Source organism: Stenotrophomonas sp. Ps181 (genome assembly GCF_025697425.1).
In the GTDB taxonomy this organism is placed as follows: Bacteria; Pseudomonadota; Gammaproteobacteria; order Xanthomonadales; family Xanthomonadaceae; genus Stenotrophomonas; species Stenotrophomonas sepilia.
In genome coordinates this window covers 679,035-734,003 of record NZ_JAHWBI010000001.1, presented here as the reverse complement: position 1 = coordinate 734,003, position 54,969 = coordinate 679,035, and the positions used below count along the sequence as shown (strand labels likewise).

Genomic DNA, 54,969 nt, shown 5'->3' with positions numbered 1-54,969 from the left:
CTGCGCAGTGTTTCCAGCGCATGCGCGATGCGCCACGGTGCGATCTCACCGAAATGCAGGTGCGGAGACATCCGCGAGGTGCCCACACGGTCGGGCAGGTCTCGCTGCTCGCGGTAACCGCGCAAGGCACCGTCCTCGAACACCGACAGCGCCTCCAGCGCACCGGCTTCGCCCGGCTGCCAGTACTCCCAGAAGCCGGTATCCCAATCCAGCGTCGGTGCAAGCTGGAGATCATCAAGTGCGAGGCTGTCGACCGCGTGCGTCGTCAGTGCCTCCGGTGCGGCCTGCAGTGCCGGCAGGCGCCAATGACTGAGCACGTTGCGCCAGTACGGCGTGAACACCTTGTACGGCTGTCCCTGCTGGGTCGCAATGTCCCAGGGCTCGAACAACAGGCTGCCATTGCAGCTCTGCGCGTCGACGCCCTGCTCGCGCAGCGTGCGCTTGATGGTGGCGTCGCGAGGCTGGGTGGCCGGCTCGTACTTGCGGTTCCAGTACACCGCCTCGGCGCCGGTCTGCTCGACCAGCAATTGGAGGGCCGGCAGGCTGTCACCGCTGCGCAGCACCAACGACGAGCCGCGCGTGCGCAGGTCGGCATCCAAGGCGCCCAGTGAACGGTGGCGCCACGCATCGGAGGCCGCACCCGGCACCCACCCGCCCTCCTCGTGCGGCGCGTGGACGTAGACCGGCACCACATCGTGGCCCGCGTCCAGCGCGGCCTGCAGGGCCGGATTGTCCTGCAGCCGCAGATCACGGCGGAACCATACCAATGCTACCGACACAGACACCGCCCCCGTTGTTGAAGGCGGACATGATAGCCAGGGGCAGTGAAGGAGATGCGCGCGCCAGACCATCCACGCGTGGCATGGATCTACTTGCCGAAGCGCTGCATCGCCTCGCTGATCAGCGCACGCGCTTCGGCCGCGTTGCCCCAGCCATTGAGCTGCACCGGATTGCGCCCCGCCGGCAGCTCCTTGTAGACCCGGAAGAAGGCCTCGATGCGCTGACGCTCGACCTCCGGCAGATCCTCCAGATCGCGGACAGCCGCGTAGGTCGGGTCAACCCTGTCGGTCGGTACGCCGATGATTTTCTCATCGTGCTCGCCGCCGTCGATCATCTTCAGGTAACCGACGGGCCGGAAACGCACGATCACGCCCGGATACAGGGGCTCGCGGGTCAGCACCAGCGCATCCAGCGGATCATTGTCACCGGCCAGGGTGCGTGGGATCGAGCCGTAATTGGCCGGATAGGCGACCGGCATGGACTGGAAGCGGTCCACATGCACCAGGCCGTCTTCCTTGATCTCGTACTTGGTGACGCTGCCGGCCGGAATCTCCACCGCCAGATTCACTTCCCGCGGGGCTTCCCTTGGCTGGGCCACCAGGAATGGATGCAGCACGGTATCGGCAGCGGTCACCACACTGGTCAGCAACAGCAGTGCGGCGCCGATGGCAGCGAGAGGAAGGATGCGACGGGGCGTGATCATCGGCCTCTCCTCATTCCCAGCAGCGATCGGCGCGACCCTTGGCGGTCTGCGCACGCGGGCAGTCGCGCGGTGCGATGCGGCCTTCGGTCAGCTCCATGCGCTGCTTTCCCCCCTTGGCATCGCGGCGCAGTTCGAAGGCATCGTAGAGACGGCCGGTCACGGTGCGCGCTTCATAGCGCAGGCGCTGCGGGTCGATGTTCAACACCTGGAACAACTGGGTGTCTTCGGCCACTGGGTTCATCGTCCTGCGCGCTTCATCGGACAGGCGGTACTGCTTCGGTCCCGCTACAGTCACCACGTACTGCGGCGTTGCGGCCTGCCCTTCGCCACGGCGGCCATAGGTGTGGTCGTGGCCCTGCAGCACCAGATCGACGTTGTGGCGGCGTACCACCGGCAGCAGCACGTCACGCAACGCGGCGTTCTCGCGCCCTTCGCGCGGCGAGTAGAACGGCTGGTGCAGCAACACGATGGTCCACGGCTGGGGATTGCCGGTCAGCACCTTGTCCAGCCATTGTGCCTGTGCCGTGGCGGTGCCGAGGTCGAGTGCCGATGTGCCGTCTACCACAGCCACGCGCACGCCCTGCGCATCGAACCAGTAGCTGGTCTGCTGCGCAGCGCTGGCACCATTGCCCGGCAACGCGAACGTGACCGGCCAGTGGCGGCCCAGCACGCGGCGCTCCTGCGGGGTGTCCTCGAATTCCTCGAAGTACTCGTGGTTGCCGATGGCCGGCGCCACCAGCGTTTCCTGCGCCAGCCAGCCGACGGCGGCAAACCATTCTCCCCACTCGCTGTCATCCATGTTGTCGCCGCCGCTGACCAGGTCGCCGGCAAACAGGCTCATGCGTGCCTGCGGTGCGGCCTTCTGTGCGGCACGCACCACGCGGCTGACATGGCTGACGTTCTTGTTCTGGGTATCACCGAAGTACAGCAGGGTCAGCGGCTGGTCGGCGGCGGCCAGCGTGCGCAGCTGGTTCCATGCACTCCAACTGCCGTTGCCCTGCACACGGTAGACGTACTGGGTATCCGGCTGCAGGCCATCGATATCTGCACGATGGTGGTGCGACAGGCCGTTCTCGGTCTGCAGCGCGCGGGTCGTCGCACGGACCTGGCGGATGCCTTCGATGGCCGGCGAATCTGCGGCCAGCGCGATCTCCATCAACGGCGCCTGCACGCTGCCGTCGGTGCGCCAGGCCACCGCGAAGCCTTGGCTGGAATCGGCCGCCGGCGAGACGACGATGCGGTCCGGCACCGTCGTCGCTGCGTAGTGGCGGCTGCCCGCCGGCACCTGGGTATTCGGTTCGGCCGCCGCGAACGACAGCGACGGCAGCGCCAGCAGCAGACCCAGGGCCAGCGTGCGCATCACGCACTGCCGACTCATGCGCCACACTCCAGCGGCAGCGCCAGCTGCTTGGCGATGCTCTCCCAGTCGAACGCCACCACGCCCTGGTCGTCATGCACGGCATACAGCGCACCGTGCGGGAAGCGCGTGCTGGCTTGCTGCATCATCCAGATGCCGTCGGTGTTGGCCACGGTATTGCCCTGGAACGCGCCAACCGGCTTCAGCGTGTGCCGGTCGAACAGATGGAACACGCTGCGCTGCTTGCCCTGTTCGGTGGTGATCCACCAGCCATCCTTGCCGCAGGTGCGCAGGGTCACGCCTTCGGCCTGCGCCTTGAACACGTCGCGGCCGAAGGTGGTGCCGGTGAAGCGGCCCGCCAGGGTGTAGACCTTGAACTCGCTGGCGTAGCTCTCGTCCTCTTCGGCGATCAGCAGGCGGTCGTTCTCGGGATCGCCCCAGATCGACTCGACCACGCGCAGCGCTCCCGCCTCGGTGGTATCGCCGATGCTGGCCACCCGCTTCGCGTCGACCTTCTCGCCATCGCGGGTCACGTGATACTGGCGCACGCGCTTGTCCAGCTCGGCCAGCGGCGGCAGGATGTCATGCCCCTGTGCATCCTCGCCGTTGTCCCAGGAGTCGGTGACGTAGACGCTGTAGCCATCGGCACGACGGTCGACCCACAGTCCGTAAGGCTTGCGCAGGTCGTCCGCAGCGAACGTCGCCAGCGGCGTGAAGTCCGGCAGGCGCAGTACCTGCACGCGGTGATTGTCGCGCTCCACGATCCACAGCAGGTCGTCGATCACCGCGATACCGTTTGGGCGGTCGAACTGCCCCGGTGCGGTGCCGCTGCTGCCGACGTCACGCAGGTGCTGTCCGGTGCTGCCGTCGTAGACCACCAGCTTGTCGGTGGCCTTGGCGGTGGCGATCAGCCACAGCGCGCCGTCCGGCGCGCGCCAGGCCGCGGGGGAATCGATGTTGTCGGCCGGGGTCATCGGTGACAGGAAGGCCTCGGCGATGGTGGTGACCACGCGCTCGCCCCCGGCGGCCGGCGCGGCCGCTCCCGCAACCGGATCGGTGCCGGTGGCCGGCGTGCAGCCGGCGACCAGCGCAGCTGCCAGCGCGGCGGCCAGGACGGTGACGCCCCGCCCCCTCACAGCGCCACCTTCAGGCCCAGCGCATAGGTGCGGCCGTACTCTTCCATCTGCAGGGTGCGCGAACGGGTGCCCTGGTAAAGCTCCAATGGCTTGTCCAGCAGGTTCTGCGCTTCGAAGTACACGCTCACGCGCGGAGTGAACTTGTAGTCAAGCGAGAAATCGAGCTGGGTGTTGGGTGCCACGTAGATGTCGAATGCGCGCCCCTTGCCGATGCTGTCCAGGTACTCGCTGCGGTACACGGCCGCCAGGCGCGTGCTCAAGCCGTACTTCTCGTAGCCGATGTGTGCGCTGTAGACGTGCCTGGAGGCGCGTGGCAGGGTGAAGTCCTCGCCCGCACGGTCCTCGATGCCGGCATCGAACTTCGTATCCAGCCAGGTGCCACTGGCGCCGACCAGCAGGCCATCCAGGCCGTCCGGCAGGAAGGCCAGCTGCTGCTGCCAGTTGAACTCCGCACCACGCACGGTGGCCTTGCGACCGTTGATCGGCTGCGTCACATCGAATCCACCGTAGGCCGGATCATTGGTGCGCACGGTTTCGACGATGTAGCCATCGATCGACTTGTGGAACAGGCCCAGCGAAACGATGCCGCTGCTGCCGATGTACTTCTCCACCGACAGGTCGATGTTCTTCGACTCGTACGGATCCAGTTCCGGGTTGCCCAGGCGCACTTCCTCGTCACCGCGGCTGTAACCCACGCGCGGCGAGACGTCGCCGAAGGACGGGCGCGATACGGTCTTGTTGGCCGAGGCGCGCAGCACCCAGTCATCGGCCGCGTCATAGCGCAGGTGCAGGCCCGGCAGCACGTTGGTGTAGCTACTGTTGGCCACGCGCGGGGCAACAGTGAAGCTGCGGCCGTTCGCCGCCACGTCCACCTGGTTGCCGACCGCCTTGAAGCGGGTGTTCTCCACGCGCACGCCGCCGATGATGCGCAGCGCGCCCACGTCCCAGGTTCCCATGGCGTAGCTGGCGAAGATGTCCTCGCTGGCCACGTAATCCTCTTCCAGCGACGTCATCGCATTGCCGCCGACGTCCTGCGGGCGGGCGCTGTACTGGCTGCCATTGGCCGCCCAGAAGGCACGCATCGCAGCCGAATCCATGCCATCGCCGAAGTTGCCGTGGCGATGTTCGGGCGAGGAAGTGGTCCAGCCCGACAGCGCCACCTTCGGGCCGACGCGCAGTTCGCGCTCATCCACATTCACGTCGCGGTCGCGCCAGCGGCCCAGCAGACCGAACTTGATGCTGCTGCTGTCGCCGTCGAAGCGCACGTTGACCTGCGCGCTGTGCTCCTTGTCGTTCACCTGCTTGGGCGAAAGCACGAAGCGGTCGAACGCGTAGTTGCTGTTGTCCAGCCACTGCGGGTTGTCGAAGCTGTAGCTGGGCAGCCGGCTGCTCTGGTCCAGGCTGCCGTTGAACGCCTTGCCGTTGAGCTTGAAGCGCGCCTCCATCTCGTCGTTCACGCGCTCTTCGGTACGGGTGTAGCCGATCCGGTAATCGACCACGGCGTTGGTCAACTTGTTCTCGCCGCCCAGGCTGGCCGCGAAGGTGTTTTCCTTCTTGGTGCGGTAGCGCATGCGCTTGTCGATCGAATCCTTCGGCATGCCATCCAGGCGGTACTGGTCGGTGCCGGTCTTGACCATCGTCGCGTCGTCGAAGTTGAAGATCACGCGCTGGCGGGTCTCCGCATCGTCGAACTGGCTGTACAGCGTGCGCAGGTAGTACCTGCTGTCTTCGTCCGGCCGCCAGTCGAGGTTGAGGTTGGCGCCGATGCGCTTGCGCTCGATCTCGTACTTGCGGTGCTGCAGGTTGATCGCGGTCACGTCACCGGCGGCGGCATCGTCCTCGCCGTCGTACTCCACTTCGGTGTTGTCCGACTCGAACCTGCGCTTCTGGTAGTTCACGCCCAGCGCCACGCCGAAGGTGTCGTTGAACACTTCGCTGTAGTTGAAGGCCGCCTTCGGGCTGGTCTCGCCGGACAGCTGCTGATGACTGCCCTCGATCTTGCCACGCAGGCTGCGACCGTCGCGGTCGAAGGCCGAGGCCGATTCCACCAGCACAGCACCGCCGATGGCATCGCCGGGCATGTCCGGGGTCGGCGACTTCACCACGCGCAGGCGTTCGGTGGAATCGGAGGGAATCACGTCCAGCGGCGCGGCACGGCTGGAATCCTCCGGCGTGCCCACGGCAATGCCATCCACGCTGACGCTGTTGAGATTGGCGTCCAGGCCACGGATGACCACGAAACGGCCCTCGCCCTGGTCACGGGTCACGCTGATGCCCGGCAGGCGCTGCAGTGATTCGGCCACGTTCTTGTCCGGGTACTGGCCCAGGGCATCGGAGGACACCGCGTCTTCGATGGCGTCGCTGCCGCGCTTGAGGTCGACCGCGCGGATCTGCGATTCGAGCTGGGCGCGCACCTCGATTCGATCAAGGTCGACCGCGTCGGCCGCCACGGCGCCGGTGGCGGCTACCGCCTGCTGCCCGGCGGCCTGCAGCGGTGCCGCGGCCCCCATTGCCAGGGTCAGGGTGATGGCAACGGCCAACGGAGTCTTGATATGCACTGGGAATCCCCATTCCTGTTAAGAATGGGTCTGCACGGTATGTCCGCAAGGTTGCATGGCCGTGACATGCGTCTGCACATTTCATGTACGGCGGCTGCGGGCCCGGTTTGGGCTTCGCCCCGCCAATCCGGCAAAATGGCGGCCTCTCTCCCTATTCCCCTTCCCGACCATGAAGATCGTCGAAGTGCGCCACCCGCTGGTGCAGCACAAGATCGGCCTGATGCGCAACGCTGCGCTCAGCACCAAGGATTTCCGCGAACTGGCCAACGAGCTGGGTACGCTGCTGGCCTACGAGGCCACCGCCGACCTGGATACCGAGCCGCACACCCTGGCCGGCTGGGCCGGCCCGGTGACGGTGCAGCGCATTGCCGGCGCCAAGATCACCGTGGTGCCGATCCTGCGTGCCGGCCTGGGCATGCTCAGCGGCGTGCTGTCGCTGATCCCGGCGGCCCGTGTCAGCGTGGTCGGCCTGCAGCGCGATGAAGAAACCCTGCAGCCGGTGCCCTACTTCGAGCGCCTGACCGGCCGCCTGGAAGAGCGCGACGCACTGATCCTCGACCCGATGCTGGCCACCGGCGGCACGCTGATCGCCACCATTGACATGCTCAAGCGCGCCGGCGCCCGTCGCATCAAGGGCATCTTCCTGGTGGCCGCGCCCGAAGGCATCGAAGCAGTGAAGGCCGTGCATCCGGACGTGGAAATCTACACGGCGGCCATCGATGCCCAGCTCAACGACAAGGGCTACATCCTGCCCGGACTGGGCGACGCGGGTGACCGCATCTTCGGCACCCGCGTCGGCTGATCCGGCGGAACCGGGGGCCAGAGCCCTTTCTTCGCAGAAGGACTCTGGCCACGACGACAGGGCCGGATCCATCCCCCAGGGGGGTTATCCACCTACATCCAGCGTTCGCGGGTGCGCATCACCCCTGCGTGCGGACGCCAGACCACGTGGCGTGGCCAATGCGTGATTCTTCACGTGGCCTTGCCGGCCGGAGGCGAATGCTCCGCGCACCCGCCCCCTTGGAGCTCGCGATGAAGGCCTCTTTCCTGCTGGCCGCCGTCCTGCTGGCCGGCCTCCCCCTGGCTGCCAACGCCACCACCCCGCAGCAGCAACGCATGGCCGAATGCTCGGCCAAGAACAAGGGCTTGAAGGGGGATGCCTACAAGACCGCGCAGAGCTCCTGCCTCAGTGGCCAGGCCGCCGAAACCAAGCCGGTCAATACGCAGCAGGAACGCATGCGCAAGTGCAACGCTGACGCCGGCGCGAAGAAGCTGGCAGGCGATGCGCGCAAGACCTTCATGAGCAGCTGCCTGAAGGCGTCGTAACGACGAGTGATGTAGAGCCGAGCCCACGCTCGGCTCTGCCATTAGCCCAGCGCGCGCGCCTTCAGTTCGCCCTGTTCGTGCAGGGTCACGAAACGTCCCTTGTCATCACGGCCCAGCTGCGCCAGCGCCACCTGCGGGTCGTGGGTGAAGAACAGCCGCACGTTGCGCGCCAGCTTGTCTTCAAGGAACTGCCGCTTCTCGTCGATCAGCAATTCGGCATTGCGGTCATAGCCCATGGTGATCGGCACGTGCACCCATGAACGACCTGGGATGAGGTCGGCACAGAACACCACGCCACCGTGCGCATCTTCACCGGCATGCGCATGACCAACGATCTCGGCCAGCATCAGCCCCGGCGTATGCCCATCGCTGTAGCTGAAGCGCACGCTGCGGCCGAGCGCCTTCGAGTACTCCCCCTCCACCACTTCCAAGCGGCCACTGGCCTGCAGCAGGCCGGGCAGCTCAGGAATGAAACTGGCCCGATCGCGCGGGTGTGGCTGCACGGCGCGCTGCCAATGCTGCGCACCAACCACATAGGTTGCGTTGGGGAACAGCAGCTCGGGCTCGCGCCCTTCGCTCCATGCGGCAAGCAGGCCACCGGCATGATCGAAGTGCAGGTGGCTGAGCACCACCACGTCGATGTCCTCGTGCTCGAAACCCGCTTCGCGCAGTGAATCGATCAGCACGTGCTGGCTTTCCTGCACGCCGTAGCGCTCGCGCATGCGCGGGTCGAAGAACGCACCGATACCGGTTTCAAACAGTACTGTCTTGCCTTCCAGCGGACTGGCAAGCAGCGCACGGCAGGCCAGCTCGATGCGATTGAGCTCGTCCGGAGCCGCCCATTTTTCCCACAACGCGCGCGGCGCGTTGCCGAACATCGCGCCGCCGTCCAGGCGCTGCGAGTTTCCACGAATAGACCAGAGTTTCATGCGTCGATTATCGGCGCCGGACCGTTAAATAATCGCTAGAAAGGAAACAGGAAACCCCGCTGGTGGGCGGGGTCCTGGTGATCTGCCAGATTGCCGGCCAGTGGCCGGCACCACCACATCAGTGGGCCGGCACGACCTGGGCACTGCCCACCGGATTGCGCGGGTCGCTGCCGCCGAACAGCTTGTTCGCCTTGCGGTCCCATTCCACGGTCTGCAGGTTGCCCCACACGTGGCTGGAACCGCGACCGCCGGCGGCGACATTGCCCGGCAGGTCGATCCTGTGGCCCATCGCCTGCAGCTGCTTCACCGTCGCCGCGTCGAACGCATCGTCCTCGGCTTCGATCAGGTCCGGCAGCCACTGGTGGTGGTAGCGCGGCAGCGCGGCAACCTGCTGCGCGTCCAGGCCGGCGTCGTAGCCGAGGATGCCCAGCAGCACCATGGTGATGATGCGGCTGCCACCCGGAGTGCCCAGCACGATCACCTTGTCGCTGTTTTCCATGAAGGTCGGCGTCATCGAGCTGAGCATGCGCTTGCCCGGCTTCGGCGCATTGGCCTCGTAGCCCATCACGCCGAAGGCATTGGGCGTACCCGGCTTCAGCGCGAAATCGTCCATTTCGTTGTTCAGCAGCACGCCGGTGCCCTTGGGAATGAGCCCCGAGCCGTACAGCAGGTTGACGGTCTGGGTGGCGCCGACGCGGTTGCCGTCGCGGTCGATGATCGAGAAGTGCGTGGTCTCGTCGTCCTCCAGCGGCGTCGGGTTGCCCGACAGCAGGTCGCTGGGCGTGGCCTTCTCCGGATGGATGGTCGCGCGCAGGCCCTGTGCGTAGTCCTTGCTGGTCAGCACCTTCTGCGGGATCTGCACGAAGTCCGGATCGCCGAGGAAGAACGTACGGTCGCGGTAGGCGCGGCGCATTGACTCCACCACCAGGTGGGTACGGTGCGCCGGATCCATCTTCCTGATGTCCCAGCCTTCCAGGATCTGCAGCATGCTGGCCAGCGCGATGCCACCGGACGACGGCGGCGGCGCGGTGGTGATCTTCCAGCCGTTGTAGTTGAACACGATCGGCTCGCGCTGCTTCACGCGATAGCCGGCCAGCTCTTCGGCGGTCCACCTGCCGCCGGCCTGCCTGACGCCCGCCAGCAACAGCTTTCCGGTCTGGCCCTTGTAGAAGCCGTCGAAACCTCCAGCGGCCAGGCGCTCCAGCGTCTGCGCCAGCTCCGGCTGCTTGAACAGGTCACCGCTGGCGATCGGCTTGCCGTTGCGCAGATAGACTTCACGCGTGCCGGGATAGCGCTCCATCACTTCACGGCGCGACGCGTAGCCCTTGGCCATGCGCTCGTACACCGGAAAACCTTCGCGTGCGATGCGGATGGCCGGCTGCAGCGAGGCCGACAACGGCAGCTTGCCGTGCCTGGCCGACAGTTCGACCAGCGCTGCGGGCAGGCCCGGGATGCCGGCCGACCACGCACCGTTGACCGAGCGGTCGCGGTCGAGGTTGCCCTGCTTGTCGAGGAAGGCCTGCGGCGTGGCCGCCGCCGGCGCGGTCTCGCGCGCGTCCAGCATCACGTCCTTGCCGGTAGCCGCGTCATGCAGCAGGAAGAAGCCGCCACCGCCCAGCCCGGAGCTGATCGGCTCGACCACCGCCAGCGTGGACGATACCGCCACCGCCGCGTCGAAGGCGTTGCCGCCCTGCGCCAGGATATCGATGCCGGCCTGGGTGGCCAGCGCGTGGCCGCTGGCAATTGCCGCGCCATCGGGGCGTTCGGCACGGGCCGGGCCGTCGGCCCAGGCAACCGGGCTCAGCAGCAGGCCGAGCAGCAACAAGCGGCGGACGATCAGCGTCTTCATTCGGATGGGGGCTCCGCGTAGAGTTCGGGGTGATCGTGCTGCAGTTGGCGCAGCTTGGCCAGCAGCTGGTCTTCCGTTTCCACGATCTCCGGATCCGGGTCGATACACTCGACCGGGCAGACGACCACGCACTGTGGTTCGTCGAAATGGCCCACGCACTCGGTGCAGCGGGCAGGGTCGATCACGTAGATGGTTTCACCCATCGCAATGGCCTGGTTCGGGCAGGCCGGCTCGCAGACGTCGCAGTTGACGCAGAGCTCGTTGATTTTCAGCGACATGGCGATACTCCTCGCCCGCGCCTTGGGACAAAGGACCGGCCAGCGCGGGCGCGCGGGCCGGTCAGGTCATCAGCGGCACCCTTGCGGGACGCCGCCCGGGCCATGCCGGGGCATGGCCGCCATGGCTCGGTATTACTTGGCTTCGACGAAAATGTACTCGGCGCCGGTCGGCTGGATCGCCGCCTGCACGCGGGCGTTGTCGGCCGACTGGCCGATGAAGACGACGCGCACGCCCTTCATCGAATCCGGCGACACGTCCTTGAACACGGCCTGGATCATGTCAGCCATCTTGCCCGAGGCCGACGAACCGAAGGCCAGCATGTTGCCCGGCTGCACGCCACGGGCCACGGCCTGGGTCGCGCTCTCGGTCTGGCGCTCGTACTTGGCCTGGAAGTCCGGGTCCGATTCCGGCGAGAGGTAATACAGGAACGGGCTGTTGGTGATGTTGCCCATGTTCTGGATCGCCACTTCCTGCAGGTACTTCTTCCAGCCGGCATCGTCATCCTTGGCCGGAGCGACCAGGGCCTGCTTGGCTTCGTCGACCGGAGCGGCCTCTTCCTTCTTGCAGGCGGTGAAGGCCAGGGCCAACGAAGCGATCAGCATCGCGCGCATGGTGGTGTTCATGGGTTTCCTCCCGGAATGGTGCGTGGTGGTGTACGTAATGGGGTGCCGGTACTGCGGACTTACTGCTGTGCCGCCTTCGCTTCGCGGACCTTGCGCAGGGCTTCGAGCACCGCGGCCGGCACGAAACCGGACACGTCGCCGCCCAGGCGCGCGATCTCGCGGACCAGCGAGGACGAAATGAAGCTGTGCTGCTCGGCCGGGGTCAGGAACAGGGTCTCGACCTCGGGGATCAGGTGGCGGTTCATGCTGGCCATCTGGAATTCGTACTCGAAGTCGGACACCGCGCGCAGGCCGCGCAGCAGCACCCCGCCCTGGACCGAGCGTACGAAATGGGCCAGCAGGGTATCGAAGCCGATGACCTCGACGTTGCCATGGTGGCCCAGCGCGCCCCGCGCCAGCTGCACGCGCTGCTCCAGCGGCAGCGCCGGGCCCTTCGACGGGCTCTGCGCCACGCCGACCACGACCTTTTCGAACAGCGGCGCGGCCCGGCTCACAAGGTCGATGTGACCGTTGGTGATCGGGTCGAACGTGCCGGGATAGACGGCGATGCGGCGGTTGGCCACGGTCATGGGCGGTAGCAGATGTTCAGATGAGGTCAAAGTGTAGCAGTGGCACGGCGGTACAGGGCAAAGCGCACCTCGCGGGTGCCGCCCTCGCGGTGCAGCAGCCAGTCTGGCGGCAGCACCGGCACGTGGCCGGCCGGCGATTCCAGGTACAGCCAGGCGTCGGCTGCCAGGTGCCGCGGCAGCTGGGCCAGCACGTCCTGCCACAGGCCATCGGCGAAAGGCGGGTCGATGAACACCAGATCGGCCTGCTGCGCGGGCGCGCCCTGCAGCCAGCGCAGGGCATCGGCCTGCACGACGGTGATCTGGTCCACGGCCTGCAGCTTGGCGACGGCGGTGGTCAGGTTGCGTCCCAGCTGCGCATCGCGCTCGACCAGGGTGGCGTGGGCGGCACCGCGCGAGACCGCTTCCAGGCCCAATGCGCCGCTGCCGGCGAACAGGTCCAGCACCCGCGCCCCGCCCAGCTTGGGCATCAGCCAGTTGAACAGGGTTTCGCGCACGCGGTCGCTGCTGGGTCGCAACCCCGGCAGGGTCGGCACCGGCAGGCGGGTATTGCGCCAGCGACCGCCGATGATGCGGACCTGGCCGTCATTGCCCCCGCGGCCGCTCACCGGCGCCCCCGGCGGGGTTCATTCGAGAATTTCAGCATGAGCGGGATTGTAGTTCGGCTGGGCTTTGCCCGGCACCCGTCGAAGCCACGGCAACGGCCGAAGCAACGGCAAAAGCTGGATTCCTGTGGGTTGGCGGGGTGGGTCCAGTTGCGGGGGACGCCGTGAATCCGTCCATGGAGGCTCGGTCGCGCCATCCATGGCGCTCACGCCCCCGCAACCGGACCCACCCCGCCTTCGACAGTTTCCTGCGATCTGTCGGAACGGCTTTCTGCTCTCGTGGGTGCCGACCGTTGGTCGGCACGAATGAATTCATTCGATATCTGACAGATGTGCCGACCAACGGTCGGCACCTACCAACAGCCGAGTGAACCTGTCAGAGGCGGGGCGGTGTGGGTTGGCAGGACCGTTGGCGCCATGGATGGCGCCATCGAGCCCCCATGGACAGGTTTACGGCGTGTCCTGCCAATCCACACCACCCCGCCATCCCAAGGATAGCCCGCTGTTGCTATTGCTGTTGCTGTTGCTTCGGCCCCGGCGGGTGCAGGGCTGCAAGCCCTGCCGACCAACCCCTTGATTTCGGGACAATCAGCCATACCCCTTGGCGAGGCCGCACGCGCTGGCGCGGCATTGCACATGGAGCCCTATCGATGACCGAGACCACCCAGACCGAAACCCTTGGCTTCCAGACCGAAGTCAAGCAGCTGCTGCAGCTGATGATCCACTCGCTGTACTCCAACAAGGAAATCTTCCTGCGCGAGCTGGTCTCCAACGCCGCCGACGCCGCCGACAAGCTGCGCTTCGAGGCCCTGACCCAGCCGGCGCTGCTGGAAGGCGACAGCGAACTGCGCGTGCGCGTCAGCTTCGACGCCGCCGCCCACACCATCACCATCGAAGACAACGGCATTGGCATGAGCCGCGCCGAAGCCATCGCCCACCTCGGCACCATCGCCAAGTCCGGCACCGGCGACTTCCTGCGGCAGCTGTCCGGCGACCAGAAGAAGGATTCGCAGCTGATCGGCCAGTTCGGCGTCGGCTTCTACAGCGCCTTCATCGTCGCCGACGAAGTGGAAGTGACCTCGCGCCGCGCCGGCCTGGCTGCAGCCGAAGGCGTGCGCTGGACCTCGCGTGGCGAAGGCGATTTCGAAGTGGCCACCGTGGACAAGGCCGAGCGCGGTACCCGCATCGTGCTGCACCTGAAGGACGGCGAGCACGACTTCGCCGATGGCTGGCGCCTGCGCAGCATCCTCAAGAAGTACTCCGACCACATCGGCCTGCCGATCCAGATGCCGAAGGAAGGCGAAGAAGGCGCCGCCGTCGAGTGGGAGACCGTCAACCGCGCCAGCGCGCTGTGGACCCGCCCGCGCACCGAGATCAGCGACGCCGAGTACACCGAGTTCTACAAGCACGTGGCGCACGACCACAGCGACCCGCTGGCATGGAGCCACAACAAGGTCGAAGGCAAGCTGGAATACACCTCGCTGCTGTACGTGCCCGGCCGCGCGCCGTTCGACCTGTACCACCGCGATGCGCCCAAGGGCCTGAAGCTGTACGTGCAGCGCGTGTTCGTGATGGACCAGGCCGAGCAGTTCCTGCCGCTGTACCTGCGTTTCATCAAGGGCGTGGTCGATTCCAACGACCTGTCGCTGAACGTCTCGCGCGAGATCCTGCAGTCCGGCCCGGTCATCGACTCGATGAAATCGGCGCTGACCAAGCGCTCGCTGGACATGCTGGAGAAGCTGGCCACCGACAAGCCCGAGCAGTACGCCACATTCTGGAAGGAATTCGGCCAGGTGCTGAAGGAAGGCCCGGCCGAGGACTATAACAACCGCGAGAAGGTGGCCGGGCTGCTGCGCTTCGCCTCCACCCGTGGCGACGGTGATGCGCAGACCGTGTCGCTGGCCGACTACATCGGCCGCATGACCGAAGGCCAGGACAAGATCTATTACCTGACCGGCGAGAGCTACAGCCAGGTGCGCAACAGTCCGCACCTGGAAGTGTTCCGCAAGAAGGGCGTGGAAGTGCTGCTGCTGACCGACCGCATCGACGAGTGGCTGATGGGCTACCTGACCGATTTCGACGGCAAGGGCTTCGTCGACATCGCCCGTGGCGATCTCGACCTGGGCGCACTGGAAACCGATGCGGACAAGCAGGCACAGGAAGCGGCAGCGAAGGACAAGCAGGGCCTGGTCGAGCGGCTCAAGACGGTCCTGGGTGACGAAGTGGCCGAGGTGCGCGTGTCGCACCGCCTGACCGATTCGCCGGCGGTGCTGGCCATCGGCGAGCAGGACCTGGGCCTGCAGATGCGCCAGATCCTGGAAGCCAGCGGGCAGAAGGTGCCGGACAGCAAGCCGGTGCTGGAGATCAACCCGGGCCATCCGCTGATCGCCAAGCTCGACGCCGAAGCCGATGGCGCGCGCTTCGACGACCTCGGCCGGGTGCTGTTCGACCAGGCCGCGCTGGCCGCCGGTGACAGCCTGAAGGACCCGGGTGCCTATGTGGCGCGCCTGAACAAGCTGCTGCTGGAGTTGTCGGCCTGATCGACAGATCGGGTGCCGGGCAGCGTCCTGATGGAGGCCAACCCTGGTTCACGCGCGTTTGTAGGGGCGAGCCATGCTCGACTGCTCCATGAGTGCCAACCAAGGTTGGCACCTACCAGGGGGGTCTGCGTGCCAACCAAGGTTGGCACCCACCAGGGGCAGCGGTTGGCACCTGCCAATGCGGTGTTGCTCAGGCTTTCCGATCCAGCAGCGAACCCAGCAACTGGTCCTGGCGGCGTATCACCGAGGCATTGGCGGCGAAGGCCACCACCTCGGCTTTCGCCGCCAGCAGGTCCCCCAATGGCGCGCCGGCATCGGCGCCGGCCGGGGTCACCGCGGCCTGCACCCCGCCCTGCTCCGCCTCACTTCGCAGCTGTTGCACGCGCTGGGCATCGGGAGTCGCCAGGTTGGCCACGTTGTGCGCGGCCACCTGCACGCCTTGCTGGGCCGCACGCATCCCGCCTAGGGCGATTCCCATCACGTTGTTCATGGCGGTCTCCGGGCCGCTCCGCGCAACCCTCCGGACCGGTTAACGGCCGGCCGGCCGCGACCTTGAGTCCACATCGGCCCGACAGGCCCGAGTGGTAGCATATCCCCCTGATTTCAGCGCCTTTTGCCAATGCTCAGTTTTTTCCGCCGCAAGAAGCCCCAGGATGCCCCCACCACGGAGGCACCCAAGACCCAGCACTACTCGGCTGAAGAGCTGGCGGCGGCGTTCCCGTCGGCCGCCCCGGCCGAGGACGCACCCACCGCCTCGGTGGTCGAAGCCAAGGCACCGGCGCCTGCACCGGAACCGGCCCCCGTCGCCGTACAGGCCCCCGTCGCCGAAGTGCCTGCCGTGCCAGCTGCGCAGCCGGCCACCGCGTCCGAGGACGTCCAGGCTGAAGCGCTCGCTGCGGCCGCTGTGCTGGCCCCTCTGGCTCCGGTCATTCCGGTCGAGGAACCAACCGCCCCGGCCACCGACCTGCCGGCGCTGGTGGATGCCCCGCCGGCGCCCGCTGGCAAGCCCGGCTGGCGCGAACGCCTGCGCAACAGCGTCATCGCGCGCAGCTTCGGCGGCCTGTTCTCGCGCAACCCCAAGCTCGACGACGATCTGCTGGACGAGCTGGAAACCGCCCTGATCACCGCCGACGTCGGCGTGGGCGCCACCACCGATCTGGTCGAGGGCCTGCGCAAGCGCATGAAGTCGCGCGAGTTCGCCGACGCCAATGCGCTGCTGGCCGCGCTGCGCGCCGAGCTGATCGCGATCCTGCAGCCGGTGGCCAAGCCGCTGGTGATCGACCGCAACGCCAAGCCCTTCGTGGTGCTCACCGTCGGCGTCAACGGCGTCGGCAAGACCACCACCATCGGCAAGCTGGCCAAGCGCTTCAAGGATGACGGCCACAGCCTGATGCTGGCTGCCGGCGATACCTTCCGCGCCGCCGCCGTGGCCCAGCTGCAGGCCTGGGGCGAGCGCAACGGCGTGGCCGTGGTCGCACAGGGGCAGAACGCCGATGCCGCTTCGGTGGCATTCGACGCGCTGCAGGCCGGCAAGGCCCGCGGCACCTCGGTGCTGATCGCCGATACCGCCGGCCGCCTGCACACCCAGTCCGGGCTGATGAACGAGCTGGGCAAGATCCGCCGCGTGCTCGGCAAGATCGACCCCACCGCCCCGCACGAAGTGCTGATGGTGATCGACGGCACCACCGGCCAGAACGCGCTGTCGCAGCTGCGCCAGTTCAATGCCGCAGTGAACGTGACCGGCCTGGTGGTGACCAAGCTGGACGGCACTGCCAAGGGCGGCGTGGTGTTCGCGCTGGCCCGCGAGTTCGGTATTCCGATCCGCTTCGCCGGTATCGGCGAGCGTCCGGAAGACCTGCGTGTGTTCGATCCGGAAGCCTTCGTCGACGCCCTGCTGCCCGAAGCATTGGGCGCCTGATAGATCGCGCAGCCACCGCAATCTGGTGCAGCCCTCCATGGGGTGGCTCTACCAGGGCGAAGCAGAGCCACCCCATGGGTGGCCGCCTCCTTCCGGAACACTCATGCCCCGCCAGCCGCACGCCAGCGCCGACACTGCCCAGGAAGACGACTTCGTCGCCCGCCTGCTGCACTGGTTCGACGACCACGGTCGCCATGACCTGCCCTGGCAGCACCCGCGCAGCCCCTACCGGGTCTGGTTGTCGGAGATCATGCTGCAGCAGACCCAGGTGGCCACGGTCATCCCGTATTTCCAGCGTTTCCTGCAGCACTTCCCGACCCTGCCCGAGCTCGCCGCCGCCAGCAATGACGCGGTGATGGCGCAGTGGGCCGGGCTCGGCTACTACGCCCGTGCACGCAACCTGCATGCCGCGGCAAAGCGCTGCGTGGAACTGCACGACGGCGACCTGCCGCGCGATTTCGATGCATTGCATGCCCTGCCCGGCATCGGCCGCAGCACCGCTGCCGCGATCCTCAGCCAAGCCTGGAACGACCCGTTCGCGATCCTTGACGGCAACGTCAAGCGCGTACTCAGCCGCTATCACGGCATCGACGGTTTTCCCGGCCTGCCAGCCATCGAGAAACAACTGTGGGCGATTGCCGAGGCGCACGTCGCGCAGGTGCCGGCCGGGCGCATGGCCGATTACACGCAGGCGCAGATGGACCTGGGCGCGACGGTATGCAGCCGGGCCAAGCCGGCCTGCGTGATCTGCCCGCTGCAGGACGCATGCGTGGCGCGGCGCGAAGGCCGCACCGCTGAACTGCCCACGCCCAAGCCCAGCAAGACCCTGCCCGAACGCGAAGCAGTTGCACTGCTGCTGCGCGACGCCCAGCAGCGCGTGCTGCTGCAGAAGCGGCCGGACACCGGCATCTGGGCGCAGCTGTGGACGCTGCCGCAGGCCGAGGCCGGCAGCGACCTGCAGGACTGGTTTGACGCACATGTCGACGGCTCGCTCGAAGATGCAGAGGAACTGCCGGTGCTGCAGCACACCTTCAGCCACTACAGGCTGCACCTGCAGGTATTGTCACGGAAGGTACGCGGCCTGCGCGTGGAAGAACCCACGCTGCGCTGGGTCGCCAGCGACGAGCTGCCCGCATTGGGCCTGCCGGCACCGATCCGCAAACTGCTCGACGGCGCCACGATCAAGACGCCGAAACGAAATTCCAGCAAACCCCGCAACCACGAGTGAATCCCATGCCCCGAACCGTCTTCTGCCAGTACGAACAACGCGATGCCGAGGGCCTGGACTTCGTGCCCTACCCTGGCGAGCTGGGCCAGCGCATCTTCAACAACATCGGCAAGCAGGCCTGGGCGGCGTGGCTGGCCCATCAGACCATGCTGATCAACGAGAACCGGCTGTCGCCGCGCACGCCGGAACATCGTGCGTTCCTTGAAGGCGAACTGGTCAAGTTCCTGTTCGAGAAGGACGCGGAAAAGCCCGCCGGCTTCACCCCGGAAGCCTGACCCACAGGTAGTGCCGGCCGCTGGCCGGCATCGCGCAGATGCCAGGTTGCCGGCCAGCGGCCGGCACTACCGCGCTATTTCGTATTTTCCTCGCGCTCCTGCACCTGCGCCTGTCGCAGCTCCTGCTCGGACGCGCGCAGGGCCTTCACGTCCAGCTTGCGGATGCTGTTGATGAAGCACGGCAGGCGCGGGCCGCCGGTGGGGTCGCGCACCAGCACCTTGTCAAAGCGCGCCGAGACACGGTTCATCTGGCTGGTCAGGCCGATGGCGGTCGCATATGGCAGGTCCTGGCAGGGACCATTCAACTCCAGCAGATAGGCTTCGCTGGGACGGGTCCACACCGCCAGCGCACTGTCGCCCAGCTCGGTCCAGCCATTGAGGCTGCCAAAGAACTGCATGTCGTTCTGCGGCGCGCCGGCGTGGGCACGGTACAGATCCAGTTTCTCGGTACTGCTGAGCCGGCCGGTGGTCGCACAGGCGGCCAGTGCCAGGCAGAGTCCGGCCATCAGCATCGGGGTCTTCATGGCGATCTCCTCGGGGAACTGTCGCCATCATGCGCCTGGGCTGGCAACGCCGGCGCGACGGCTCGCGCCCCATTCAGCCGCCGGTCGGCGGCTACTGGCCGGACCACGGTAGACGCCAACCCTGGTTGGCGCTTGCCCTGCAGGAGCAGCCGACCAAGGTCGGCTTCCACCAAAGCGGTCCCAGCGCTCAGACGTCGGCGTGGGCCAGTGCGTGCAGGCGCCCTTCGCGCAGCTCCAGCACCCGGTCCAGGCGCCGCGCCAGGCTGCGGTCGTGGGTCACCAGCACCAGGCTGGTATGGCGCGCGCGGTTGAGTTCCAGCATCAGCTCGAACACGGTGCCGGCGGTGCGGTCATCCAGGTTGCCGGTCGGCTCGTCGCCGAGCACGCAGGCCGGATGATTGACCAGCGCGCGCGCCACTGCAGCACGTTGGCGTTCGCCACCGGACAGCTCGCCCGGCTTGTGGTCCAGGCGATGGCCGAGGCCGACCGCTTCCAGCAGCGTGTTGGCCCGGCTGCTCGCCTCGGCCACGGCGGTGCCGGCCAGCAGCACCGGCATCATCACGTTTTCCAGCGCGGTGAACTCCGGTAGCAGGTGATGGAACTGGTAGACGAAGCCCAGCGCCTGGTTGCGCAGCACGCCGCGCGCGGTATCCGACAGCGCCGACATGCGCTGGCCGGTCACATACACTTCGCCGGCAGTCGGAATGTCCAGGCCGCCCAGCAGGTGCAGCAGCGTGCTCTTGCCGGCACCGGAGGCGCCGATGATCGCCACCGTCTCGCCAGCAGTCACGGTCAGGTCCAGCCCATCGAACACCGGGGTCTGCATGCGCCCTTCGGCATAGGTCTTGCCCAGCGCTTCGGCGCGGATCACTTCATCGCCGCGGTTGACGACCTTATTCATAACGCAGGGCCTCCGCCGGCTGGGTGCGTGCCGCCCGCCAGGCGGGATACAGGGTTGCCAGGAAGCTCATCAGCAGCGCGACCACGGTGATCGCCACCACGTCGCCGGTCTGCATGTCGGTCGGCAGGCCGGTGATGTAATAGACGTCCTCCGGCAGAAGCTTGACGTTGAACACGCTTTCGATGGCGCCGAGGATGCGTTCCAGGTTGAGGGTCAGGGTGATGCCGCCGATCAGGCCGGCCAGCGTGCCGAAGATACCGATCAACGAGCCCTGCACCATGAACACCTGCATCACCCCGCCCGGGGTCAGGCCCAGCGTGCGCAGGATGGCAATGTCGGCCTGCTTGTCGGTCACCAGCATCACCTGCGAGGACACCAGGTTGAAGGCACCCATGGCGATGATCAGCGACAGCAGGATGCCCATCACCACCTTCTCCATGCGCAGCGAGTGGTAGAGGTTGGCGTTCTGCTGCGTCCAGTCACTCACGCGGTAGGCGCCACCGAGGCTCTGCGCCAGGTCCACGCCCACTTCCAGCGAGCGGTCCATGTCGTGCAGCTTCAGCCGCACGCCGGTGGCGCCGTCACTGCGCAGAACACGCTCCAGGTCCTGCATGTTGGCGAAGCCGACGCCGCGATCGACCTCGTTGTACCCGGCCTCGAAGAGGCCGCTGACGGTGAAGCGTTTCATCCGCGGCACCGCGCCGGCCGGCGTGCCCTGCACTTCGGCAAAGGTCACCAGCACCTGGTCGCCAACGTCCACGCCCAGCCAGATCGCCAGCTCCTTGCCCAGCAGCAGGTTGAAGCTGCCCGGCTTGAGGCTGTCATAGCTGCCCTTGGTGACCTTCTTGTCGATCACCGAGACGTTCGGCTCCAGCGCCGGATCGATGCCCTGGATGACCGCGCCCTGCACGCGCGGGCCGCTGATCATCGACTGGATCTCGATGTACGGCGCGGCGCCGGCCACCCGCGGGTCCTTCTTGGCCACGTCGACCACCCGCATCCAGTCCGGCATCGGTTCGCCGTCGCGGCTGATGGTGGTATGGGCGGTCATCTGCAGCAGGCGGCTGCGGATTTCCTTCTGGAAACCGCTCATCACCGCCAGGGTGGTGATCAGCACCGTAACGCCGAGCGCGATGCCCAGGATCGATGCCATCGAGATGAAGGAGATGAAGCCGTTGCGGCGCTTGGCGCGCAGGTAGCGCAGGCCGATGGCCACGGGAATGGGTTTGAACATGCAGGCACGCCGGTCAATTCAGCTTATGGTGCCATCGACCGGGGCTGACGGGAAACGCTGCGTGCGGCCACGGCCAGTCGCAGTTCACGTCGCTGCCCGGAATCGAGCACATCCGGCCAGAACAGCAGGCGCCGGCGGCGCCGATCCTCACGCCACAGCAACAACAACCATGGGCCACGCACCACCAGCCGTGGCGTATCGACGTCCCGCCCGGCCACCTGCAATGGCCCGGGAAGCGGCGGAAGACGCACCTGCACGCGTGGCCTGCGCTGGCGCCAGGCCAGTTCGGCCAAGCCGACGCCCCAGGCCAGCAGCAGCGCGGGCATCAGCAGCCGCGCAGGCAGATCCGAGGCGCGCAACAACCAGGGAGAGGCCAGCAGCACCGCCAACTGGGCGGCGGCCTGCAGCCGCGAGGGGCGCCACTCAAGGCTTGAGGGCGAGGATCTTCTGCATGAGGGGGATCGCGTGCGCATGCGGGCAAGCCTCATAGCCCATGAACCAGCGCCACAATTTATCGTCCTCGCAATCGAGCAGGAACAGGAAAACCTCGCGCTCTCCGGTCGGTGCAGTGCTCCACTCACGGTCCAGGTAGCGGCCGAACAGCTGGTCCAGTTCGCGCATGCCGCGGCGGCAGCGCCAGCGCAGCTTCTTCAGCAGAACATCGTCTTCCATCGTGCTTCTCCAGATACAGCAAAGCCACGCATGGCGTGGCTCTACTGAGGTGGTGCAGCCACGCGTAGCGCGGCTCCACCGGGTACAGCCAGGCCTGATCAGGCGCGGCGTTCCATCATCAGCTTCTTGATCTCGGCGATCGCCAGCGCCGGGTTCAGGCCCTTCGGGCAGGTGCGGGCGCAGTTCATGATGGTGTGGCAGCGATACAGCTTGAACGGATCTTCCAGATCGTCCAGGCGCGCACCGGTGTCCTCATCGCGCGAGTCGATGATCCAGCGGTAAGCCTGCAGCAGGATTGCCGGGCCCAGGTAACGCTCGCCGTTCCACCAGTAGCTCGGGCAGCTGGTCGAGCAGCAGGCGCACAGGATGCACTCATACAGGCCGTCCAGCTTCTTGCGGTCTTCCGGCGACTGCAGGCGCTCACGGTCCGGCGGTGCCGGGGTCTGGGTGCGGATCCACGGCTTGATCGAGGCGTACTGCGCGTAGAAGTGGGTCAGGTCCGGAACCAGATCCTTGACCACGTTCATGTGCGGCAGCGGGTAGATCGGCACTTCCTTCTTGCCGCAGTCCGAGATGGCTCGGGTGCAGGCCAGGGTATTGGTGCCGTCGATGTTCATCGCGCACGAACCACAGATGCCTTCGCGGCACGAGCGGCGGAAGGTCAGGGTCGGGTCGATCTCGTTCTTGATCTTGATCAGGGCGTCCAGGACCATTGGGCCACAGGCATCCAGATCGACTTCATAGGTATCGGTGCGCGGGTTGCTGTCGTCGTCCGGACTCCAGCGGTAGATCTTGAAGGTGCGCACGTTCTTGCCGCCGTTCTTGACGGGGAAGTGCTTGCCCTTCGTGATCTTGGAATTCTTGGGGAGTGAAAACTCGGCCATGGCTGCTCTCGTTGGCTCAGGCGGCCCGCGCCCGTGGGCGCGGATTGCATGGTAGGCGGGGTCGGATCAGTACACGCGCGGCTTCGGCGGCACCACGGACACGTCGTCGGTCAACGTGTACATGTGCACCGGACGGTAGTCGAAGCTGCACTTGCCCTTCTCGTCGACGCTGACCAGGGTGTGCTTCTGCCAGTTGACGTCGTCGCGGTCCGGATAGTCCTCGTGCGCATGCGCACCACGGCTTTCCTTGCGCTGTTCGGCCGAGTTGATCGTCGCCACCGCGTTGAGCAGCAGGTTGTTCAGCTCGTAGGTCTCGATCAGGTCCGAGTTCCAGACCAGCGAACGGTCGGAGACCTTCACGTCCTGGAACGAGTCGAAGATCTTGTCCATCTTCTCGCAGCCTTCCTTCAGCGTCTGGCTGGTACGGAAGACCGCCGCGTCGGCCTGCATGGTGCGCTGCATGCGATCGCGGATGACCGAGGTCGGGGTATCGCCGTTGGCGTGGCGCAGCTTGTCCAGCAGGCCCAGCGCCTTGTCGCAGGCATCGGCCGGCAGCGGCTTGTGCGCGGCACCCGGCTTGATGGTCTCGGCGCAGCGGTTGGCCACCGCACGGCCGAACACCACCAGGTCCAGCAGCGAGTTCGAGCCCAGGCGGTTGGCGCCGTGCACGGACACGCAGGCCGCTTCGCCGATGGCGTACAGGCCCGGCACCACGGCATTGTCGTTGTCGCCGACCTTCTGCACCACTTCACCGTGGTAGTTGGTCGGGATGCCGCCCATGTTGTAGTGCACGGTCGGAATGACCGGGATCGGCTGCTTGTGCACGTCGACGCCGGCGAAGATGCGGGCGCTCTCGGCGATGCCCGGCAGCTTGTCGTCGATCACGCCCGGGCCGAGGTGGGTCAGGTCGAGCAGGATGTGGTCCTTGTGCTCGCCGACGCCGCGGCCTTCGCGGATCTCGATGGTCATCGAACGGCTGACCACGTCGCGCGAGGCCAGGTCCTTGTAGTGCGGTGCATAGCGCTCCATGAAGCGCTCGCCGCTGCTGTTGCGCAGGATGCCGCCTTCACCGCGGACACCCTCGGTGATCAGGCAGCCGGCGCCGTAGATGCCGGTCGGGTGGAACTGCACGAACTCCATGTCCTGCATGGCGATGCCGGCACGCATGGCCAGGCCGCCACCGTCGCCGGTGCAGGTGTGCGCCGAGGTGGCGCTGAAGTAGGCACGGCCGTAGCCGCCGGTGGCCAGTACCACGCCCTGGGCGCGGAACAGGTGCAGCGTGCCATCGGACATGTCCAGGGCCAGCACGCCGCGGCAGGCGCCTTCGTCGTCGAAGATCAGGTCAAGCGCGAAGTACTCGATCATGAAGCGCGCATCGTGCTTCAGCGACTGCTGGTACAGGGTGTGCAGCATCGCGTGGCCGGTACGGTCGGCCGCCGCGCAGGTACGCTGCGCCGCCGGGCCTTCGCCGTACTTGGTGGTCATGCCACCGAACGGGCGCTGGTAGATCTTGCCTTCGGCGGTGCGCGAGAACGGCACGCCGTAGTGTTCCAGTTCGATGATGGCCGGGATGGCCTCACGGCACATGTACTCGATGGCGTCCTGGTCACCCAGCCAGTCCGACCCCTTGATGGTGTCGAAGAAGTGGTAGCGCCAGTCGTCCTCGCCCATGTTGCCGAGTGCGGCCGAAATACCGCCCTGGGCGGCAACGGTGTGCGAACGGGTCGGGAAGACCTTGGTCAGGCACACGGTCTGCAGGCCCTTGGCGGCCAGGCCGAACGTGGCGCGCAGGCCGGCACCGCCGGCGCCGACCACGACCATGTCGTACTTGTGTTCGGTGATCTTGTAAGCGGACATCTAATCTGGATTCCTGTGTAGGTGCCTGGGCTCAGGCAACGCCGAGGGCGATGCGGCCCACCGCAAACACACTGACGATCATGCCGAGCACGGCGACGAACTTCACCGCGGTCTGCAGCACCAGGGCCAGCAGCGATTCGTGGATATAGTCTTCCAACACGACCTGCATGCCGAGCTGCGCGTGCCAGAACATGGCGATCAGCAGGCCGATCAGCGGCACTGCGTTCCACGGCTTGGCCACGGCGGCGGCGGCGGTCGCGTAATCCGAGCCCAGCAGGCCCAGCACGAAGACCAGGAACCAGATGCCCAGCACCACCAGCGCGGCGGCGGTCAGGCGCTGGTGCACGAAGTGCTCGGTGCCGGTCTTGGCCGAGCCCAGGCCGCGCACGTTCTTCAGCGGGGTACGGAACTTGCTCACGCGGCACCTCCGAACATCACATAGGCCCACACCAGCAGGGTGATCACCAGGCTGCCGATGACCGACAGCCAGCTGCTGCGGATGAAGGCGGGGATGCTGAAGCCGATGGCGAAGTCCTGCACCACATGGCGGATGCCATTGCACAGGTGATAGGCGAACGACCATGTCCACGCGAACAGGAACACGCGGCCATACCAGGCCCCGGCATGGCCGGTGAAGCAGTTCCAGGACTCGGGCCCCATCATCAGGGCCAGCAGGCCGGCAGCGATGATGAGGGCACCAACAGACAGAAAGATGCCGGTGGCTCGATGCAGGATCGAGGTGGCCATCTGGATCTGCCAGCGATACACCTGAAGGTGCGGGGAAAGTGGGCGTTGTCTGGTCGCCATTCGCTGGGCTCGTTGTCTCGGCTGGGCGGCACGCGGCCGCGTTGGCTCAATGCTGATCAGAAATCGATGCAGCGTCCGTTTTTCTCCCAATCGCCATACCGCACCGGATCAAGTCCGCCGCGGCCGCCGAATTCCTCTGCTTTTTCCTGTTCCACGGGCACGGGTGCCACGGGGACCAGCGGGGCTTCAGATTCGTCGTCGGGAGTGGGGGTTGTTTGGCCTATCATGTTCGGTCTCGCAACGCACAAATTTTAGACCTCGTTCACGTGCCTGACAACCTGCCCCCTGCTTTCGTCGGATATCCGCGCCTGCCCGGCCACCAGCTGCTGAGCCTGCAGGGCCCGGATGCGGCCGTCTTCGCCCACGCCCAGTTCAGCAGCGACGTCACCGCCCTGCCCCTGCTGCACTGGCAGTGGAGCGCCTGGCTGAGCGCCAAGGGCCGCACCCTGGCGGTGTTCCAGCTGCTGCGATTGGCTGATGACCAGGTGATGCTGGTGCTGGCAGATGGCGATGCCGATGCGATTGCGTCGCAACTGCAGCGCTTCGTGTTCCGTCGCAAGGTGAAGGTACGGGTGCGCAGCGATCTGGCCGTGGCCGGTGCGTTCACTGCGCCCGAGGCTGCCAGCGGCGCCGCGATCGCGCGCGCTGCAGGTGACGGCTGGGAGCTGGACCTCGGCAGCGACGTCCTGCCGCGCACGCTGCGCATTGGGGCGGCGGACGCCGTTGCATCCGGCAGCGAAACCGATGAGGCCGCCTTCGCCCTCGCCTGGCGCCAGGCCGACCTGCGCTACGGATTGCCGCGCTTGGACGAGAGCCAGCGCGAAGTGTGGACCCCGCAGCAGCTGGGCCTGGACCGCCTGAATGGCTACAGCGTGAAGAAAGGCTGCTACCCGGGCCAGGAAATCGTCGCCCGCACCCACTTCCTCGGCAAGGCGAAGCGCGCGGTGCAGCTGCTGCACACCGCGGCACCGGCACAGGCCGGCGATGGCGTGCTGCAGGACGGCGCGACGCTGGGCACGATCGCCAGCGTGGCCGGTGACCTGGCGCTGGCGGTGCTGCCGCTGGAAGCCAGTGACGCCGACCTGCAGGTGGGCAGCGCCACCGCCCAGCGCGTGCCGTTGCTGGACGGGCTGGCGCGCTGAATGAGTGGTAGTGCCGGCCGCTGGCCGGCAACCACGCATGATGGAGGTTGCCGGCCAGCGGCCGGCACTACCGGTTACAGGCGCTCGCCGCTCTCTGCGTTGAAGAAGTGCAGGCCCTGCGAGTGAATCGCCACGCGGATCTGCTCGCCCACTGCTGGCAGCGCCTGCGGTGCCACGCGCATGGTCAGCGCATGCTGGCCACTGCTCAGATTGACGAAGATCTCGTTGCCGACCGGCTCGATGCCTTCAATGCGCGCGATGAACGCATGCGCGTCATCGGCAGCAGCAGGCTGCAGGTGCTCCGGCCGCACGCCGACCGCGATCGGCTTCTGCAGCCACGCTGGATTGATCGTGGCCTGTCCCAGTGGCGCGCGCCATTCGCCGTCGACCACGCTCACGCCGCCGGCATCGCCCTGCAGCGTGCCACGCAGCACGTTCATCGCCGGGCTGCCGAGGAAACCGGCCACGAACAGGTTGGCCGGGCGGTCGTACAGCGCCATCGGCGTATCGATCTGCTGGATGATGCCGTCCTTCAGCACCACGATGCGCTGGCCCAGCGTCATCGCTTCAACCTGGTCGTGCGTCACGTAGATCATGGTGGTGCCCAGCTTGCGGTGCAGCTGTGCGATCTCGGTACGCACGCTGTGGCGCAGCTTGGCGTCGAGGTTGGACAGCGGCTCGTCGAGCAGGAACACCGCCGGCTCGCGCACCAGCGCCCGGCCCAGTGCCACGCGCTGACGCTGGCCACCGGACATCGCCTTGGGCAGCTTGTCCATCATCTCGGTCAGGCCCAGCGTCTGCGCCGCCTCGGCAATGCGCTTGTCGATGGTCGCCTTGTCATGCCCGCGCAGCTTCAGGCCGAAGGCCAGGTTCTCGGCCACGGTCATGTGCGGGTACAACGCGTAGCTCTGGAACACCATGGCGATGTCGCGATCCTTCGGCGCCACGTCGTTGACCACGCGATCGCCGATGGTCAGCGTGCCGCCGCTGATCTCTTCCAGGCCCGCCACCATCCGCAACAGGGTCGACTTGCCACAGCCGGACGGACCGACCAGCACCATCAGCTCGCCATCGGCGACCTCGAAGCTGGCGTCCTTCACCGCGACCTGGCCGTTGTCGTAGACCTTGCGCACACCCTGCAACTGCACTTTTGCCATATCACCTATCCGGTCCGCCCGAAGCCGGGCTGTCTTTTGGGACTGCCTCGGCCCTCCCGATGGCAGTGATGATTGCGCGCCTGCCGCATGACGGCGAGCACTGCAATCGAATACAGTTGCCCATTCTGCCATGTAAACGTTTTCACGTGGCACTATCCGATGATCGGTGCGCACCGATCTGCGTCGGCGGTTGAACGAAGGTTCCGCCGAGGTAGTGGTTTCGAATGGAACGGTCTTCCGCAACCTTGGAGATCGCCCCTGACGATCCTCGGACAGGCAGTTGCGCGGATGTCCCCCGAACCCAGCCATGAAGCGATTGACAACGATGTCACCCGGATCTGAAACTCGAGCGATGCACGACACCCTCTTCCTGTTCGGTGCCACAGGTGATCTGGCCCAGCGCTACCTGTTCCCTTCGCTGCTTCGCCTGCTCGGCGACGGCCTGCTGCCGGAGGACTTCCGCGTCCGCGCACTGGCCCTGTCCGGGCATGACACCGAAGCCTTCCATGACATCCTGCGGCCGCGCCTGCAGCAGGCCATGCCGATGGCCACGCAGGACGACATCGCTGCCCTGCTGCGCCGCATCGACTACCGTTCGGTGGACCTGCGCGACGTCGACTCGGTTGCCGCTGCGGTCTCCGATCTGGTGCACCGCAAGTGCGTCAGCTACCTCGCCATTCCGCCGGGCCTGTACATTTCCACCTGCGAAGGCCTGGCCAGGGGCGGCGCCCTCGCCGCGCCGGCACGCCTGATGCTGGAGAAGCCGATCGGCAGCGACAGCGAGAGCGCCGAGGAAATCATCAGCACCATCGGCCAGTGGATCGACGAGGACCGCGTGTTCCGCCTCGACCATTACCTGGGCAAGGCGGCAGTGCAGAACCTGATCGCGCTGCGCTTCGGCAATACGCTGCTGGAAGCGGTGTGGAACCGCAACTACATCGAATCGGTGCATATCCTGGTGGCCGAGAGCGAAGGCGTGGATGGCCGTGATGCCTACTACGCCCGCTCCGGCGCGCTGCGCGACATGGTGCAGAGCCACATCCTGCAGCTGCTGTGCATGGTGGCGATGGAGCCGCCGGCGTCGCTGGAAGCCGACCGCATCCGCGACGAGAAGGTCAAGGTGCTGCGCGCCCTTCGCCCGCTCGACGCGAAGCACGCCGCGCGCGACAGCATCCGCGGCCGCTACACCGCCGGCACCATCAACGGCCAGCCGGCGCAGGCCTACCAGCCGCCGGAAGGCAGCGACGTGGAAACCTTCGCCGGTGTCACCGCGCATATCGACAACTGGCGCTGGAGCGGCGTGCCGTTCCACCTGGTCACCGGCAAGCGCCTGCCCGAGCGCACCACCCGCGTGGTGGTCACGCTGAAGCCGGTCACCCACTGGCTGTTCGAGCGCCCGCAGCGCGCGCAGGCCGCACCGAACCGCCTGGTGTTCCAGCTGCAGCCGCAGGAGAACATCGAACTGGGCCTGATGAGCAGCCTGGCCGGCCCGGAATGGGGCGCGCTGGAACTGCATCCGCTGGAACTGGAACTGTCGGTGCCAACCGGCCTGCATCGCCGCATCGCTTACGAACGCCTGTTCCTGGACGCCTTCAATGGCAACCACACGCTATTCGTGCGCGACGACGAAGTGCGCGCCGCGTGGGCCTGGATCGACAGCGTCGCCGACGCGTGGAAGGACGCCAAGCTCCCGCTGGAGCCCTACCCCGCCGGCCAATGGGGCCCGAGCAATGCCGGCGAGTTCCTGCCGCAGGGCGTGGACGCACCGGACAGCGGAGCGTCGGCATGAGTGCCAGCTCGCAGCCGGTGCTGGTGGCCGACATCGGTGGCACCAATGCCCGCTTCGCCCTGGCAGACACCTCGCAGGACGCACCTCTGCAGAAGGACAGCATCCGCGAGTACGCGGTGGCGGAGTTCCCTTCGCTGGGTGATGCCGCGCGCCACCATCTGGAACAGATCGGCGCCACCGCAAGCCGCGGCGTGTTCGCAGTGGCCGGTCGCGTTGATGGTGACGAAGCACGCATCACCAACCATCCGTGGGTGATCTCGCGCAGCCGCACCGCAGCGATGCTCGGTTTCGACGAGCTGCACCTGATCAACGACTTCGCCGCACAGGCGATGGCGATCTCGCTGCTGCAGCCCGAGGACGTGGTCCAGGTCGGCGGTGCCGCCTGGGTACCGGGCAAGCCGGGCCAGCCGCGCAACTACGCAGTGATCGGGCCGGGTACCGGCCTCGGCGTGGGCGGCCTGATCATGCGCCACGGCCGCTGCTACCCGCTGGAAACCGAAGGCGGCCATGTCAGCTTCCCGCCGGGAACCCCGGAAGAGATCCGCATCCTGGAGATCCTGTCCGAACAGTTCGGCCGTGTCTCCAACGAGCGCCTGATCTGTGGCCCCGGCCTGGTCAACATCCACCGCGCCGTGTGCGAGATGGCCGGTATCGACCCGGGCCAGCTGCAGCCGGTGGACGTGACCGCCCGTGCCCTGCACGGTGATCCGCAGGCAATGCGCACCGTGGACGTGTTCTGCGCCGTGTTCGGCGCCATCGCCGGTGACCTGGTGCTCACCCAGGGCGCCTGGGATGGCGTGTTCCTGACCGGTGGCCTGACCCCGAAGATGCTCGATTCGCTGCAGCACTCCGGTTTCCGCCAGCGCTTCGAACACAAGGGCCGCTTCTCCTCGATCATGGCGCGCGTACCCTCATTGGCGGTGATGCATCCCCACGCCGGATTGCTGGGCGCCGCCGCCTATGCCACCGACGCCGAACGTGACGCACCAGGAGTTGCCGAATGAACCCCAGCTTCCACGACGATCGCATCGAGTTCATCCAGCACGGCGACGCCGACGGCTGGATCGAAGCGGTGGCCGCTGAGATGGCACGCACCCTCAACCACGACATCAATGAAGTGGGCCGCGCCCGCATCCTGTTGTCCGGCGGCACCACGCCGGCTCCGGTCTACCAGGCACTGGCCGAGCTGGACGTGCACTGGGACCGGGTTGAAGTGAGCCTGGCCGACGAGCGCTGGCTGTCGCCGCAGGATCGCGACAGCAACGCCTGGCTGGTGCGCGAGCACCTGCTCAAGCGTACCGAGGGCGCCCACTTCGATCCGCTGGTACGGATCGGCAAGCCACTGCCCGAATGCGTGTATACCGCCAACCTGCAGGCGCAGCACAGCCAGCCGCCGAGCCTGGTAGCGCTGGGCATGGGCAACGACGGGCACACCGCCTCGCTGTTCCCTGGCTCGAAAGACCTCGCACGCGCACTGGAAAGCACCCTGCCCTATGCCGCGCTGGATGCCACCGGCTGCCCAGGCGCGAACCAGTGGCCGCTGCGCATCACGCTGACCCCGCACGGCCTGCGCCAGTGCCGCCAGCGCCTGTTGCTGCTGCGCGGCAAGCAGAAGCTGCAGGTACTGCGCCAGGCGCTGGACAGCAACGATGCCCAGCAGTATCCGATCCTCAATGCGATCAACCTGGAAGGCGCGCGCCTGCGCGTCCACTGGGCTGATTGATGTCGGCGGCGGCGCCGTGCCGCCGCTTGCCTCTCGCCACCACGAATGCCGGTAGCCAATGAGCCTCCATCCTCAACTGCAAGCCATCACTGAGCGCGTCATCCGCCGCAGCGCCGCCTCGCGCGCCGCCTATCTGGCCGCGATCGATGCCTCCCTGCGCGAGGGCCCGTTCCGCAGCCGCCTGAGTTGCGGCAACCTCGCCCACGGGTTCGCCGCCTGCGGCGGCACCGACAAGAGCCGCCTGCGCGGCGGCGTGACGCCGAACCTGGGCATCATCACCGCCTACAACGACATGCTGTCGGCGCACCAGCCGTTCGAGACCTATCCCGAACAGATCCGCGGCATCGCCCGCGAGCTGGGCGCCACCGCACAGGTCGCCGGCGGCGTGCCTGCGATGTGCGACGGTGTCACCCAGGGCCGTGGTGGCATGGAGCTGTCACTGTTCTCGCGCGATGTCATTGCCCAGGCCACGGCCATCGGCCTCAGCCATGACATGTTCGATACCACCGTCTACCTCGGCGTGTGCGACAAGATCGTGCCGGGCCTGCTGATCGGTGCGCTGGCCTTCGGCCATCTGCCGGCAGTGTTCGTACCGGCCGGCCCGATGACCCCGGGCATCCCGAACAAGCAGAAGGCCGAAGTGCGCGAGCGCTACGCCGCCGGTGAGGCCACCCGCGAAGAGCTGCTGGAAGCCGAGTCCGCGTCGTACCACGGTGCGGGCACCTGCACCTTCTACGGCACGGCCAACTCCAACCAGGTGCTGCTGGAAGCCATGGGCGTGCAGTTGCCGGGCGCCTCGTTCGTCAATCCAGGCACGCCGCTGCGTGACGCCCTGACCCGCGAGGCAACCGAACGAGCGCTGGACATCACCGCACTGGGCGACGACTTCCGCCCGCTGGGCCGGATCATTGACGAGCGCGCGATCATCAACGCGGTCATCGCGCTGATGGCCACTGGCGGTTCGACCAACCACACCATCCACTGGATCGCGGTGGCGCGTGCGGCCGGCATCGTGCTGACCTGGGACGACTTCGACGAACTGTCGCAGCTGATTCCGCTGCTGGCCCGTGTCTATCCGAACGGCGAGGCCGACGTGAACCGTTTCGCGGCCGCTGGCGGCCCGGCCTTCGTGTTCGGCGAGCTGATCAAGGCGGGCCTGATGCACGGCGACCTGGTCAGCGTCGCGCGTGGCGGCATGGCCGACTATGCGCGCGAGCCGCAGCTGCGTGACGGCCGGCTGGTCTACCTGCCGGGCCTGGAACACAGTGCCGATGACGAAGTGGTGCGTGGCGTCGACAATCCGTTCGAGCACCAAGGTGGCCTGCGCCTGCTGCGCGGCAACCTCGGCAAGTCGCTGATCAAGCTGTCGGCGGTGAAACCGCAGTACCGAACGATCGAAGCACCGGCGGTGGTGGTCGATGCACCGCAGGTATTGAACAAGCTGCACGCCGGTGGCCTGCTGCCGCAGGACTTCGTGGCGGTGGTGCGTTACCAGGGCCCGCGTGCCAACGGCATGCCCGAACTGCATTCGCTGGCACCGCTGCTGGGCCTGCTGCAGAACCAGGGCCGGCGCGTGGCGCTGGTCACCGACGGCCGCCTGTCCGGTGCCTCGGGCAAGATCCCGGCGGCCATCCATGTGACCCCGGAAGCGGCGCGCGGTGGCCCGCTGGCCAAGGTCCGCGAGGGCGACATGATCCGACTCGACGGCGAGGCCGGCACGCTGGAAGTGCTGGTGGACGCGGCGGAATGGGCAGCACGTCCGCTGGCGCCGAACACCGCGCCGGCCGCGCATGACCTGGGCCGCAACCTGTTCGCGATCAACCGTCGCGTGGTGGGCCCGGCCGACCAGGGCGCGATTTCGATTTCGTGCGGGCCGGCGGCGGCCGATGGCGGGCCGTGGGACTACGACGCGGAGTATGAGCTGGGGCACGATGCCGCAGCGGCGGCGGCGCCGCATGAGGCAAAAGACGCCTGAAGCGAAAAGCCGCGGCAGGCTTCCCGACCTGGGCAGTAGAGCGCCCTGGCCGGGACACGCCGTAAACCCCCTACGGGGCCGGCCCAACCGCTGGCGGTTGGGCGTTCGGGCGCTTGCAAAGCGGTGCTTCGCAAGCAAAGCGCCCTCACCCATGGGGGCTCGGTCGCGGCATCCATGCCGCTCACGGTCCCGGCTGGGGCTGACCGCGCCCTTCTGACACTCTCCGGCGCATCAATGCCGCGAAGTGATCACTGAAAATCAAATTCGACAGCAAAGGCAGAAGCAGAGCTATGGGTATCGAACAACATCAGGTGAAGGCGGCGGAGCTGTTGCGTGCGGCGGGCATCCTGCCGGTGGTGACGATTCATACGCTGGACCAGGCGCGTGCGGTCAGTGCGGCGTTGCTGGAAGGTGGCCTGCCGGCGATCGAGCTGACGCTGCGCACGCCGGTGGCGATGGAAGCGCTGGCAACGCTCAAGCGTGAGCTGCCGGACGTGGTGGTGGGTGCCGGTACGGTGCTGACCGTGGAGCAGATGCAGCAGTCGATCGATGCGGGCGCGGACTTCCTGGTGACCCCGGGTACGCCACCGGCGCTGGCCGATGCGCTGGCGGCGGCACCGCTGCCGGTAGTGCCGGGTGCGGCCACGCCGACCGAACTGCTGTCGCTGTATGCGCGCGGCTTCCGCGTGTGCAAGCTGTTCCCGGCCACAGCCGTGGGCGGGCTGGCGATGATCAAGGGTCTGGCCGGCCCGGTCGCCGACCTCAAGCTATGCCCGACCGGCGGCATCACCGAAAACACCGCCGCCGAGTACCTCGAGCAGAAGAACGTGGTCTGCATCGGCGGTTCGTGGATGGTGCCGGGCAACTGGATCGCCAACGGCGAATGGGACAAGGTGCGCACCAGCGCCGCTGACGCGGCGAAGATCATCAAGCGCGTGCGCGGCCACTGAGCCCGACGCAGCTGCAGAGCCGAGCCCATGCTCGGCTCCGCGCCCGCAGGCCGGAAAGCAGCCGAGCATGGGCTCGGCTCTACATTTCCTCTGTCGGCAGTGACGGCGCACGGAACCTGTCGATGGCCCTGCGGAAGGCTCAACCGTTGGCCAAAACCCTTACAACGGCCGCGCCGGATCCACCAGCCCGTACTGGCTGGCCATGCGCGCCAGCGCGATGTTGTCGTGGATCCCCATCTTCTCGAACAACCGCGCCTTGTGCGTGTTCACCGTCTTCGCACTCAGGCTCAGGCGCCGCGCGATGTCTTCCTGGCGCAGGCCCTGGGTCAGCAGCAATGCCACTTCCAGTTCTCGCGGCGACAGGCTGTCGAACGGCGAACCATTGCCCTCCACCGTCGACAAGGCCAGGTTCTGCGCGATGCTGGTGCCCAGGTAGCGACGGCCCATGGCCACATCGCGCACCGCGCGCAGCAGCTCCTGTGCATCGCAGCCCTTGCCGATGTAGCCCGCGGCCCCCGCCTCCAGCAAGCGCTTCGGCAGCGGCCCGTCTTCCAGCACCGACACGATCACCACGCGGGTGTTGCGGTGGCTGCGGACGATGCGCTCGGTCACTTCCATGCCACTCACACCGGGCAGGTGCAGGTCGCACAGCACCACGTCCGGCAGCAGCTGGCGGACGTCGCGCAGTGCGTCTTCACCCGTCTCGGCTTCGCCCACCACCTCGATGTCGGTCTCCCCCGACAGGATCATCTTCATCCCGGTGCGGACCAGCGCATGGTCATCCACCAGGTAGACTCGAATCGTCATTCACGTACCTCTTCGAATGCGGCCATTGCAGGTCAAGCTAGGCAGGGCGCCGATATCCCTGCAAGCGCGTTCGGGACGCGGTCCACGCGTTCTGCCTTGCGCATCACAGTAACGCGCGTTGTGCTTGCCCCCTGTCTTGCAGAACCTGCTGCAACGAAACAACTGATCTATTACGTAGACGCCCCGGAAGGGTCATCCACGTCACCCCCCTGTGATGATGCTTCGCTGGCCGTCGCTGGCGGCGAATCCCGACGTCGCCAAGGATGCCGGCGACTGAACATGACCAGATAGCACCCTACCACCCAAACCAGCGCGGCACACCATCCGGCCAGGATGTCCGAGGGATAATGCACGCCCAGATAGACCCGTGAGACGCTCACCAGCAGGCTGAACGGGGGCGCCAGCAGCAATACCGGCCAGCGCCAGCGGGTATTCCAGGCCAGCAGCACCAGGGTCGCGGCAAGGGTCATCGAGCCCATGGCGTGCCCGCTGGGGAAGCTGAACGTCGATTCCGGCGCAATCGACTCCCACAGGCTGGGGCGCTGGCGCTGGAAGAAGTGCTTGCTGCCCATGTTCAGCAACGCCGATCCCACGAAACTGACCGCGACGAAGGTCGCCTCGCGCCAGCGCCGGTAGCCCAGCAGCGCACCGATGATCAGCACGTCAGCAGGGATCAGGAACCACTCGTAGCCCAGTTTCGAGATGAGCACGAAGAAGCGGTCCAGCCATGGCGAATGCAGGCCATGCATCTGCCACAGCAGCGGCGCATCGAAATGGAACGATTCAAATTCGTGCACTTCGTCAGCCAGGGCGACGAAGCCCGCCAACGGCAGCAGTACGCCACCGAACAGCAGGACCAGGCGCCAGGCGTTGCGCGCCATCCAGTGGCGGAAACCGGAGGCCGACTCCGGAGCGGCGAGGATCGCGGGCTTATCCGGCGCTTCGGACATATTTGTGTTCGACGTAATCGTCGATCAGGGCGACGAACGCCTGGGCGATGTTGTCGCCACGCAGGGTCACCTTCTTCTCGCCATCGACGAATACCGGTGCTGCCGGCGTCTCGCCCGTACCCGGCAGGGAGATGCCGATGTTGGCATGGCGCGACTCACCCGGCCCGTTGACGATGCAGCCCATCACCGCCAGGGTCATGTTCTCCGCACCTGGGTGGTGGATTTTCCACAGCGGCATCTTCTCGCGCACGTGGTTCTGCACCACTTTGGCCAGTTCCTGGAAGAACTCGGAGGTGGTGCGGCCGCAGCCCGGGCAGGCCGTGACCAGCGGCGTGAAGGCGCGCTGGCCGGTGGTCTGCAGCAGTTCCTGGGCGACGATCACTTCCTGCGTGCGCGACTGGCCCGGTTCCGGGGTCAGCGAGATGCGGATGGTGTCACCGATGCCTTCCTGCAGCAGCACGCTCAGCGCTGCCGACGAGGCGACGATGCCCTTGCTACCGATACCGGCTTCGGTCAGGCCCAGGTGCAGGGCGAAGTCCGAGCGCTGGGCCAGGTCGCGGTACACCGCGATCAGTTCCTGCACGCCACTGACCTTGGCCGACAGCACGATGCGATCGCGCGGCAGGCCGAGTTCCACCGCCTGCTCGGCCGAATCCAGCGCCGAACGGATCAGCGCCTCGCGCAGCACGCGGCCGGCGTCCCAGGGCTGCTCGCGCAGGCTGTTCTCGTCCATCAGCCTGGCCGCCAGTGCCTGGTCCAGCGAGCCCCAGTTGGCACCGATGCGCACCGGCTTGTTGTAGCGGATCGCGAACTCGATCAACTGGGCGAACTGCAGGTCCTTCTTCTTGCCGAAGCCGACATTGCCCGGGTTGATGCGGTACTTGGCCAACGCTTCCGCACACGCCGGCTCGGCGGTGAGCAGCTGGTGGCCGTTGTAGTGGAAGTCACCGATCAGCGGTACATCGATACCCATCATCGCCAGCTTGTCGACGATGCGCGGAATGGCCGCAGCGGCTTCCACGGTGTTGACGGTCAACCGCACCATCTCCGAACCCGCACGCCACAACTCGGCCACCTGCTTCACGCTGGAGGCCACGTCGGACGTATCGGTGTTGGTCATCGACTGCACCACCACCGGCTTGCCTCCGCCTACGGTGACCCCACCGATCTGGACGGCATGGGTCTGGCGACGGGGCCAGGCGGTGGCATCGGAGGGGGGAGTCGGGCGGGTGACGGCGTCGTGCATGGGCGCATTCTACCGCCCACTCCCGCATTCGGGGTGACTCGCATTCAGCCTGCGTCACGGCTGCGGCCGATTGTCGCAGGCATGTACACGCATGAACGCATACGATGAGCGTGAATGACCGGTCCCGACGCCCCGTTTCTCCGTACCCTGTGCAGCCTGCGCTGGCTTGCCGTAGGCGGCCAGGCCGCCACCATCCTGGTCGCGACCTGGGTGCTGGGCCTGCCGTTGCCGCAGCTGCCGCTGTGGGCCGGCGTGGCGGTGCTGGCCCTGTTCAACGTCTATACCCAGCTGCGCCCGGAGGCGGCCGACACTGCGCCGCTGACCGCATTCGGCCACATCCTGGTGGACGTGATCATCCTGACCTGGATGGTGGGCTGGAGCGGCGGCATGGCCAACCCGTTCAGTTCACTGTTCCTGATCCTGATCGCGCTGGCCGCGTTCGCCCTGCCCCTGCGCTGGGCACTGGCGGTCGCGCTGGCCTGCCTGCTCGGCTACGCCGCCAGCGGCATCTTCGGGCAGGCGCTGCCGGACGGCTACTTCCGCGCACAGGACCTCAATCGCTGGGGCGTGGTCGCCAACTTCCTGATTTCCGCCACCGTGGTGCTGGCCTTCTCCACCCGCCTGGCGCTGGCCCTGCGGGAGCGCGAACTGGAACTGTCGGCGCTGCGTGAACGCTTCGCCCGCAACGAGGGCATCGTCGCCCTGGCCACCCATGCCGCCTCGGTGGCACATGAACTGAACACACCACTGGCGACCATGACCCTGCTCGCCGATGACGTCGCCGAGCGCAGCGAAGAGCCGGAAGTGCGCGAGGACATGGAAACCCTGCGCGAGCTGCTGGTGCAGTGCCGCGAGCGCGTGCTGGCACTGGCCGCCCCGGCGTCGGCCGATGCACCGGGTCGCAGCCACTCCAGCGCCCAGCAGGTTCTGGAGCAATGGCGCCTGGTGCGACCGACCATCGACCTGCATCGCAACGACGATGCGCCGCTGCGGCTGCCACTCGACCCGGGCGTAGGCCATCTGCTGATGGTCCTGCTCAACAATGCCGCCGATGCCGGCGAGAAGGCCGGCCGGCCGCGCGTGGACCTGGACCTGCGCATCGAGGGCGACGACCTGATCGGCGAAGTACGCGACTACGGCCATGGTTTCGACGCCCGTGCCGCCGTGCTGCCGGGCAAGCTGTTCGGCAGCAGCAAGAGCGAGGGCATGGGCGTCGGCCTGGCCCTGTCCCATGCCACCATCGAACGCCTCGACGGCGAGATGTGGATGCGCCCGGCCCAGGGGGCCGGCAGCCGCGTCGGCTTCCGCCTGCCGCTGGCCCCACGCGAGGAAACCCCATGAGCGCCTCAACCCTTGGTCTACTTGTCGACGACGACGAGCTGTACCTGCGCACCCTGCAGCGCAGCCTGGCCCGCAAGGGCCTGGAAACACAGACCGCACAGGATGCCGCCAGTGCCTTGGCACTGGCCCGCCAGCATCCGCCGGCGTTCGCGCTGATCGACCTGAAGCTGGGCAGCGATTCCGGCCTGGCGCTGATCCAGCCGCTGCGCGCACTGCGCGCGGACATGCGCATCCTGCTGGTGACCGGCTATGCCAGCATCGCCACCGCAGTGGAGGCGATCAAGCTGGGCGCGGATGATTACCTGCCGAAGCCGGCCACGGTGCCGATGATCCTGCGCGCCCTCGGTGAGGAGGACGACGGCCCGGCCGACGACGGCGAAATGGAAGTGCCGGACGCGATGACGCCGATCAGCCGCCTGCAGTGGGAACATATCCAGCAGGCGATGCACGAGACCGGCGGCAACGTGTCCGCGGCCGCACGCCTGCTCGGCATGCACCGGCGCTCGCTGCAGCGCAAGCTGGCCAAGCGGCCGAGCCCGGAACGCGACCCGAGCCGCTGACGCGGTAGTGCCGGCCGCTGGCCGGCAACCCATCCGCTGCGGTAGTGCCGGCCGCTGGCCGGCAACCTCATGAACGATTGAAGCATCACCTGGATGCCGGCCAGCGGCCGGCACTACCAGGGCATCAGCCCTTCAACTGCGCCAGGATCTCGCGGGTCATCGGATCGGCAACCGCCACATCCTCGCCCTGCAGCGCCGGCAGCAGGCCACTGGCCAGCTGCTTGCCGAGCTCGACACCGAACTGGTCGAAGGCGTTGATGTTCCAGATCACCGACTGCACGTACACGGCGTGCTCGTACATGGCGATCAGTGCACCCAGCGCCTGCGGGGTCAGCGCGTCGAGCAGGATCAGCGTACTCGGCCGGCCTCCCGGGTAGTCGCGGTGCGGATCTTCGCTGCCCTGGCCATTGGCCAGCGCTTCGGTCTGCGCCAGCAGGTTGGCCAGCAGGGCCTGGTGATTGATCGTGTACGGATCATCGTTGTGCACGCAGCCGATGAAGTCGGCCGGAACGACGCTGGTGCCCTGGTGCAGCGCCTGGAAGAAGCTGTGCTGCACGTCGGTACCTGCCCCACCCCACCACACCGGCACGGTGTCGACGGTGACCGGCTGGCCGTCGCGCTGCACGCGCTTGCCCAGGCTTTCCATCACCAGCTGCTGCAGGTAAGCCGGCAGCAGCGCCAGGCGCTGGTCGTAGGTCATCACCGCGTGCGTGGCATGGCCCAGCAGGTTGCGATTCCAGACGTCGGTGAGGCCGTGCAGCACCGGCAGGTTGCGCTCCAGCGGTGCATCCAGCGCATGCGCATCGATCTGCGCCGCGCCTTCCAGCAACTGTTCAAAACGCTCGAAGCCGATTGCCAGCGCGATCGGGAAACCAACCGCCGACCACAGCGAATAGCGGCCACCGACCCAGTCCCACATCGGCAGCACGCGATCGGCGGCGATCGCGAAGGCCTTGGCGGCGCGCTCCGGATTGGCGCTGACCGCATACAGGCGCTCGCTGCCGCCCAGCCAGTCGTGCAGGATCTGGCCGTTGAGCAGGGTTTCCTGGGTACCGAAGGTCTTGGAGATCAGGATGCCGGCAGTCTTCGCCGGATCCAGCGCGGCCAGCGTGCGCTGCATGGCGGCGCCGTCCACGTTCGACACGAAATGCACGCGCAGGCGCGCACCGGTGACCGGGCGCAGCGCATCGGCGACCAGGCGCGGGCCGAGGTCGGAACCCCCGATGCCGACACTGACCACATCGGTCACGCCGCTGTCTTCCAGCGCGCGCACCAGCACGCCCATGCGCTGGCGGATGCCACGCGCGGTGGCATAGGCCTCGGCCGCCACCGGCGCATCGACCACGTCGCCACGCAGCGCGGTATGCAGCGCGGCGCGGCCTTCGGTCAGATTGACCTGCTCGCCGCGGAACAGGCGGGTGATGGCGCCGCCGACATCACGGTCGGCAGCCAGCGCCAGCAACGCCTGCAGCGCCGCGGCATCGTACTTCTGACGGGCGAAGTTGACGTACAACGGACCGACCCGCAGCGCAAGGTCCTGCACGCGGCCGGGTTCGGCGGCGAGCAGGCTGGGAATGCTTGCGCCCTTCAGGCGCTGGGCGTGGGAATGCAGCGAGTCGAATCCGTTGTTCGTTGTCATGCGGCCTGGGTCGGGATCGTGTCGTTGGTGTGGGTGATCTGGTTCTTGCCATCAACGTACACCAGCTTCGGCTTGAAGCTGTCAGCTTCCTGCTCGGTCATGCTGGCGAACGCGGCGATGATGATGATGTCACCGACCTGCACGTGGCGCGCGGCGCCACCGTTGAGCGAGACAACGCCGCTGCCGGCTTCGGCGCGGATGGCATAGGTCGAGAAGCGCGCACCGTTGGTCACGTCCCAGATATGCACCTGTTCGAACTCGCGGATGCCAGTGGCAGCCAGCAGGTTGTCATCGATGGCAATCGAGCCTTCGTAGTTCAGCTCGGAATGGGTGACGGTGGCGCGGTGGATCTTGGTCTTGAGCAGGGACAGGTGCATGGGGGCGCTGCAACGGCAAAGGAAAGAGCGGATTCTAGCACCCGCCCGGCCATCGTCAGGGGGCTGCGGCAGGACGCTGAAGGCCGTTCAGGCGCCCTCGCCCGCCTGCCCCGCCGGGGACCGCGCAGGGATGGCCTTCCAGTGACAGCCGGAACACCGCATGGAAGGCCAATCCGGCGACCACGCCGAAGCCGCCGGCGGCCAGCACCTGCAGGGCATAGCTGATCACATCGAACGTATCGACGTAGCGCAGGCGCCGCAGCAACGGGCCGCTGTCCTCGCCCGGCTTGGCGCCCTGGCCATGGCCAGGGCGCCAAGCCCGAAGCCGACCAGCACGAAACCGATCCGGCGCAGACGTTGCTGAGACTGCAGGATCAGTGCCATCGGCAGCAGCACGGCAATGGCATTGCAGACCGCCAGTACGAACATCAGGCCGCCACCGGTCAGGGCCGGCACCGGCGTACGCCCCAGGTCCACTGCGAACAGCAGGCCGCCGAACAGCTGCGCGGGCAGCATGCCTGCGGCCAGTACTGCCAGGATCGAGGCCTGGGCAACACCGCAGGAATCAGTGGTGGCGCCGTTCATTTCCGGTCTCCCGTCCATGGGAAGGTTGGAGGCGCCCGTTGCGGGCGCCCCGGAGCCACATGCGGCTCAGAACTCCAGGTTGTCGATCAGCCGGGTGGTACCGAGCCGTGCGGCGATCAGCGCCACCCGGCCGCCGCCGTCGAACGTCGGCTCGGCCAGCTCCGGAGTGCGCAGCACCGCGTAGTCGACCTGGAAACCGGCCGCCTGCAATGCAGCAGTGGCCTCGGCCTCGATGCGATCACGTGCCTGCCCGGCCACGTAGCCTTCGCGCATGCCCAGCAGGGTCCGGTGGATGGTGGTCGCGACCGGACGCTGTTCGGCGCTCAGGTACTGGTTGCGCGAGCTCTTGGCCAGGCCGTCCTCGTCACGCACGATCTCGGCGCCGACGATCTGGACCGGGAACGACAGCTCGGCCACCATCTGCTTGATCACGGCCAGCTGCTGGTAGTCCTTGCGACCGAACACGGCCACGTCCGGCTGCACCTGCAGGAACAGGCGCGCCACCACCGTGCACACGCCGTCAAAGTGGCCCGGACGGCTGGCACCTTCCAGCACTTCACTCACGCCCGGCGCGTGCATGCGCGTGGTCTTGTCCACGCCCAGCGGGTACATCGCCTCGACGCTGGGCAGCCACACCGCATCGCAGCCTGCCTGCTCCAGCCCGGCCACGTCGGCCTCGGGCGTGCGCGGGTAGCGGCTGAAGTCTTCATTCGGCCCGAATTGGGTCGGGTTGACGAAGATGCTCGCCACCACCTTGTCGGCGTACTGGCGGGCCAGGGCCACCAGCGAATGGTGGCCCCCATGCAGGTTGCCCATGGTCGGCACCAGCGCCACGCGCAGGCCCTCGCGCTTCCACTGGGCGATCTGCCCGCGCAGCGCGCCGAGCTCGTTGAAGGTCTGGATCATTGGGCGTAGGCGTGCTGTTCGTCGGGGAAGCTGCCGTCGCGCACGGCGTCGGCAAACGCGCGGGTGGCACCGGCCACCGAGCCGCCTTCGGCAAGGAAATCCTTGACGAACTTGGGACGGCGATGGCCACTGTCCAGGCCGAGGAAATCGTGCAGCACCAGCACCTGGCCATCGCACTGCGGGCCAGCACCGATACCGATGGTCGGCACATCCACCGCAGCGGTCACTTCGGCGGCGACGGGGGTCGGCACGCATTCGAGCACCATGATGCTGGCGCCTGCGGCGGCCACGGCCTTGGCATCCTCCACCAGCTGGCGCGCAGCATCGCCGCGGCCCTGGATCTTGAAGCCGCCCAGGCGCAGCACCGATTGCGGGGTCAGGCCCAGATGCGCGCAGACCGGAATCTCGCGCTCGACCAGGTAGCGGATGATGTCGACCTTGAAGCCGGCACCTTCGATCTTGACCATCTCGGCACCGGCCTGCAGCAGCTGCAGCGATGCATCCAGCGCGCGTTCCGGGGTGGCGTCGGCGCCGAACGGCAGGTCGGCCACCAGCAGCGCACGCTGCAACACGCGGGCCACGGCGCGGGTGTGGTAGACCATGTCGGCCACGGTCACAGGCAAGGTCGAATCATGGCCCTGCACGACCATGCCCAGCGAATCGCCGATCAGGATCAGGTCGACGCCATTGGCATCAAAGGTGCGGGCAAAGCCAGCGTCGTAGGCGGTCAACATGACCAGCTTCTGGCCATTGCGCTTGGCCTCGGCCAGGGCGGGAACGGTCCAGGGCTTGCTGTCTGCGTGGGTGCTCATGTGCTGATAACCGGGGGAGATAACCCGGTCATTATCACCCTATCGGCGCAATCCCGCAGGCATCCACCCGCACCACTGCATCCCGCACGCTGCCATGACCGGGAATGGCCAGATCAGGCGCGATTTCGGCCAGCGGCACCAACACGAAGGCGCGCTCGTGCAGGTAGGGATGGGGTACCTGCAGACCGGACTGATCGAGTACCTGCGCGCCATACAGCAGCAGGTCCAGGTCCAGCGCGCGCGGCCCCCAGTGCACTGCCGGATCGCGCACGCGGCCAAAGCCCCGCTCCAGCGCCAGCATCGCCTGCAGCAACTCATCGGCCGGCAAGGTGGTTTCGACCGCAGCCACGGCATTGACGAACGGCGGCTGGTCTTCATTGCCCCAGGCCGGCGTTGCATAGAGCCGCGAGGCCTGTCGCAGGCGCGTTCCCGGCAGGCCGTCCAGCGCGGCAATCGCCGCGCCCACGGTCGCGGCCGCGTCGCCAAGGTTGGCGCCGAGGCCGATCCAGGCGAGGGTCATCGCTTACTCGCCCGCCGCAGCAGCACCGGGACGTCGACGGCGACGGCGGCGCTTGCGCGGTGCCCCGCTCTCGTCATCGCCGTCTTCACTGTGCATCGCATCCAGCGACGACTCCAGCTCGCGACCGGACTGCGCCTGTGCTTCGCGCCAGAACTCGACATCCACTGCATGCTCGGACGAAGCGACCTGGCGCAGGCTGAGGAAATCGAATGCGGCACGGAAGCGCGGGTGGGTCAGGGTACGGAACACGCGCTTGCGCTGGCGCGAGCTGAAGCGCGACTGCAGCAGCCAGATCTCCTGCATCGGCAGCGAGAAGCGGCGCGGCAGTGCGATGGTGCTCAGCTGCTGCACGGTGACCCGGTCGGCGGCGCGGCGCTGCGCCTCTTCCGGTGCCACCCCCTGCTTGAGCAGGGTTGCCTGTGCACGGCAGAAGGCGGGCCACAGCAGCAGCGCGAACAGGAACGCCGGCGAAACCGGTTCGTCGTTGGCCACGCGGGCATCGGTGTTGGCCAGGCCCTCGACCAGCATGCGGCGCAGCGCACCGGTGCGGTTGGACTTCAGCGCCTTGGCGCTCTCCGGGAACAGCACGTCCAGCAGGCCGTAACGCTCAAGGCCTTCGAAGCTGGCCACGCCGTGCCCGGACAGGAACAGCTTGAGCACTTCCTCGAACAGCCGCGCGGGCGCGGCTTCGTTGAGCAGGCCGGCCAGATGCGGGATCGGTGCGGCGGTGCCCTCTTCGATCTGGAAGCCGAGCTTGGCCGCCAGGCGCACCGCACGCAGCATGCGCACCGGGTCTTCCCGATAACGCTGCTCGGGATCGCCGATCAGCTTCATCAGGCGCGCCTGGACGTCTTCGAAGCCGCCGGTGTAGTCGCGCACCGAGAAGTCCTCGATGGCGTAATACAGGGCGTTGCAGGTGAAGTCGCGGCGGACGGCGTCGTCTTCGATGGTGCCGTACACGTTGTCGCGCACGAGCATGCCGTTTTCCATCTCGCGGTCGCCGCTGCCGTCATCGCTGTTGGCGCGGAAGGTGGCGACTTCGATGATTTCGCGGCCGAACACAACGTGGGCGAGGCGGAACCGACGACCGATCAGGCGGCAGTTGCGGAACAGCTGCTTGACCTGTTCGGGCGTGGCATCGGTGGCCACGTCGAAATCCTTGGGTTGGCCATTGACCAGCAGATCGCGCACCGCGCCGCCGACAAGGTAGGCGCCGAAGCCGGCATCGCGCAGGCGATAAAGCACGCGCAGGGCGTTCGGGCTGATGTCCTTGCGGGAGATCGTGTGCTGGTCGCGCGGGATGACGCGCAGGCTGAACGGTGATGTAGCAGGGGAAATGATGTTGGCGCTTCCGGTTGAAGTTTCGGGATTGCCCAATGGCATCGAGGTGCATATACTAGCGCTCCTGCCTCGGCAGCGACACAGTTACGCTCCCTTCGTCTAGTGGTTAGGACGTGGCCCTCTCAAGGCTAAAACAGGGGTTCGAGTCCCCTAGGGAGCGCCAGTCGCCGCAGCAGGAACCGAAAAAGCCCGCCATGTGCGGGCTTTTCTGTTTTCCGGGGTTGCAGTGATTGCGGTCGGATTGGCCGCTTGTGCGCCTCCCTGTTCCTGCGCAGGAGGGGGCGGGCCACCCTTTTCTGGACACGCAAAAGCCCATCCATGGTGCTCGATGGCGCCATGGATGGGTTTACGGCGTGTCCTGGATCGGCGGACCTGCCGTCTCCCCGCAGAACAGGGAGGCGCTGAAACACAGGCCGGCCGTCAGCCTTCCATCTGCTCCAGCTCCTTGCCCTTGGTCTCGCGCACGTAGCGGACCACGAAGACGATCGAGAGGATCGCCGCGACGGCGTACATGCCATAGGCGCCGGCCAGGCCGATGGCGGCCAGCAGCATCGGGAACGTCACGGTGATCGCGAAGTTCGAGGTCCATTGCGCCGCACCCGCCACCGCCAGCGCCGGGCCACGGATCTGGTTGGGGAACATCTCGCCCAGCATCACCCACATCACCGGGCCCCAGGACATGTTGAAGAACACCACGTAGACGTTGGCTGCCACCAGCGCCAGCCGCCCCATGCCATCGGACAGCTGCAGGCGCCCGCCGGCCAGGCTGCCGCTGGCGAACGCCACCACCATCAGCACCAGCGCCACCGACATGCCGACCGAGCCGACCCACAGCAGCGGCCTGCGCCCGATGCGGTCGATCAGCAGCACCGTCAGCAGGCAGGCACCGATGCTCAGCGCGCCGGACAACACATTGATCAGCAGCGCGTCGCTTTCCGAGAAGCCCACCGCCTGCCACAGCACCGCGCCGTAGTAGAACACCACATTGATGCCGACCAGCTGCTGGAACATGGCCAGGCCGATACCCACCCAGAGGATCGGCCGCAGCTTGCCGGTGGCCTTGTTGCGCAGGTCGCCGAAGCGCGGCTTGTGCAGATCCTCGGTCAGGCTGGCCTCGATCTCGGCCTGCTTTGCGGTGGCCGCAGCCTCGCCGTACAGCCGCGTCAACACCGCCCTCGCCTGCCCCTGCCGCCCCTTCAACGCCAGGAAACGCGGACTTTCCGGGATCACCAGCAACAACAGCAGGAACAGCCCCGATGGCAGCACCTGCATCCAGAACATCCAGCGCCAGGCCTCATGGCCCAGCCACAGGGGCTCGGTCGAGGCGCCTGCGGCACGCGCCAGCAGGTAATTGCTGAGGAAGGCCGCAAACAAGCCGCAGATGATCGCCATCTGCTGCACCGTGGCCAGCCGGCCGCGGTAACGCGCCGAGGCGACTTCGGCGATGTAGGCCGGTGACATCACGCTGGCCGCGCCCACCGCGAAACCGCCCAGCACGCGGGCGGCGATGAACAGCCAGGACGCGTGGGCCGCGCCGGCACCGAGCGCCGAGACAAGGAACATCAGCGCGGACACGATCAGGACACCGCGGCGCCCCAGGCGATCACCCAGCCACCCGGCCAGGAAGGCGCCGATCGCGCAGCCCAGCAGCATCGAGGCGACTTCGAAACCGAGCGCCGCCTCACTGGAGTTGAAGGCCTGGCGGAGGCCATCGACCGTGCCATTGATGACACCACTGTCGAAACCGAACAGGAATCCACCAAGGGTGGCCACGCAGCTGATCAGGACGATGAATGCAGTGTTCTCACCGCCATGGGGCGCGGTGCTGGGCTGGGTTTGGGACATGGACGATCCTGCTGGGAAGGGAGTCCGGCCACGGTGGGCGACCGAGTGCCCCGCAGCGTCGCACAGGCCCCACCGTGCCGCCAATGACTCCCACGGTCGCGCCTGCCAGACGCCCGTTTTGCGCCCCGCGCCGACACCGGGGGCCAACCTGTTCTAGAATTGGCGGGTTCAGGAATCGATCCACCCCCAAGCCCATGCCCTTTGTCGTCACCGAAAACTGCATCAAGTGCAAACACACCGATTGCGTGGAAGTGTGCCCCGTGGATTGCTTCCACGAAGGCCCGAACTTCCTGGTGATCGACCCGGATGAGTGCATCGACTGCACCCTCTGCGAGCCGGAGTGCCCGGTCAATGCGATCTTCCCGGAGGACGATGTTCCTGCCGGACAGGAAGGCTTCGTTGCCCTCAACGCCGAGCTGGCGAAGGCGTGGCCGGTGCTGACCGTGCGCAAGGACCCGCCCGCCGACGCCGGCGAATGGGATGGCAAGCCGGACAAGCTGAAGCTGCTGGAGCGCTGAGAAGCGCCCACGGCGGTAACGAAAAGGGCGCTCATGGGCGCCCTTTTCTGTTCTTCGGCAGGTGCCAACCGCAGGATCCGGCATCTGCCAACCGCGCGATCTGGAATCCATCAACCGCGCTATCCGGTAGGTGCCAACCCTGGTTGGCACAAAAGCGCCGACCAAGGCTGGCCGCTACCAGAGCGGGTGCGGACCAAGGCCCGCAGCCACCCGACCAGCCCTTACTGGGCGAGCTTCGCCTTCAGCGCGGCGATCAGCTTCACCGGCGCTTCGGCGGTGGCCGGCAGGCCACGCGGGTCAACCGCGGAGATGTAGGCGCCGGCATCGACGGCGACCACGCGGACCAGGAAGTTGCTGCCTTCATAGGCCACGTCGTACGAACCCAGCAGCTGCGCGCGGCTGGCGATGGTCACGCCCTCCACGCCTTCCAGTGCGGTACCGACCTTGGCGAAGGCTTCATCCTTGCCACCGGCAATGGTGAAACCGGTGCTGCCCGCTGCCGGAGCTGCAGCGACCGGCGCCGCCGGCTTGGTGGCCGAGGCCAGCGTCGGCACCTTGTTGTCGGCGGTGGCATTGGGCAGGTTCAGGTCCGGCGGCACTTCCAGCGGACGCATTTCCGGGGCCAGGGCGTAGTCGCCCTTGGCGCCGCGCTTGAAGCAGCCGGTGGTGCCGGCAGCGACCGCCACAGCAAGCAGGGCATAGGACAGCACGCGGACGGTGGAAACGGATTGACGCATGTGAATCTCCTGGGTCAGACCAAGACGGAAGGTCAGTGGCTGGAAAGGGCTTCGAGGGCGGCGATGTCGCCGGCAAGATGGTCGGCAGCCGGATGATGCGCTGCCGACAACGGCAGCAGTGGCAGGCGCAGGTCGTGACCGATGCCGATGCGGCGCAGCAGCGCCTTGACCGGGATCGGGTTCGGTTCGACGCCGCAGAAATCATGGAAGGGATGCAGGCGCGCATCCCACGACGCGGTGGCTTCGTGGTCGTGTGCGGCGGCCAGCTCGCACATCCGGCGGTAGGCGCCGGGAAGCACGTTGGAACCCACTGAGATCAGGCCGTCGATACCGGCCTGGATCGAACGCGCGGCCGTACCGTCGTCACCGCTGAGCACGCAGAACTGTGGGCTGCGCAGAGCGAGCAGCGCCTGCACCCGGCCGGTGTCGCCCACCGCCTCCTTGATGCCGACGATGTTGGGGTGGCTGGCCAGCTCGGCCACGGTCTCAGGCTGCATGTCGCAACCGGTACGGCCGGGCACGTTGTACAGCACGACCGGCAGCCCGCCCTGGTCGGCCACCGCACGGTAGTGCGCGATCAGGCCTGCCTGGGTAGGCCGCACGTACGGCGGCGTGACCACCAGCGCGTGGCTGGCGCCGAGGGCGGCGGCACGACGGGTCTGTTCGATGGTCTTGGCAGTGCCCGAAAGGCCGGTACCGGCCATGACCGGAATGCGGCCGCCGATGCGCTCGACCGCGCTGGCCAGCAGCAGGTCGTACTCGGCGTCGGTGAGGGTTGCCGCTTCGCCGGTAGAGCCGGCTACGACAACGCCATGGACGCCACCTTCCAGTTGCAGGTGCAGCAGGCGCTGCCAACCGTCGGGATCGAGGGCGCCGTCGGCCCGGAACGGGGTCGCCAGCGCGGTGATGAGGCCGGAAAGGGACAAGGACGTGCTGCTCTTGGCTGGGAAGGGAAAACGCCCGCCACGAAAGGCCGGGGGCGACTTGAATGTTACTTGCGGCGCGAAAGCACGGGCAAGTATGCTGGACACCGGTGGATCCCCGCCTCTGGCGGGCATTCAGACTAACGCATGCATTACCCGGAATCGCCTTGACCGACACCACCCCGCGCCCCGCGCCGAGCGAAAACCACCTCCTGATCAACGCCTATACGACGCATCCGGAGTCCCCCCTGCTGTCCGTCACCCGCCGCATCGCCGACAGCGGCTGCAATCTGGTGGATGCACGCCTGGCCACGGTCGGCCGCGATGTCTCGGTTACCGCCCTGGCCACCGGCTCGTGGGACTCGGTGGCCAAGCTCGAGGCGATGCTCACCCGGCTGGAGCGCGAGGAGGGCCTGAAGCTGGTCTGGTACCGCACCGCCGCCAAGCAGGCGCAGTCCAACCTGCTGCCTTACATCGTCGAAGTGATCGCCGCCGACAAGCCGGGCATCCTGTTCCAGCTGGCCGATTTCTTCGATCGCCAGGGCATCACCATCGAGAACCTGCAGAGCACCCGTTACCGCGCCATGCAGACCGGCGCGGAAATGTTCAGCGCACAGGTCACCATCGGCGTGCCGGCCAACATGCATATCGCCGCGCTGCGCGACGATTTCCTCGAGTTCTGCGACCACCTGAACCTTGACGCGATCATGGATCCGATGAAGTTCTGATTCTTCGCGCGTCTCTCACGGGCGCGTGGCGTTTCATGTAGCTGTAATGGCAAGAACCCAGGCTCGACAGAAGGACCTCATGAACAACGGCGACACCCTGGACAGCACCACCCTTTCCCTGCCGCTGGCACTGTCCGGCGGCGACCAGGCCACCCTCGGCGACTATGCCGGCCAATGGCTGGTGCTGTACTTCTATCCCAAGGACAGCACCCCGGGCTGCACCACCGAAGGCATCGACTTCAACGCCCTGCTGCCGAAGTTCAGGAAGGCAGGCGCGGTGGTACTGGGCGTCTCGCGCGACTCGGTGAAGTCGCACGACAACTTCTGTGCCAAGCAGGGCTTCAACTTCCCGCTGGTCAGCGATGGCGACGAAGCGCTGTGCAGCGCCTTCGACGTGATCAGGATGAAGAACATGTACGGCAAGCAGGTACGTGGCATCGAACGCAGCACCTTCCTGATTTCCCCCGACAGCCGCATCGTGCAGTCCTGGCGCAAGGTCAAGGTTGCCGGCCACGCCGATGCCGTTCTCGCCGAACTGAAGGCCTCCCAGTCCAAGTGAGTCCCACTGCCTACTGTGTCTGCCATCACCCTGCCCCGCAGCAGGCCGTGGTGGTTTTTCCCTGTCCGTAACCAGGAATCGACGATGACCCGAGGCAAGCGCATCTACGTGCTGGATACCAACGTGCTGATGCACGATCCGACCGCGCTGTTCAAATTCGAGGAGCACGACATCTACCTGCCCATGCAGGTGATCGAGGAGCTGGACAACGGCAAGAAGGGCACCTCCGAAGCGAGCCGCAACGCCCGCCAGGTGAGCCGCTTCCTCAACGAGCTGGTGCAGGAATCCGGCCTGGACAACCTGGCCGACGGCATTCCGCTGCAGCGCCCCAACGGCCTGCAGCTGCGCGGCAAGCAGAGCGCCGGCAAGCTGCGCTTCCAGACCAGTCATTTCGATGCTGGCAAGAGCTTCGGCAAGGTGATCCCGGACAACGCCATCCTCGGCGCGATCCTGGCTCTGAAGGAAGAAACCCCCGACCTGCCGGTGGTGTTCGTTTCCAAGGACATCAACCTGCGGATCAAGGCCGCGATCGCCGGCATCGTGTCCGAGGACTACGAGAACGACCGCGCGCTGGACGATTTCAGCCTGCTCTACACCGGCGCTACCGAGCTGCCGGAAGACTTCTGGAAACGCCACGGCGACGACCTGCGCAGCTGGAGCGACAAGGGCCGCAGCCATTACGAAATCCAGGCGCAGGACGGCGAGGAGTGGTATCCGAACCAGTACGTCTACCTGCCGGGCGAGGATGAAGTCGAGCTGCGCGTCAGCCGCGTGGTCGGCGATGGCAAGGTGGTGCTGTCGCTGGTCGATGATTTCCGCCACGGCAGCCACGCCGTGTGGGGCATCAGCGCACGCAACCGCGAGCAGAATTTCGCCCTCAACGCACTGATGGACCCGGAGATCGACTTCGTCACCCTGCTGGGCACCGCCGGCACCGGCAAGACCCTGCTGGCACTGGCCGCCGGCCTGGCGCAGACGATGGACCAGCAGCGCTACCGCGAGATCATCATGACCCGCGCCACGGTCAGCGTCGGCGAAGACATCGGCTTCCTGCCGGGCACCGAGGAAGAGAAGATGACGCCGTGGATGGGCGCGCTGACCGACAACCTGGAAGTGCTCACGCACAACCAGGAAGGCGGCACCTGGGGCCGCCAGGCCACCAACGACCTGCTGGCCAGCCGCATCAAGATCCGCTCGATGAACTTCATGCGCGGCCGCACCTTCCTGTCACGCTACCTGATCCTGGACGAAGCACAGAACCTCACCCCCAAGCAGATGAAGACGCTGATCACCCGCGCCGGCCCCGGCACCAAGATCGTCTGCCTGGGCAATGTCGAGCAGATCGACACCCCGTACCTGACCGAGACCACCTCGGGCCTGACCTACGCGGTGGACCGCTTCAAGAACTGGCCGCACAGCGCGCACATCACCCTGCGCCGTGGCGAGCGTTCGCGCCTGGCCGATTACGCTTCGGAGGTGTTGTGAACCGCTGCACCCGCCTGCTGCTGCCCACGGCGGCGATCGCCCTCGCCGCCGTCCTGGGCGCCTGCACCACCACGCGCGGCCCGGCCAGCGTGCCGACGGCCGAACGTACCGGACAGTCCTGGGTGGTCACCCGCCCGATCATCGCCGCACAGGTGCTCGACACCTGCTCGCGGCCCAGCCCCGGCCGCGAGGCCGGGCGGGTGTCGGGTTACTGGGCGCCCAGCCGGCAGCAGGTCGACCAGCTGGAGGCGAAGCTGTCGTCGCTGGAAGCGCAGGTCCCGAAGGTGCTGGACTTCGACCGCCAGTACGTCGGCATCGAAAGCGCCGGCAAGCGGCTGATCTACGTCAACGCCTTCCACCTGCCCGATGACAGCGGCATCAATCCGGCACGGGAAGCGATCCGCGTCTGCGACGGCGGCACGCAGTTCTGGGGCGCCGTGTTCGACCCCGCCAGCAACACCTTCAGCGAGCTGCAGTTCAACGGCGGCTTCGGCGGGCCCTGAGGGGCCCCGCCGATGGGAATACGCCTGCCCACCTGGGTCTGGATCGGCGCGGTCGCGCTGTCGTGCGTGGCCGGCATGGTCAACGTGGTCGGCTTCCTCGGCTTCGAGCATCAGGCAGTCAGCCACATGACCGGCAGCACCAGCCAGCTCGGCATGGCGCTGGCGCAGGGTGACTGGCGCGCGGTCGGCCACCTGTGGGGGCTGCTGATCGCGTTCTCGCTGGGTGCGATGCTCAGCGGCCTGCTGATCCAGGACAGTACCCTGCAACTGGGCCGACGCTACGGCGTGGCGCTGGCCTTGGAGTCCGCGCTGCTGCTGGTGGCCATTCCGCTGTTCGAGCGCCACCAGATCTGGGGCGCTCTGGCCGCCGCCATGGCCTGCGGCCTGCAGAACGCGATGGCCACCACCTTCAGCGGCGCGGTGGTACGCACCACCCATCTCAGCGGCATGTTCACCGACCTCGGCATCGGCCTCGGCCACCTGCTGCGCGGGCTGCCGTTGCAGGTGCGACGACTGACCCTCAGCGGCCTGATCATCAGTGGCTTCCTGGCCGGCGGCATCCTCGGCGCCTGGCTGTTCATGCGTTGGCAATATGACGCGCTGCTCGCCCCTGCCCTGCTGACCGGCCTGACCGGCCTGGGCTATGTGCTGTACCAGCAGTGGGCGCGCTGGCGGCATTGAGGGCCGCGCTCTGGGGGGTCAGATCCCTTTTCCTGCGGAAAAGGGATCTGACCCCATCTACCGGCAGCGACGCTACCGCCTTTGCGGTGACCACGGCACAATCGCCTGATGAGCCCGACCACTCCCGTATCCGCCCTCACCATCGCCGGCTCCGACTCCGGCGGTGGCGCAGGCATCCAGGCCGACCTGAAGGCCTTTGCAGCACATCGCGTGCACGGACTCTCCGCGATCGCCGCACTGACCGCACAGAACACCCGTGGCGTCATCGCCGTGCATGTGCCGCCGATCGATTTCCTGCGTGCACAACTGGATGCCTGCTTCGATGACTTCGATATCCATGCGGTGAAGCTCGGCATGCTGGCCAACACCGAGGTGATCAATGCCGTCGCAGATGCGTTGGAGCGCCATCGTCCACCACACGTGGTGCTGGACCCAGTGATGGTCGCGACCAGCGGCGCGCGCCTGCTGGAAGACAACGCTCTGCAGGCAATGCGTGAGCGGCTGATCCCGCTGGCCACGCTGATCACCCCGAACACGCCGGAAGCGGAGCTGCTGGCCGGGCGGAAGATCGGGAACGGCGATGACGCCGAACAGGTGGCCTCCGCCCTGCTCGACCTGGGTGCCGGTGCGGTGCTGCTGAAAGGTGGCCACCTGCAAGAAGGCAACCGCGTAATCGACCGCTACTTCGACGGCGTCAGCAGCGAAGAATTCATCCACGCCCGCCTGCCGCTGGATGCGCACGGCACTGGCTGCACGCTGGCCTCGGCCATCGCCGCGCAGCTGTGCAACGGCCTGAGCCTCGCCAACGCCTGCGAAGCCGGCATCGACTACGTTGCGCGCGGCCTGCAGCAGGGCTATGCCCCCGGCCGCAGCGAGGTGCTGGTGCTCGACCACTTCGGCGCGGCACCGCACGCATGAACGTGACGCCGGCCCTCCTTCCTGTGCAGTGCAACGACGGGCATCGCTACGAAGTGATTGCCTGCATGCCCGCGCAGCCCATCGCCCGCCTGTTGTGGCTGCCAGCGCTGGGTGTGGCCGCGCGCCACTACCTGCCGCTGGCACAGGCGCTGGCAGCGAAGGGTGTGGCGGTCTACCTGCATGAGTGGCGCGGCAACGGCAGCAGCTCACTACGCCCGTCGCGCGCGCAGGACTGGGGCTATCGCGAGGTACTCGAGCATGATCTGCCGGGCAGCCAGGCGATCCTGGCCGCCGCCGATCACGAAGGCGGCGCCCTGCCATGGATCATCGGCGGCCACAGCCTCGGCGGTCAGCTGGCCTGCGTGCACGCCGGGCGCAATCCGAAGCACTTCAACCGGCTGTGGCTGGCGGCCAGCGGCTCGCCGTTCTGGCGCGGTTTTCCACCACCACGCGGCTGGCTGCTGCCGCTGGTCTACCGCTTCCTGCCGTGGATCGCACAGCGCCAGGGCGTGCTGCACGGGCGCCGACTTGGCTTTGGTGGCACCGAAGCACGCGGACTGATCGCCGACTGGGCGCGCGTGGGCCTGAACAACCACTACGCCGCGGTCGGCATGGATGAGGATCTCGATGCGCAGATGGCGCGCGTGCACGGCAGCGCGCAGGCGGTGTTGATGGAACACGACTGGCTGGCGCCGACCGGA

57 protein-coding genes, 1 tRNA gene and 1 pseudogene (2 of these 59 running past the window's edge) are annotated in these 54,969 nt (G+C 67.1%); 23 read left to right on the top strand and 36 right to left on the bottom strand.

Features of this window, described 5'->3' with window-relative positions:
* The 5 genes from KXV01_RS03500 to KXV01_RS03480 form a co-directional block, all read right to left on the bottom strand.
* Positions 1 to 779 carry the 5' portion of a deoxyribodipyrimidine photo-lyase gene (locus KXV01_RS03500; protein WP_099591106.1) on the bottom strand. Its footprint begins 637 nt before the window's first position, so the window shows 779 of its 1,416 coding nt (coding positions 1-779); its start codon is at positions 777 to 779; its stop codon lies off the left edge, out of view.
* Positions 780 to 868: 89 nt separating this feature from the next.
* Positions 869 to 1,483, bottom strand: a complete 615-nt coding sequence (locus tag KXV01_RS03495) for an inorganic diphosphatase (protein ID WP_049414421.1) — start codon at positions 1,481 to 1,483, stop codon at positions 869 to 871.
* Positions 1,484 to 1,493: 10 nt separating this feature from the next.
* Positions 1,494 to 2,843, bottom strand: a complete 1,350-nt coding sequence (locus KXV01_RS03490) for a metallophosphoesterase family protein (RefSeq protein WP_239666654.1) — start codon at positions 2,841 to 2,843, stop codon at positions 1,494 to 1,496.
* Between the two features lie 14 nt (positions 2,844 to 2,857).
* Complete coding sequence (locus tag KXV01_RS03485) at positions 2,858 to 3,976, bottom strand: phytase (protein ID WP_099495495.1); 1,119 nt, start codon at positions 3,974 to 3,976, stop codon at positions 2,858 to 2,860.
* Entirely contained in the window at positions 3,973 to 6,534 is a 2,562-nt protein-coding gene (locus KXV01_RS03480; protein ID WP_111097085.1) for a TonB-dependent receptor, read from the bottom strand. Before KXV01_RS03480 ends, KXV01_RS03485 begins: the two co-directional genes overlap by 4 nt.
* Before the next feature lie 169 nt (positions 6,535 to 6,703).
* Between KXV01_RS03480 and upp the strand changes: the two genes are divergently transcribed.
* On the top strand, positions 6,704 to 7,336 hold the full coding sequence (gene upp / locus KXV01_RS03475) for a uracil phosphoribosyltransferase (RefSeq protein ID WP_005416149.1): 633 nt from the start codon (positions 6,704 to 6,706) through the stop codon (positions 7,334 to 7,336).
* Positions 7,337 to 7,566: 230 nt separating this feature from the next.
* Complete coding sequence (locus KXV01_RS03470) at positions 7,567 to 7,860, top strand: PsiF family protein (RefSeq protein WP_049413317.1); 294 nt, start codon at positions 7,567 to 7,569, stop codon at positions 7,858 to 7,860.
* A 41-nt stretch (positions 7,861 to 7,901) separates the two neighbouring features.
* Here the strand turns inward: KXV01_RS03470 and KXV01_RS03465 are convergent, their stop codons facing one another.
* The 6 genes from KXV01_RS03465 to rsmD all read right to left on the bottom strand — a co-directional run bounded on the left by KXV01_RS03465 (position 7,902) and on the right by rsmD (position 12,714).
* Positions 7,902 to 8,789, bottom strand: coding sequence for an MBL fold metallo-hydrolase (locus tag KXV01_RS03465; RefSeq protein ID WP_019661213.1), 888 nt, complete (start codon positions 8,787 to 8,789; stop codon positions 7,902 to 7,904).
* A 118-nt stretch (positions 8,790 to 8,907) separates the two neighbouring features.
* A complete protein-coding gene (ggt, locus tag KXV01_RS03460) occupies positions 8,908 to 10,638 on the bottom strand; it encodes a gamma-glutamyltransferase (RefSeq protein ID WP_099486946.1) in 1,731 nt (576 codons plus the stop codon).
* Complete coding sequence (locus KXV01_RS03455; RefSeq protein ID WP_004153175.1) at positions 10,635 to 10,916, bottom strand: YfhL family 4Fe-4S dicluster ferredoxin; 282 nt, start codon at positions 10,914 to 10,916, stop codon at positions 10,635 to 10,637. The genes ggt and KXV01_RS03455 overlap by 4 nt, the downstream gene beginning before the upstream one ends.
* A 132-nt stretch (positions 10,917 to 11,048) precedes the next feature.
* Positions 11,049 to 11,540 carry a hypothetical protein gene (locus KXV01_RS03450; protein WP_005409092.1) on the bottom strand — a complete coding sequence of 164 codons (492 nt, stop codon included), beginning with the start codon at positions 11,538 to 11,540 and terminating at the stop codon, positions 11,049 to 11,051.
* 59 nt (positions 11,541 to 11,599) lie between these two features.
* The gene (gene coaD / locus KXV01_RS03445; protein ID WP_049413313.1) at positions 11,600 to 12,109 is read right to left on the bottom strand and encodes a pantetheine-phosphate adenylyltransferase; all 510 of its coding nucleotides are present in this window, start codon (positions 12,107 to 12,109) and stop codon (positions 11,600 to 11,602) included.
* Between the two features lie 26 nt (positions 12,110 to 12,135).
* Complete coding sequence (gene rsmD / locus KXV01_RS03440) at positions 12,136 to 12,714, bottom strand: 16S rRNA (guanine(966)-N(2))-methyltransferase RsmD (RefSeq protein WP_099495498.1); 579 nt, start codon at positions 12,712 to 12,714, stop codon at positions 12,136 to 12,138.
* 647 nt (positions 12,715 to 13,361) lie between these two features.
* Here rsmD and htpG point away from each other — a divergent pair.
* Positions 13,362 to 15,251 carry a molecular chaperone HtpG gene (gene htpG / locus KXV01_RS03435; RefSeq protein WP_049413463.1) on the top strand — a complete coding sequence of 630 codons (1,890 nt, stop codon included), beginning with the start codon at positions 13,362 to 13,364 and terminating at the stop codon, positions 15,249 to 15,251.
* 190 nt (positions 15,252 to 15,441) lie between these two features.
* Here htpG and KXV01_RS03430 read toward each other — a convergent pair whose 3' ends face one another.
* Complete coding sequence (locus tag KXV01_RS03430; RefSeq protein WP_049413464.1) at positions 15,442 to 15,741, bottom strand: hypothetical protein; 300 nt, start codon at positions 15,739 to 15,741, stop codon at positions 15,442 to 15,444.
* Between the two features lie 129 nt (positions 15,742 to 15,870).
* Here KXV01_RS03430 and ftsY point away from each other — a divergent pair, with 129 nt between their 5' ends.
* The 3 genes from ftsY to KXV01_RS03415 all read left to right on the top strand — a co-directional run bounded on the left by ftsY (position 15,871) and on the right by KXV01_RS03415 (position 18,672).
* Positions 15,871 to 17,169, top strand: a complete 1,299-nt coding sequence (ftsY, locus tag KXV01_RS03425; RefSeq protein WP_049413467.1) for a signal recognition particle-docking protein FtsY — start codon at positions 15,871 to 15,873, stop codon at positions 17,167 to 17,169.
* Between the two features lie 103 nt (positions 17,170 to 17,272).
* Positions 17,273 to 18,397, top strand: a complete 1,125-nt coding sequence (gene mutY / locus KXV01_RS03420; RefSeq protein WP_099495499.1) for an A/G-specific adenine glycosylase — start codon at positions 17,273 to 17,275, stop codon at positions 18,395 to 18,397.
* Positions 18,398 to 18,402: 5 nt separating this feature from the next.
* Positions 18,403 to 18,672, top strand: coding sequence for an oxidative damage protection protein (locus KXV01_RS03415; protein WP_014036808.1), 270 nt, complete (start codon positions 18,403 to 18,405; stop codon positions 18,670 to 18,672).
* A gap of 74 nt (positions 18,673 to 18,746) precedes the next feature.
* Here the strand turns inward: KXV01_RS03415 and KXV01_RS03410 are convergent, their stop codons facing one another.
* The 10 genes from KXV01_RS03410 to KXV01_RS03365 all read right to left on the bottom strand — a co-directional run bounded on the left by KXV01_RS03410 (position 18,747) and on the right by KXV01_RS03365 (position 25,778).
* Positions 18,747 to 19,196, bottom strand: a complete 450-nt coding sequence (locus KXV01_RS03410; protein ID WP_099495500.1) for a DUF6491 family protein — start codon at positions 19,194 to 19,196, stop codon at positions 18,747 to 18,749.
* 187 nt (positions 19,197 to 19,383) lie between these two features.
* Positions 19,384 to 20,097, bottom strand: coding sequence for a lipoprotein-releasing ABC transporter ATP-binding protein LolD (lolD, locus tag KXV01_RS03405; RefSeq protein ID WP_099495501.1), 714 nt, complete (start codon positions 20,095 to 20,097; stop codon positions 19,384 to 19,386).
* On the bottom strand, positions 20,090 to 21,331 hold the full coding sequence (locus tag KXV01_RS03400) for a lipoprotein-releasing ABC transporter permease subunit (RefSeq protein ID WP_099495502.1): 1,242 nt from the start codon (positions 21,329 to 21,331) through the stop codon (positions 20,090 to 20,092). The genes lolD and KXV01_RS03400 overlap by 8 nt, the downstream gene beginning before the upstream one ends.
* Before the next feature lie 23 nt (positions 21,332 to 21,354).
* Positions 21,355 to 21,804 (bottom strand): hypothetical protein, encoded by a 450-nt coding sequence (locus tag KXV01_RS03395; RefSeq protein WP_099495503.1) that lies wholly within the window; start codon positions 21,802 to 21,804, stop codon positions 21,355 to 21,357.
* Positions 21,755 to 22,003: a succinate dehydrogenase assembly factor 2 gene (locus KXV01_RS03390; protein WP_049413478.1), complete on the bottom strand. Its 249-nt coding sequence runs from the start codon at positions 22,001 to 22,003 to the stop codon at positions 21,755 to 21,757. The genes KXV01_RS03395 and KXV01_RS03390 overlap by 50 nt, the downstream gene beginning before the upstream one ends.
* Before the next feature lie 98 nt (positions 22,004 to 22,101).
* On the bottom strand, positions 22,102 to 22,887 hold the full coding sequence (locus KXV01_RS03385; RefSeq protein WP_005409079.1) for a succinate dehydrogenase iron-sulfur subunit: 786 nt from the start codon (positions 22,885 to 22,887) through the stop codon (positions 22,102 to 22,104).
* Positions 22,888 to 22,953: 66 nt separating this feature from the next.
* Positions 22,954 to 24,744, bottom strand: a complete 1,791-nt coding sequence (sdhA, locus tag KXV01_RS03380) for a succinate dehydrogenase flavoprotein subunit (protein WP_099495504.1) — start codon at positions 24,742 to 24,744, stop codon at positions 22,954 to 22,956.
* Between the two features lie 31 nt (positions 24,745 to 24,775).
* The gene (gene sdhD, locus KXV01_RS03375; RefSeq protein ID WP_005409077.1) at positions 24,776 to 25,162 is read right to left on the bottom strand and encodes a succinate dehydrogenase, hydrophobic membrane anchor protein; all 387 of its coding nucleotides are present in this window, start codon (positions 25,160 to 25,162) and stop codon (positions 24,776 to 24,778) included.
* The gene (gene sdhC / locus KXV01_RS03370; RefSeq protein WP_005416132.1) at positions 25,159 to 25,551 is read right to left on the bottom strand and encodes a succinate dehydrogenase, cytochrome b556 subunit; all 393 of its coding nucleotides are present in this window, start codon (positions 25,549 to 25,551) and stop codon (positions 25,159 to 25,161) included. Before sdhC ends, sdhD begins: the two co-directional genes overlap by 4 nt.
* A gap of 56 nt (positions 25,552 to 25,607) precedes the next feature.
* Positions 25,608 to 25,778, bottom strand: a complete 171-nt coding sequence (locus KXV01_RS03365) for a DUF1674 domain-containing protein (protein ID WP_080342731.1) — start codon at positions 25,776 to 25,778, stop codon at positions 25,608 to 25,610.
* A gap of 39 nt (positions 25,779 to 25,817) precedes the next feature.
* On the opposite strand from KXV01_RS03365, the gene KXV01_RS03360 reads away from it, so the two are divergent.
* Positions 25,818 to 26,693, top strand: coding sequence for a folate-binding protein YgfZ (locus tag KXV01_RS03360; protein WP_111096900.1), 876 nt, complete (start codon positions 25,818 to 25,820; stop codon positions 26,691 to 26,693).
* A 74-nt stretch (positions 26,694 to 26,767) separates the two neighbouring features.
* Here the strand turns inward: KXV01_RS03360 and ugpC are convergent, their stop codons facing one another.
* On the bottom strand, positions 26,768 to 27,850 hold the full coding sequence (gene ugpC / locus KXV01_RS03355; protein ID WP_099495507.1) for a sn-glycerol-3-phosphate ABC transporter ATP-binding protein UgpC: 1,083 nt from the start codon (positions 27,848 to 27,850) through the stop codon (positions 26,768 to 26,770).
* A gap of 352 nt (positions 27,851 to 28,202) precedes the next feature.
* Between ugpC and zwf the strand changes: the two genes are divergently transcribed.
* The 5 genes from zwf (at position 28,203) to eda (ending at position 34,287) form a co-directional block, all read left to right on the top strand.
* A complete protein-coding gene (gene zwf, locus KXV01_RS03350; RefSeq protein ID WP_049413486.1) occupies positions 28,203 to 29,639 on the top strand; it encodes a glucose-6-phosphate dehydrogenase in 1,437 nt (478 codons plus the stop codon).
* On the top strand, positions 29,636 to 30,643 hold the full coding sequence (gene glk / locus KXV01_RS03345; RefSeq protein ID WP_099495508.1) for a glucokinase: 1,008 nt from the start codon (positions 29,636 to 29,638) through the stop codon (positions 30,641 to 30,643). The genes zwf and glk overlap by 4 nt, the downstream gene beginning before the upstream one ends.
* Complete coding sequence (pgl, locus tag KXV01_RS03340) at positions 30,640 to 31,362, top strand: 6-phosphogluconolactonase (RefSeq protein WP_049413491.1); 723 nt, start codon at positions 30,640 to 30,642, stop codon at positions 31,360 to 31,362. The genes glk and pgl overlap by 4 nt, the downstream gene beginning before the upstream one ends.
* Before the next feature lie 58 nt (positions 31,363 to 31,420).
* Entirely contained in the window at positions 31,421 to 33,337 is a 1,917-nt protein-coding gene (edd, locus tag KXV01_RS03335) for a phosphogluconate dehydratase (protein WP_049413492.1), read from the top strand.
* A 290-nt stretch (positions 33,338 to 33,627) separates the two neighbouring features.
* Positions 33,628 to 34,287 (top strand): bifunctional 4-hydroxy-2-oxoglutarate aldolase/2-dehydro-3-deoxy-phosphogluconate aldolase, encoded by a 660-nt coding sequence (eda, locus tag KXV01_RS03330; RefSeq protein ID WP_049414671.1) that lies wholly within the window; start codon positions 33,628 to 33,630, stop codon positions 34,285 to 34,287.
* Positions 34,288 to 34,446: 159 nt separating this feature from the next.
* Here eda and KXV01_RS03325 read toward each other — a convergent pair whose 3' ends face one another.
* The 3 genes from KXV01_RS03325 to ispG form a co-directional block, all read right to left on the bottom strand.
* Entirely contained in the window at positions 34,447 to 35,094 is a 648-nt protein-coding gene (locus KXV01_RS03325; RefSeq protein WP_005416124.1) for a response regulator, read from the bottom strand.
* Positions 35,095 to 35,264: 170 nt separating this feature from the next.
* On the bottom strand, positions 35,265 to 36,044 hold the full coding sequence (locus KXV01_RS03320; RefSeq protein ID WP_005416123.1) for a phosphatase PAP2 family protein: 780 nt from the start codon (positions 36,042 to 36,044) through the stop codon (positions 35,265 to 35,267).
* The gene (gene ispG, locus KXV01_RS03315; RefSeq protein WP_263467506.1) at positions 36,025 to 37,290 is read right to left on the bottom strand and encodes a flavodoxin-dependent (E)-4-hydroxy-3-methylbut-2-enyl-diphosphate synthase; all 1,266 of its coding nucleotides are present in this window, start codon (positions 37,288 to 37,290) and stop codon (positions 36,025 to 36,027) included. Before ispG ends, KXV01_RS03320 begins: the two co-directional genes overlap by 20 nt.
* A gap of 114 nt (positions 37,291 to 37,404) precedes the next feature.
* Here ispG and KXV01_RS03310 point away from each other — a divergent pair, with 114 nt between their 5' ends.
* On the top strand, positions 37,405 to 38,631 hold the full coding sequence (locus tag KXV01_RS03310; RefSeq protein WP_049414674.1) for an ATP-binding protein: 1,227 nt from the start codon (positions 37,405 to 37,407) through the stop codon (positions 38,629 to 38,631).
* Positions 38,628 to 39,191 (top strand): response regulator transcription factor, encoded by a 564-nt coding sequence (locus KXV01_RS03305; protein ID WP_005409063.1) that lies wholly within the window; start codon positions 38,628 to 38,630, stop codon positions 39,189 to 39,191. The genes KXV01_RS03310 and KXV01_RS03305 overlap by 4 nt, the downstream gene beginning before the upstream one ends.
* Positions 39,192 to 39,315: 124 nt before the next feature.
* Here KXV01_RS03305 and pgi read toward each other — a convergent pair whose 3' ends face one another.
* From pgi to pcnB, 7 genes and pseudogenes are all read right to left on the bottom strand, one after another.
* Positions 39,316 to 40,830 carry a glucose-6-phosphate isomerase gene (gene pgi, locus KXV01_RS03300; protein ID WP_164284646.1) on the bottom strand — a complete coding sequence of 505 codons (1,515 nt, stop codon included), beginning with the start codon at positions 40,828 to 40,830 and terminating at the stop codon, positions 39,316 to 39,318.
* Positions 40,827 to 41,207, bottom strand: a complete 381-nt coding sequence (gene panD / locus KXV01_RS03295; RefSeq protein WP_005409061.1) for an aspartate 1-decarboxylase — start codon at positions 41,205 to 41,207, stop codon at positions 40,827 to 40,829. Before panD ends, pgi begins: the two co-directional genes overlap by 4 nt.
* A 55-nt stretch (positions 41,208 to 41,262) precedes the next feature.
* Positions 41,263 to 41,792 (bottom strand): annotated as a pseudogene (locus KXV01_RS03285) (hypothetical protein).
* 66 nt (positions 41,793 to 41,858) lie between these two features.
* The gene (gene panC, locus KXV01_RS03280; protein WP_099486916.1) at positions 41,859 to 42,698 is read right to left on the bottom strand and encodes a pantoate--beta-alanine ligase; all 840 of its coding nucleotides are present in this window, start codon (positions 42,696 to 42,698) and stop codon (positions 41,859 to 41,861) included.
* Positions 42,695 to 43,510, bottom strand: a complete 816-nt coding sequence (gene panB / locus KXV01_RS03275) for a 3-methyl-2-oxobutanoate hydroxymethyltransferase (protein ID WP_049439732.1) — start codon at positions 43,508 to 43,510, stop codon at positions 42,695 to 42,697. Before panB ends, panC begins: the two co-directional genes overlap by 4 nt.
* A gap of 34 nt (positions 43,511 to 43,544) precedes the next feature.
* Entirely contained in the window at positions 43,545 to 44,030 is a 486-nt protein-coding gene (folK, locus tag KXV01_RS03270) for a 2-amino-4-hydroxy-6-hydroxymethyldihydropteridine diphosphokinase (protein ID WP_263467505.1), read from the bottom strand.
* A gap of 3 nt (positions 44,031 to 44,033) precedes the next feature.
* A complete protein-coding gene (pcnB, locus tag KXV01_RS03265) occupies positions 44,034 to 45,413 on the bottom strand; it encodes a polynucleotide adenylyltransferase PcnB (protein WP_161801669.1) in 1,380 nt (459 codons plus the stop codon).
* Between the two features lie 46 nt (positions 45,414 to 45,459).
* Here pcnB and KXV01_RS03260 point away from each other — a divergent pair.
* Positions 45,460 to 45,534, top strand: a tRNA-Glu gene (locus tag KXV01_RS03260).
* A gap of 257 nt (positions 45,535 to 45,791) precedes the next feature.
* Here the strand turns inward: KXV01_RS03260 and KXV01_RS03255 are convergent.
* Positions 45,792 to 47,216 (bottom strand): sugar porter family MFS transporter, encoded by a 1,425-nt coding sequence (locus KXV01_RS03255; RefSeq protein ID WP_164284649.1) that lies wholly within the window; start codon positions 47,214 to 47,216, stop codon positions 45,792 to 45,794.
* Between the two features lie 194 nt (positions 47,217 to 47,410).
* Here KXV01_RS03255 and fdxA point away from each other — a divergent pair, with 194 nt between their 5' ends.
* Positions 47,411 to 47,734 (top strand): ferredoxin FdxA, encoded by a 324-nt coding sequence (gene fdxA / locus KXV01_RS03250; RefSeq protein ID WP_049411316.1) that lies wholly within the window; start codon positions 47,411 to 47,413, stop codon positions 47,732 to 47,734.
* 221 nt (positions 47,735 to 47,955) lie between these two features.
* Here fdxA and KXV01_RS03245 read toward each other — a convergent pair whose 3' ends face one another.
* The gene (locus KXV01_RS03245; protein WP_049411312.1) at positions 47,956 to 48,471 is read right to left on the bottom strand and encodes a hypothetical protein; all 516 of its coding nucleotides are present in this window, start codon (positions 48,469 to 48,471) and stop codon (positions 47,956 to 47,958) included.
* Positions 48,472 to 48,503: 32 nt separating this feature from the next.
* Positions 48,504 to 49,397 (bottom strand): 4-hydroxy-tetrahydrodipicolinate synthase, encoded by an 894-nt coding sequence (dapA, locus tag KXV01_RS03240; protein ID WP_049411309.1) that lies wholly within the window; start codon positions 49,395 to 49,397, stop codon positions 48,504 to 48,506.
* Between the two features lie 164 nt (positions 49,398 to 49,561).
* On the opposite strand from dapA, the gene KXV01_RS03235 reads away from it, so the two are divergent.
* The 7 genes from KXV01_RS03235 to KXV01_RS03205 form a co-directional block, all read left to right on the top strand.
* The gene (locus KXV01_RS03235; protein ID WP_005409051.1) at positions 49,562 to 50,122 is read left to right on the top strand and encodes a glycine cleavage system protein R; all 561 of its coding nucleotides are present in this window, start codon (positions 49,562 to 49,564) and stop codon (positions 50,120 to 50,122) included.
* A 79-nt stretch (positions 50,123 to 50,201) separates the two neighbouring features.
* Positions 50,202 to 50,681 carry a peroxiredoxin gene (locus KXV01_RS03230; RefSeq protein ID WP_049411307.1) on the top strand — a complete coding sequence of 160 codons (480 nt, stop codon included), beginning with the start codon at positions 50,202 to 50,204 and terminating at the stop codon, positions 50,679 to 50,681.
* Between the two features lie 84 nt (positions 50,682 to 50,765).
* The gene (locus KXV01_RS03225; protein ID WP_005409049.1) at positions 50,766 to 52,166 is read left to right on the top strand and encodes a PhoH family protein; all 1,401 of its coding nucleotides are present in this window, start codon (positions 50,766 to 50,768) and stop codon (positions 52,164 to 52,166) included.
* Entirely contained in the window at positions 52,163 to 52,669 is a 507-nt protein-coding gene (locus KXV01_RS03220; RefSeq protein ID WP_049435743.1) for a hypothetical protein, read from the top strand. The genes KXV01_RS03225 and KXV01_RS03220 overlap by 4 nt, the downstream gene beginning before the upstream one ends.
* A gap of 12 nt (positions 52,670 to 52,681) precedes the next feature.
* Positions 52,682 to 53,350: a YoaK family protein gene (locus tag KXV01_RS03215; protein ID WP_019661173.1), complete on the top strand. Its 669-nt coding sequence runs from the start codon at positions 52,682 to 52,684 to the stop codon at positions 53,348 to 53,350.
* A 108-nt stretch (positions 53,351 to 53,458) separates the two neighbouring features.
* Positions 53,459 to 54,268, top strand: a complete 810-nt coding sequence (gene thiD, locus KXV01_RS03210; RefSeq protein WP_049412883.1) for a bifunctional hydroxymethylpyrimidine kinase/phosphomethylpyrimidine kinase — start codon at positions 53,459 to 53,461, stop codon at positions 54,266 to 54,268.
* Positions 54,265 to 54,969 carry the 5' portion of an alpha/beta fold hydrolase gene (locus KXV01_RS03205; RefSeq protein WP_263467504.1) on the top strand. Its footprint extends 222 nt past the window's final position, so only the first 705 of its 927 coding nucleotides appear in the window; it begins with the start codon at positions 54,265 to 54,267; the stop codon falls past the right edge of the window. The genes thiD and KXV01_RS03205 overlap by 4 nt, the downstream gene beginning before the upstream one ends.

Excerpts from the sequence above, each read along its gene's own strand:
- KXV01_RS03495 (WP_049414421.1), bottom strand. The coding sequence starts at position 1,483 with ATGATCACGCCCCGTCGCATCCTTCCTCTCGCTGCCATCGGCGCCGCA.
- KXV01_RS03490 (WP_239666654.1), bottom strand. The coding sequence starts at position 2,843 with ATGCGCACGCTGGCCCTGGGTCTGCTGCTGGCGCTGCCGTCGCTGTCG.
- upp (WP_005416149.1), top strand. The coding sequence starts at position 6,704 with ATGAAGATCGTCGAAGTGCGCCACCCGCTGGTGCAGCACAAGATCGGC.
- KXV01_RS03470 (WP_049413317.1), top strand. The coding sequence starts at position 7,567 with ATGAAGGCCTCTTTCCTGCTGGCCGCCGTCCTGCTGGCCGGCCTCCCC.
- KXV01_RS03465 (WP_019661213.1), bottom strand. The coding sequence starts at position 8,789 with ATGAAACTCTGGTCTATTCGTGGAAACTCGCAGCGCCTGGACGGCGGC.
- ggt (WP_099486946.1), bottom strand. The coding sequence starts at position 10,638 with ATGAAGACGCTGATCGTCCGCCGCTTGTTGCTGCTCGGCCTGCTGCTG.
- KXV01_RS03455 (WP_004153175.1), bottom strand. The coding sequence starts at position 10,916 with ATGTCGCTGAAAATCAACGAGCTCTGCGTCAACTGCGACGTCTGCGAG.
- KXV01_RS03450 (WP_005409092.1), bottom strand. The coding sequence starts at position 11,540 with ATGAACACCACCATGCGCGCGATGCTGATCGCTTCGTTGGCCCTGGCC.
- coaD (WP_049413313.1), bottom strand. The coding sequence starts at position 12,109 with ATGACCGTGGCCAACCGCCGCATCGCCGTCTATCCCGGCACGTTCGAC.
- htpG (WP_049413463.1), top strand. The coding sequence starts at position 13,362 with ATGACCGAGACCACCCAGACCGAAACCCTTGGCTTCCAGACCGAAGTC.
- KXV01_RS03430 (WP_049413464.1), bottom strand. The coding sequence starts at position 15,741 with ATGAACAACGTGATGGGAATCGCCCTAGGCGGGATGCGTGCGGCCCAG.
- ftsY (WP_049413467.1), top strand. The coding sequence starts at position 15,871 with ATGCTCAGTTTTTTCCGCCGCAAGAAGCCCCAGGATGCCCCCACCACG.
- mutY (WP_099495499.1), top strand. The coding sequence starts at position 17,273 with ATGCCCCGCCAGCCGCACGCCAGCGCCGACACTGCCCAGGAAGACGAC.
- KXV01_RS03415 (WP_014036808.1), top strand. The coding sequence starts at position 18,403 with ATGCCCCGAACCGTCTTCTGCCAGTACGAACAACGCGATGCCGAGGGC.
- KXV01_RS03410 (WP_099495500.1), bottom strand. The coding sequence starts at position 19,196 with ATGAAGACCCCGATGCTGATGGCCGGACTCTGCCTGGCACTGGCCGCC.
- lolD (WP_099495501.1), bottom strand. The coding sequence starts at position 20,097 with ATGAATAAGGTCGTCAACCGCGGCGATGAAGTGATCCGCGCCGAAGCG.
- KXV01_RS03400 (WP_099495502.1), bottom strand. The coding sequence starts at position 21,331 with ATGTTCAAACCCATTCCCGTGGCCATCGGCCTGCGCTACCTGCGCGCC.
- KXV01_RS03395 (WP_099495503.1), bottom strand. The coding sequence starts at position 21,804 with ATGCGCACGCGATCCCCCTCATGCAGAAGATCCTCGCCCTCAAGCCTT.
- KXV01_RS03390 (WP_049413478.1), bottom strand. The coding sequence starts at position 22,003 with ATGGAAGACGATGTTCTGCTGAAGAAGCTGCGCTGGCGCTGCCGCCGC.
- KXV01_RS03385 (WP_005409079.1), bottom strand. The coding sequence starts at position 22,887 with ATGGCCGAGTTTTCACTCCCCAAGAATTCCAAGATCACGAAGGGCAAG.
- sdhA (WP_099495504.1), bottom strand. The coding sequence starts at position 24,744 with ATGTCCGCTTACAAGATCACCGAACACAAGTACGACATGGTCGTGGTC.
- sdhC (WP_005416132.1), bottom strand. The coding sequence starts at position 25,551 with ATGGCGACCAGACAACGCCCACTTTCCCCGCACCTTCAGGTGTATCGC.
- KXV01_RS03365 (WP_080342731.1), bottom strand. The coding sequence starts at position 25,778 with ATGATAGGCCAAACAACCCCCACTCCCGACGACGAATCTGAAGCCCCG.
- ugpC (WP_099495507.1), bottom strand. The coding sequence starts at position 27,850 with ATGGCAAAAGTGCAGTTGCAGGGTGTGCGCAAGGTCTACGACAACGGC.
- zwf (WP_049413486.1), top strand. The coding sequence starts at position 28,203 with ATGCACGACACCCTCTTCCTGTTCGGTGCCACAGGTGATCTGGCCCAG.
- glk (WP_099495508.1), top strand. The coding sequence starts at position 29,636 with ATGAGTGCCAGCTCGCAGCCGGTGCTGGTGGCCGACATCGGTGGCACC.
- pgl (WP_049413491.1), top strand. The coding sequence starts at position 30,640 with ATGAACCCCAGCTTCCACGACGATCGCATCGAGTTCATCCAGCACGGC.
- edd (WP_049413492.1), top strand. The coding sequence starts at position 31,421 with ATGAGCCTCCATCCTCAACTGCAAGCCATCACTGAGCGCGTCATCCGC.
- eda (WP_049414671.1), top strand. The coding sequence starts at position 33,628 with ATGGGTATCGAACAACATCAGGTGAAGGCGGCGGAGCTGTTGCGTGCG.
- KXV01_RS03325 (WP_005416124.1), bottom strand. The coding sequence starts at position 35,094 with ATGACGATTCGAGTCTACCTGGTGGATGACCATGCGCTGGTCCGCACC.
- KXV01_RS03320 (WP_005416123.1), bottom strand. The coding sequence starts at position 36,044 with ATGTCCGAAGCGCCGGATAAGCCCGCGATCCTCGCCGCTCCGGAGTCG.
- ispG (WP_263467506.1), bottom strand. The coding sequence starts at position 37,290 with ATGCACGACGCCGTCACCCGCCCGACTCCCCCCTCCGATGCCACCGCC.
- KXV01_RS03310 (WP_049414674.1), top strand. The coding sequence starts at position 37,405 with ATGACCGGTCCCGACGCCCCGTTTCTCCGTACCCTGTGCAGCCTGCGC.
- KXV01_RS03305 (WP_005409063.1), top strand. The coding sequence starts at position 38,628 with ATGAGCGCCTCAACCCTTGGTCTACTTGTCGACGACGACGAGCTGTAC.
- pgi (WP_164284646.1), bottom strand. The coding sequence starts at position 40,830 with ATGACAACGAACAACGGATTCGACTCGCTGCATTCCCACGCCCAGCGC.
- panD (WP_005409061.1), bottom strand. The coding sequence starts at position 41,207 with ATGCACCTGTCCCTGCTCAAGACCAAGATCCACCGCGCCACCGTCACC.
- panC (WP_099486916.1), bottom strand. The coding sequence starts at position 42,698 with ATGATCCAGACCTTCAACGAGCTCGGCGCGCTGCGCGGGCAGATCGCC.
- panB (WP_049439732.1), bottom strand. The coding sequence starts at position 43,510 with ATGAGCACCCACGCAGACAGCAAGCCCTGGACCGTTCCCGCCCTGGCC.
- folK (WP_263467505.1), bottom strand. The coding sequence starts at position 44,030 with ATGACCCTCGCCTGGATCGGCCTCGGCGCCAACCTTGGCGACGCGGCC.
- pcnB (WP_161801669.1), bottom strand. The coding sequence starts at position 45,413 with ATGCCATTGGGCAATCCCGAAACTTCAACCGGAAGCGCCAACATCATT.
- KXV01_RS03255 (WP_164284649.1), bottom strand. The coding sequence starts at position 47,216 with ATGTCCCAAACCCAGCCCAGCACCGCGCCCCATGGCGGTGAGAACACT.
- fdxA (WP_049411316.1), top strand. The coding sequence starts at position 47,411 with ATGCCCTTTGTCGTCACCGAAAACTGCATCAAGTGCAAACACACCGAT.
- KXV01_RS03245 (WP_049411312.1), bottom strand. The coding sequence starts at position 48,471 with ATGCGTCAATCCGTTTCCACCGTCCGCGTGCTGTCCTATGCCCTGCTT.
- KXV01_RS03230 (WP_049411307.1), top strand. The coding sequence starts at position 50,202 with ATGAACAACGGCGACACCCTGGACAGCACCACCCTTTCCCTGCCGCTG.
- KXV01_RS03225 (WP_005409049.1), top strand. The coding sequence starts at position 50,766 with ATGACCCGAGGCAAGCGCATCTACGTGCTGGATACCAACGTGCTGATG.
- KXV01_RS03215 (WP_019661173.1), top strand. The coding sequence starts at position 52,682 with ATGGGAATACGCCTGCCCACCTGGGTCTGGATCGGCGCGGTCGCGCTG.
- thiD (WP_049412883.1), top strand. The coding sequence starts at position 53,459 with ATGAGCCCGACCACTCCCGTATCCGCCCTCACCATCGCCGGCTCCGAC.